The 57,671-nt window shown below is 38.0% G+C and carries 41 protein-coding genes (2 of these 41 running past the window's edge); 24 read left to right on the forward strand and 17 right to left on the reverse strand.

Annotation, left to right across the window (positions count from 1 at the left end; genetic code table 11):
* Positions 1 to 626, reverse strand: partial view of an alpha/beta hydrolase gene (locus tag QM481_RS13570; protein WP_283382134.1) — the 5' portion only. The gene continues 187 nt to the left of window position 1, outside the view; the window shows 626 of its 813 coding nt (coding positions 1-626); the start codon lies at positions 624 to 626; the stop codon falls past the left edge of the window.
* Positions 627 to 906: 280 nt separating this feature from the next.
* Here QM481_RS13570 and QM481_RS13575 point away from each other — a divergent pair, with 280 nt between their 5' ends.
* From QM481_RS13575 to QM481_RS13590, 4 genes are all read left to right on the forward strand, one after another.
* Positions 907 to 1,422: a gluconate 2-dehydrogenase subunit 3 family protein gene (locus QM481_RS13575; protein WP_283382135.1), complete on the forward strand. Its 516-nt coding sequence runs from the start codon at positions 907 to 909 to the stop codon at positions 1,420 to 1,422.
* A gap of 56 nt (positions 1,423 to 1,478) precedes the next feature.
* Positions 1,479 to 3,197, forward strand: coding sequence for a GMC oxidoreductase (locus QM481_RS13580; RefSeq protein ID WP_283382136.1), 1,719 nt, complete (start codon positions 1,479 to 1,481; stop codon positions 3,195 to 3,197).
* Between the two features lie 212 nt (positions 3,198 to 3,409).
* Positions 3,410 to 4,579 (forward strand): acetyltransferase domain-containing protein, encoded by a 1,170-nt coding sequence (locus tag QM481_RS13585; RefSeq protein ID WP_283382137.1) that lies wholly within the window; start codon positions 3,410 to 3,412, stop codon positions 4,577 to 4,579.
* Between the two features lie 249 nt (positions 4,580 to 4,828).
* On the forward strand, positions 4,829 to 5,191 hold the full coding sequence (locus tag QM481_RS13590) for a hypothetical protein (protein WP_283382138.1): 363 nt from the start codon (positions 4,829 to 4,831) through the stop codon (positions 5,189 to 5,191).
* Between the two features lie 137 nt (positions 5,192 to 5,328).
* On the opposite strand, the gene QM481_RS13595 is transcribed toward QM481_RS13590, so the two are convergent.
* Positions 5,329 to 5,682, reverse strand: a complete 354-nt coding sequence (locus QM481_RS13595) for a hypothetical protein (RefSeq protein WP_283382139.1) — start codon at positions 5,680 to 5,682, stop codon at positions 5,329 to 5,331.
* A 191-nt stretch (positions 5,683 to 5,873) separates the two neighbouring features.
* Here QM481_RS13595 and QM481_RS13600 point away from each other — a divergent pair, with 191 nt between their 5' ends.
* Positions 5,874 to 8,042, forward strand: a complete 2,169-nt coding sequence (locus tag QM481_RS13600) for a molybdopterin cofactor-binding domain-containing protein (protein ID WP_283382140.1) — start codon at positions 5,874 to 5,876, stop codon at positions 8,040 to 8,042.
* A 2-nt stretch (positions 8,043 to 8,044) separates the two neighbouring features.
* Here the strand turns inward: QM481_RS13600 and QM481_RS13605 are convergent, their stop codons facing one another.
* The gene (locus QM481_RS13605; protein WP_283382141.1) at positions 8,045 to 8,806 is read right to left on the reverse strand and encodes a hypothetical protein; all 762 of its coding nucleotides are present in this window, start codon (positions 8,804 to 8,806) and stop codon (positions 8,045 to 8,047) included.
* 171 nt (positions 8,807 to 8,977) lie between these two features.
* Here QM481_RS13605 and QM481_RS13610 point away from each other — a divergent pair, with 171 nt between their 5' ends.
* Both QM481_RS13610 and truA read left to right on the forward strand, forming a co-directional pair.
* Positions 8,978 to 9,568, forward strand: a complete 591-nt coding sequence (locus QM481_RS13610) for a nucleotidyltransferase family protein (RefSeq protein ID WP_283382142.1) — start codon at positions 8,978 to 8,980, stop codon at positions 9,566 to 9,568.
* A gap of 409 nt (positions 9,569 to 9,977) precedes the next feature.
* Complete coding sequence (gene truA / locus QM481_RS13615; protein ID WP_283382143.1) at positions 9,978 to 10,715, forward strand: tRNA pseudouridine(38-40) synthase TruA; 738 nt, start codon at positions 9,978 to 9,980, stop codon at positions 10,713 to 10,715.
* Between the two features lie 43 nt (positions 10,716 to 10,758).
* On the opposite strand, the gene radA is transcribed toward truA, so the two are convergent.
* A complete protein-coding gene (radA, locus tag QM481_RS13620) occupies positions 10,759 to 12,135 on the reverse strand; it encodes a DNA repair protein RadA (RefSeq protein WP_095160822.1) in 1,377 nt (458 codons plus the stop codon).
* Between the two features lie 442 nt (positions 12,136 to 12,577).
* Between radA and QM481_RS13625 the strand changes: the two genes are divergently transcribed.
* The 10 genes from QM481_RS13625 (at position 12,578) to QM481_RS13670 (ending at position 31,012) form a co-directional block, all read left to right on the forward strand.
* Positions 12,578 to 13,222 (forward strand): porin family protein, encoded by a 645-nt coding sequence (locus tag QM481_RS13625; RefSeq protein ID WP_166552571.1) that lies wholly within the window; start codon positions 12,578 to 12,580, stop codon positions 13,220 to 13,222.
* Positions 13,223 to 13,628: 406 nt separating this feature from the next.
* Entirely contained in the window at positions 13,629 to 14,747 is a 1,119-nt protein-coding gene (locus QM481_RS13630; RefSeq protein ID WP_283382144.1) for an FUSC family protein, read from the forward strand.
* Between the two features lie 125 nt (positions 14,748 to 14,872).
* On the forward strand, positions 14,873 to 15,460 hold the full coding sequence (locus QM481_RS13635; protein ID WP_166552570.1) for an RNA polymerase sigma-70 factor: 588 nt from the start codon (positions 14,873 to 14,875) through the stop codon (positions 15,458 to 15,460).
* 108 nt (positions 15,461 to 15,568) lie between these two features.
* Positions 15,569 to 16,615, forward strand: a complete 1,047-nt coding sequence (locus QM481_RS13640) for a FecR family protein (RefSeq protein ID WP_283382145.1) — start codon at positions 15,569 to 15,571, stop codon at positions 16,613 to 16,615.
* Between the two features lie 246 nt (positions 16,616 to 16,861).
* Entirely contained in the window at positions 16,862 to 20,482 is a 3,621-nt protein-coding gene (locus tag QM481_RS13645) for a SusC/RagA family TonB-linked outer membrane protein (protein WP_283382146.1), read from the forward strand.
* Between the two features lie 85 nt (positions 20,483 to 20,567).
* The gene (locus QM481_RS13650) at positions 20,568 to 22,385 is read left to right on the forward strand and encodes a RagB/SusD family nutrient uptake outer membrane protein (RefSeq protein WP_283382147.1); all 1,818 of its coding nucleotides are present in this window, start codon (positions 20,568 to 20,570) and stop codon (positions 22,383 to 22,385) included.
* 133 nt (positions 22,386 to 22,518) lie between these two features.
* Positions 22,519 to 24,180 carry a DUF4957 domain-containing protein gene (locus QM481_RS13655; RefSeq protein WP_283382148.1) on the forward strand — a complete coding sequence of 554 codons (1,662 nt, stop codon included), beginning with the start codon at positions 22,519 to 22,521 and terminating at the stop codon, positions 24,178 to 24,180.
* 48 nt (positions 24,181 to 24,228) lie between these two features.
* Positions 24,229 to 25,305 carry a pectate lyase gene (gene pelA, locus QM481_RS13660; RefSeq protein WP_283382149.1) on the forward strand — a complete coding sequence of 359 codons (1,077 nt, stop codon included), beginning with the start codon at positions 24,229 to 24,231 and terminating at the stop codon, positions 25,303 to 25,305.
* 334 nt (positions 25,306 to 25,639) lie between these two features.
* On the forward strand, positions 25,640 to 30,001 hold the full coding sequence (locus tag QM481_RS13665; RefSeq protein ID WP_283382150.1) for a pectinesterase family protein: 4,362 nt from the start codon (positions 25,640 to 25,642) through the stop codon (positions 29,999 to 30,001).
* Positions 30,002 to 30,061: 60 nt separating this feature from the next.
* On the forward strand, positions 30,062 to 31,012 hold the full coding sequence (locus QM481_RS13670; RefSeq protein ID WP_283382151.1) for a pectinesterase family protein: 951 nt from the start codon (positions 30,062 to 30,064) through the stop codon (positions 31,010 to 31,012).
* Between the two features lie 107 nt (positions 31,013 to 31,119).
* Here QM481_RS13670 and QM481_RS13675 read toward each other — a convergent pair whose 3' ends face one another.
* Together QM481_RS13675 and QM481_RS13680 are read right to left on the reverse strand one after the other, a co-directional pair.
* Positions 31,120 to 33,825 carry a PAS domain S-box protein gene (locus QM481_RS13675; protein WP_283382152.1) on the reverse strand — a complete coding sequence of 902 codons (2,706 nt, stop codon included), beginning with the start codon at positions 33,823 to 33,825 and terminating at the stop codon, positions 31,120 to 31,122.
* Between the two features lie 316 nt (positions 33,826 to 34,141).
* Positions 34,142 to 35,857: a DUF885 domain-containing protein gene (locus QM481_RS13680; protein WP_283382153.1), complete on the reverse strand. Its 1,716-nt coding sequence runs from the start codon at positions 35,855 to 35,857 to the stop codon at positions 34,142 to 34,144.
* A gap of 226 nt (positions 35,858 to 36,083) precedes the next feature.
* Between QM481_RS13680 and lysS the strand changes: the two genes are divergently transcribed.
* Positions 36,084 to 37,796, forward strand: a complete 1,713-nt coding sequence (gene lysS / locus QM481_RS13685) for a lysine--tRNA ligase (protein ID WP_283382154.1) — start codon at positions 36,084 to 36,086, stop codon at positions 37,794 to 37,796.
* Positions 37,797 to 37,943: 147 nt separating this feature from the next.
* Here lysS and QM481_RS13690 read toward each other — a convergent pair whose 3' ends face one another.
* Complete coding sequence (locus QM481_RS13690) at positions 37,944 to 38,141, reverse strand: cold-shock protein (protein ID WP_166552560.1); 198 nt, start codon at positions 38,139 to 38,141, stop codon at positions 37,944 to 37,946.
* A 202-nt stretch (positions 38,142 to 38,343) separates the two neighbouring features.
* Entirely contained in the window at positions 38,344 to 38,541 is a 198-nt protein-coding gene (locus tag QM481_RS13695; protein ID WP_095166461.1) for a cold-shock protein, read from the reverse strand.
* A 538-nt stretch (positions 38,542 to 39,079) separates the two neighbouring features.
* Here QM481_RS13695 and QM481_RS13700 point away from each other — a divergent pair.
* Positions 39,080 to 39,301 (forward strand): PspC domain-containing protein, encoded by a 222-nt coding sequence (locus QM481_RS13700; protein ID WP_166552559.1) that lies wholly within the window; start codon positions 39,080 to 39,082, stop codon positions 39,299 to 39,301.
* Here QM481_RS13700 and QM481_RS13705 read toward each other — a convergent pair.
* Positions 39,296 to 40,309, reverse strand: a complete 1,014-nt coding sequence (locus QM481_RS13705; protein WP_283382155.1) for a glycosyltransferase family 2 protein — start codon at positions 40,307 to 40,309, stop codon at positions 39,296 to 39,298. The two genes, QM481_RS13700 and QM481_RS13705, sit on opposite strands and share 6 nt — an antisense overlap.
* A 410-nt stretch (positions 40,310 to 40,719) precedes the next feature.
* Here QM481_RS13705 and QM481_RS13710 point away from each other — a divergent pair, with 410 nt between their 5' ends.
* Complete coding sequence (locus QM481_RS13710) at positions 40,720 to 42,372, forward strand: amino acid permease (protein WP_283382156.1); 1,653 nt, start codon at positions 40,720 to 40,722, stop codon at positions 42,370 to 42,372.
* A 659-nt stretch (positions 42,373 to 43,031) separates the two neighbouring features.
* Here the strand turns inward: QM481_RS13710 and QM481_RS13715 are convergent.
* From QM481_RS13715 to panC, 5 genes are all read right to left on the reverse strand, one after another.
* Positions 43,032 to 43,724 (reverse strand): zinc metallopeptidase, encoded by a 693-nt coding sequence (locus QM481_RS13715; RefSeq protein ID WP_095166469.1) that lies wholly within the window; start codon positions 43,722 to 43,724, stop codon positions 43,032 to 43,034.
* Positions 43,725 to 43,847: 123 nt separating this feature from the next.
* Positions 43,848 to 44,324, reverse strand: coding sequence for a D-glycero-beta-D-manno-heptose 1-phosphate adenylyltransferase (rfaE2, locus tag QM481_RS13720; RefSeq protein ID WP_166552556.1), 477 nt, complete (start codon positions 44,322 to 44,324; stop codon positions 43,848 to 43,850).
* 45 nt (positions 44,325 to 44,369) lie between these two features.
* Entirely contained in the window at positions 44,370 to 45,350 is a 981-nt protein-coding gene (locus tag QM481_RS13725) for a lysylphosphatidylglycerol synthase transmembrane domain-containing protein (protein ID WP_166552555.1), read from the reverse strand.
* 196 nt (positions 45,351 to 45,546) lie between these two features.
* Positions 45,547 to 45,897, reverse strand: a complete 351-nt coding sequence (gene panD, locus QM481_RS13730) for an aspartate 1-decarboxylase (protein WP_283382157.1) — start codon at positions 45,895 to 45,897, stop codon at positions 45,547 to 45,549.
* Between the two features lie 148 nt (positions 45,898 to 46,045).
* A complete protein-coding gene (gene panC, locus QM481_RS13735) occupies positions 46,046 to 46,900 on the reverse strand; it encodes a pantoate--beta-alanine ligase (protein WP_283382158.1) in 855 nt (284 codons plus the stop codon).
* 322 nt (positions 46,901 to 47,222) lie between these two features.
* Here panC and QM481_RS13740 point away from each other — a divergent pair, with 322 nt between their 5' ends.
* The 4 genes from QM481_RS13740 (at position 47,223) to QM481_RS13755 (ending at position 52,588) form a co-directional block, all read left to right on the forward strand.
* Positions 47,223 to 48,032 (forward strand): glycogen/starch synthase, encoded by an 810-nt coding sequence (locus QM481_RS13740; RefSeq protein WP_095166477.1) that lies wholly within the window; start codon positions 47,223 to 47,225, stop codon positions 48,030 to 48,032.
* Positions 47,944 to 49,458, forward strand: a complete 1,515-nt coding sequence (locus QM481_RS13745) for a DUF4270 family protein (protein ID WP_283382159.1) — start codon at positions 47,944 to 47,946, stop codon at positions 49,456 to 49,458. The genes QM481_RS13740 and QM481_RS13745 overlap by 89 nt, the downstream gene beginning before the upstream one ends.
* Positions 49,459 to 49,658: 200 nt before the next feature.
* Positions 49,659 to 51,494, forward strand: a complete 1,836-nt coding sequence (gene glmS / locus QM481_RS13750; protein ID WP_166552550.1) for a glutamine--fructose-6-phosphate transaminase (isomerizing) — start codon at positions 49,659 to 49,661, stop codon at positions 51,492 to 51,494.
* 197 nt (positions 51,495 to 51,691) lie between these two features.
* A complete protein-coding gene (locus tag QM481_RS13755) occupies positions 51,692 to 52,588 on the forward strand; it encodes a phosphodiester glycosidase family protein (RefSeq protein WP_283382160.1) in 897 nt (298 codons plus the stop codon).
* A gap of 183 nt (positions 52,589 to 52,771) precedes the next feature.
* Here QM481_RS13755 and QM481_RS13760 read toward each other — a convergent pair whose 3' ends face one another.
* The 3 genes from QM481_RS13760 to QM481_RS13770 all read right to left on the reverse strand — a co-directional run.
* On the reverse strand, positions 52,772 to 53,548 hold the full coding sequence (locus tag QM481_RS13760; protein WP_283382161.1) for a DUF4397 domain-containing protein: 777 nt from the start codon (positions 53,546 to 53,548) through the stop codon (positions 52,772 to 52,774).
* A gap of 138 nt (positions 53,549 to 53,686) precedes the next feature.
* Positions 53,687 to 55,216 (reverse strand): SusD/RagB family nutrient-binding outer membrane lipoprotein, encoded by a 1,530-nt coding sequence (locus QM481_RS13765; protein ID WP_283382162.1) that lies wholly within the window; start codon positions 55,214 to 55,216, stop codon positions 53,687 to 53,689.
* A 46-nt stretch (positions 55,217 to 55,262) separates the two neighbouring features.
* On the reverse strand, positions 55,263 to 57,671 hold the 3' portion of the coding sequence (locus tag QM481_RS13770) for a SusC/RagA family TonB-linked outer membrane protein (RefSeq protein WP_283382163.1). 762 nt of this gene lie beyond the right edge of the window; 2,409 of the gene's 3,171 nt are visible here — the last part of the coding sequence; the start codon falls outside the window, past its right edge — the gene reads right to left on this strand; it ends in the stop codon at positions 55,263 to 55,265.

Genomic DNA, 57,671 nt, shown 5'->3' on the forward strand with positions numbered 1-57,671 from the left:
ATAGATTGAGAAGGAGAGAAGGTCTGATTAATGACGGCATTTTTTTCCCAAACAGCTTTGTTTTCTTCATATTTTCCTAGTCGTCCTTTGATATTCCAGTTGTTGGGAAAAGGCAAAATATCTACGCCTCCACTCATACTTGCCATAGTACCGAATAGTTCGGGGTGGCGCGTACCCAAGTACAAGGCGCCATGTCCTCCCATACTCAATCCTGTAATAGCTCGCCCATTAGGTTCTGATTTGGTTTTAAACTTGCTATCAATAAACGGAATGAGCTCTTTCGAAATATAAGATTCATACTGATACGACGGAGTTATAGGACTGTCAAAATACCAACTATCATATCCACCATCTACGCATACTGCAATTATCTGATATTGGTCTACAAGTTGTTGGAAATCGGGCGAAGACTCTACCCATGAGCGATGATTGCCACTATAGCCATGAAGGAAATAAATCACAGGAAAACGCTTGTCGTTTGATGTCGTATAAGCTTGAGGCGTTACTACAACAATGGGGCTTTTCTTTTTCAAAAACTGACTATTTACTTGAATAGTATCGACAGTTGAGCCGAATCCAATAAATTGGATTAATAGCAATAGAATCAGTAAAGTACTTTTTTTCATAGATTGTTAGAAATAAGATGATGGAATTGATTATAAATTTTCTTCGATAGATTTCTCAAAACAAAAATAGCTTAAATTTTATACAAAACGGAGTTCTCTAATCTCTCATTGGTTCTATTAAAAAGTGTGTAAAAATTAAATTCAGCAATATGTTACTTGATACGTTTTTTTGACTGGTAGATAGGGATAGAAATTAATCGTAAACTCTGTTAATTTGATTAGCGTCATACCAATCATCGATGGAAGACTCTTTAGCGATTTTAAACCCAATTTATCAACTATGAAAAGGCGTACTGCTATCAAAAACCTCTCAATGGCTGTAGGGACTGCTATTGCTTGGCCATCATGGGCTCAAGCTTGGACACCCGAAAGTCTCTCTCAAACAACTCAACTTCATGCTGGTTCGCTCGATGTATTGGGCGAAGTGGTAGAAACCATCATTCCTGAATCATCAACGCCTGGCGCAAAGTCGCTGAAAGTTCATGTATTAGTCGACCGAATGATTCGTGACTGCTATGGTCCAGAAGCCCAACAGACGTATGCTCAAGGATTAAATTTATGTAATGACTTTTCGGAAAAAATGAATCAAAAACCTTTTTCGCAAGCTTCAAAAACTGAACGAGAAAAGGTATTGAAGGAAATGTCTGTTTCGGATAACCCAGTCGCTAAGGGCTTTATCACGCTTGTTAAAAATCTGACTATTAGAGGATATATGAACTCGGAATATGTCATGACCAATATCCTACATTTCAATATGGCTCCAGGGTATTATCATGGTTGTGTTCCTGTGAAATAGGCGTTTCCGAAAAACATTTTCTTTTATCTCCTCATTTTTATTATCCGAAAAATCACATGTCATATTTTAATATAGATTCAATTAAAGAAAGAACTTTTGATGCCATAGTTGTTGGCTCAGGAATTAGTGGTGGCTGGGCTGCCAAAGAATTAAGTGAAAAGGGGCTCAAAACCTTAGTGCTTGAGCGTGGTCGCGATGTCAAACACGTGACAGATTATCCAACGACTATGATGAATCCTTGGGAATTTGAACATCTTAATCAGATACCCAAAGCTGTCAAAGATGCCAATCCTATTGTAAGCAGATGCTATGCTTTTAACGAAGATGCAGCCCATTTTTTTGTGAAAGATAACGAACACCCTTATGTCCAAGAAAAACCGTTTGACTGGATACGGGGTTATCAGGTAGGAGGGAAGTCATTGATGTGGGCACGTGGTACGCAACGTTGGTCACAATATGATTTTGAGGGTCCAGCAAGGGATGGTTTTGCTGTAGAATGGCCAATAAGTTATAACGATTTGGCACCTTGGTATAGCCACGTTGAGAAGTTTGCAGGAATTAGTGGCAATAAAGATGGTTTATCTCAATTACCAGACGGTGAGTTTTTGCCTCCCCATGAGCAGTCTTGTGTCGAAAAGCATTTCTCTCAACAAATGGCGAAACATTATAACAACACTCGTCCCGTAATTATTGGTCGTTGTGCGCATTTGACTAAGCCTCAGCCTATCCACTTGAAGCAAGGCAGAGGTCAGTGTCAAAACCGTTCTTTATGTCAAAGAGGATGCCCTTATGGTGGATATTTTAGTAGTAACTCTTCAACGATTCCTTGGGCACTCAATACGGGTAATATGACCTTACGACCAGATTCGGTGGTGCACTCAATCATTTTCGATGAGCAAAAAAATAAAGCCACAGGAGTTAGGGTAATAGATGCGCATACCAAGCAAATGACCGAATATTATGCCAAAATCATATTTGTGAATGCGGCTTGTTTGAATACTAATTTAGTTTTGTTGAATTCTGTTTCACATCGTTTCCCCAATGGATTAGGGAATGATAATGGCTTGTTGGGTAAATACATTGCGTTTCATAATTTTAGGACGACCATTACCGCAGAGTACGAAGATTTTAAAGATACTATGTCAGACGGTATCAGACCGAATGGTAGTTATATTCCACGTTTTAGAAATGTACAAAAGCAGGAAACGGATTTCTTAAGAGGATATGCTGCTGGTTTTGGTTCAAGTCGAAACATTGCTTATGATACTAGTGGTTTTGGAGATGATTTGAAAGCTAGTTTGAATCAAAGAAACTACGGAAACTGGCAGGTAGGCTCGCACATGATGGGCGAAACAATTCCGAAAGAAAGTAATTATGTGGCTTTGGATCAAACGCTGAAAGATGCTTGGGGAATACCTCAATTGCGTATTTCGGTAGGATATGATGATAATGATGAAAAAATGATTCGTGATTTTCATGAGCAAATGACCGAAATGTTGACTATTGCTGGTTTTATGAATATCAAGACTCATGATAAACCAGACAAAGCACCTGGCTTAGATATTCACGAAATGGGAGGCGTTCGCATGGGGAAAGACCCCAAAACGTCGATGTTGAACAAATGGAATCAGCTACATCATTGTAAAAATGTATTTGTGACCGATGGTGCTTGCATGACTTCTGTTTCTACACAAAATCCTTCGTTGACTTTTATGGCGCTTACGGCAAGAGCTGCGAATTACGCTGTGGCTGAATTGAAAAAGAAAAATTTATAGAACAAAGGGATAAGTCTTGATGAAAGAGCTTTAGTTTTTTTTATGAGAAAAAATAGATTTTTGCCATAGGACGATTAAATTGTACTAAGAAATGAAATGAGGGAAAAGCAAGTCTTTCTTCCCTCATTTTTATTTGGTGAAAGATTAACTTGCGACTCAACCATTTGATTGAACCCTTCAGCCCTTTTATTTAATCTCTAAAACATTCAACTATGAAAAATAATAGACAACATTCTATAGATTTTTTACGTGGCTTGGTCATGGTAATCATGGCGATTGACCATATCAGAGACTTGATGTTGACTTCTGAAATAACTCAAGACCCCACAGATTTGGCAACTACTACACCATTTTTGTTTTTTACGAGATGGATTACTCATTTTTGCGCACCAACATTTGTGTTTCTTTCGGGTGTATCTGCCTATTTATCTTCTCGCAAACATCATGATTGGGAGTCTACCAAACGATTTTTGATTACCCGTGGCTTATGGTTGATTTTGCTTGAATTTACCATTATAGGATTTGGTATTTGGTTCGATTTACAATTTAGAAGCTTCCTTTTCCAAGTGATAGGTAGTATAGGCATGGGCATGATTTTATTAGCTTTTGTCTTCAAGCTCTCTCCAAAAGTATTAGCTATTATATCCTTAGTTTTGATTTTTGGGCATAATGCATTAGGCTTAGTTCCTACTTTTGAAAATCCAGTTTTGAAATTTCTATGGGCACTTTTCATCAGTCCAAATCTATTTCCAATTGGTGCCGATCACATGGTAATGGTAATGTATTCAGTACTTCCTTGGTTTGGTATTATGCTTGCAGGTTTTGTCGTAGGACGACTCTATGAGTTAGATCCTTTGGCTCGTAAAAAAAATCTGATGACTTTATTCTCTTTTACATTCATAGCTTTTGTTGTGATTAGAGCTATTAATATTTATGGAGATCCTAGACCTTGGACGGTACAGGCAAATCCATTTTTTACGGTATTGTCATTTGTGAATACAACCAAATATGCTCCATCATTGCTTTTTACGCTGATGACGCTCAGTTTTGCTTTAGGAGTTTTACGATTGACAGACGGAATGAATAATGCAGTAATGCGATTTTTCAGTGTTTATGGAAAAGTACCTCTTTTTTATTATCTCCTTCATTGGTATCTCATACACTCCTTAACCCTGCTTATGGTCTTTATGCAAGGCTTTACTTGGGAGAGTTTAGAGTTTGGTATCTTTAAGTTTGGGCGTCCAGCCACTGGCTCGGGTGTGTCATTAGGAGGTATGTATTTGGTATGGATAGGGGTGGTATTAAGTTTGTATCCTTTGTGCCTGTGGTATGGTAAATACAAGGCGTCACATCCAGAAAAGCAATGGCTGAGATACTTGTAAAATGAGTGCTAAGACTGTACGAAGGATTTCTAACTATTGCAGATATTTCGGAAATAAAGAAAAATATAAAAGGTTACAATTCTGAAATCCATCTTCAGATATCCGAAATCAATATTTTACAATCCTTCGTACACTACTAATATTGACTCTACTACGCTGTGCATATTAAGGCTAGGTTAAGTTTTGCTTGATGGTGAGCTTGTTCTTTTGAATCTCAATACATTCGTGCTGACATAAATTTACCAGCACATGAGACTAACCATTTCCTTCAATTTATTACTTACATTGTGTCTTTATAGTTGTACAAATCAACATCAAGTAGAACCTAATATTTGTGTAGCCAATCAGTCAAAAGAGATTAGTTTTAAAACAGATATTATTCCGATTTTGCAAAAAAACTGCTGGTCGTGCCACAATGCTGTCAACCACTCTGGCGGTTTGGTATTGGAAACATATCAACAAGTTTCGGAAGATGCCAAGAGTGGTGAGCTATACGATGCAATTGTTCCTTTTAATGGCAATCCACCAAGAATGCCCAAAGGAGGTATCTTGTCCGAATGTGAAGTAGCGACCATCAAGAAATGGATTGATAATAAAATGCCTAATAATTAAAAGGATATTTTGTATTAAGTGGTTGACTTTTAGTATAATGGATACTTTTACTCTTAGTGGTAATCGACCTAAAATATCCTCAATATATATATGAAATTTATGTGCTATAGGTACTTTGATGAGGGTAACGTTCCATTTTATTCAATTCTGTGAATAAGTTTATCTGAAGAATAAACCTCGATACTGCCAATCTTTTCTTTTTGAAACTTCTCCATATTCCATCCCATATTGGTGTCGAATGGCATCATGTGTTCAAACTTAGAAGGTATGAGTTCAACTGTACAATCCCTAGAATAAACAACCAAAAGAGAATGGGCAAGTCCAGGCTTAGAGTCCATGATTGTGATGCGTTGATAGGAGGGATTTTCCTTTAAAAAAGACTTAACGGAAGAATTGAGATATTTCTCTAGATTCCGAGAACATGGAGTCTGTTGTGTTGTTTCTGTTTGACAAGCCAAAACTAATAAAGGAAGGAGTAGAATTCTTTTCATAATAACGTCTATTTTGGAGTACTAATAGTTCTTTTTGCTTTAACTATAAGCAAACAATTCAATGTGTTATCGCAATCCTGCTTTTACAGCTAAAACTTAAAGTTGTTAAGCTAAATTTCGAACATTTAGGTTAATTTATGGGTATATTCGAATAAAAGATTGTCCTTTTTTACTTCAATCCTGAATTTGTAATGCGTACATCAACAGAACTCAATCGTCGTAACTTCCTCAAGGCTTCTGGGCTTTCGGGAGCTGCTTTTATTCTTGGTTTATCGGCTCGTGCTGCTGAGCCATCAGAACAAGCAATTGAAAACCTTAGTTTGCTCGAAGATTCTTTTGAGCTTACGCCTTTTGTTATCATCGAAAAAACTGGAAAAATCACTATCATGAATTCCAAGCCCGAAATTGGTCAAGGTACATGGCAGGCTATTCCGATGATAATTGCAGAGGAGTTGGAGTTGGGATTAGATCAATACGAGATAAAACAAACCTCTGGTGATAAGAAATTTGGTGGGCAAACGGCAGGAGGTAGTTCTTCGGTGCGTACAAGCTATGCTACCTTGCGAAAAACAGGAGCGGCAGCTCGTGAAATGCTCGTACAGGCAGCTGCGCAGACTTGGGGAGTTCCAGGAAATGAGTGTTATGCCGAACGAGCCAATGTTTTCCATAAACCTAGTGGTAAAAAACTGGCATATTCAGCGTTGGTTGAAACTGCTTCTAAGTTGGAAGTTCCCAAAGAACCCAAATTAAAAGATAGTAAGGATTTTAAATTAATCGGGAAACAAACACAGCGTCAGGATATTCCTTTGAAAGTGAAAGGACAAGCCACTTTTGGCATGGACGTAGAAGTGCCTAATATGGTTTATGCTTCGGTGGAACGTTGCCCAGTTTTTGGTGGAAAAATCCAGCAACTAGATGATGCCCAAACCCTAAAAGTAAAAGGAGTACTACAAGTTGTGCGTGCGGAGAGAGTTTTAGGTAAAAATAGATATGAAGTTGTTGCGGTAATTGCATCCAATTATTGGGCTGCGTTGAAAGGCCGCAAAGCGCTAAAAGTAACATGGGATTATCAAGGAAATGACCAGTTTAGTAGCAAACAATTTGAACAACAGTTACGTGATTTGTCTAAAAACGAAGGGGTTATAGATCATAATCAAGGCGATTTTGATAAAAACTATGCTGAAGCTCCAGTAAAACTAGAAGCATTTTATGAAACGCCGATGGTGTCGCATTCACCGATGGAGCCAATGAACTGTATTGCTAGCTGGACGGGGGACAAAGTTGAAGTTTGGGCTTCGTCTCAAGGGCCAGATTTGTTACGAAATAGAGTCGCAGATGCCTTTGCGATTCCTGCTGATAATATTAAAGTTAATATTTTCTTTAATGGAGGAGGTTTTGGGCGCCGTTTGTACCAAGATTTTGCTACCGAGGCTGTGTCTATTGCCAAAGCCGTTGGTAAACCTGTCAAAGTAATTTGGACACGTGAAGATGATACCACACAGGGACCTTTCAGACCTATGACTTTTTCTGCCTTTAAAGGTGCGCTTACATCAGATGGCAAAGCTTTAGCCTTGCAGCATAAGGTAATATCGCCTTCCATTAATGCTACGCAAAATAAGAACTACGATAAAACGAAGTCTGACAATACCATGACAGAGGGTATTAGTGAGCAACAATACGAAATCCCTCATATCAAAAACTATTACGTTCATGCCGAAACGCATATACCAATGGCAGCTTGGCGTGCAGTAACGAGTACGACTTTGTCGTTTGCTCATGAGTGTTTTATTGATGAAATGGCACATAAGGCCAGCAAAGACCCATTTGATTTTCGTTTAGAAATGTTACAAAAAGAAACAGATACCAAACGCGTAATGCTTAAACTCAAAGAGGTATCTCAATGGGGTAAGCCATTGCCAAAAGGTTGGGCAAGAGGTGTAGCACAATGGGAGTTTTTTGCAGGCTTGGCAGCACAAGTAGTGGAGGTTTCGAAAAAGCCAAGTGGAGGCGTAAAGATTGAAAAAGTATATGCTGTGATTGATTTGGGAACAGTTGTCAACCCAGATACTGTAAAAGCTCAAGTAGAAGGTGCAGTAACTATGGCCATAGGCGCAGCAACCAAAGATGCGATTACTTTCGAAAAAGGGCAGGTACAGCAGTCTAACTTCCATGATAATAGAATGGTGAGAATTGAAGAAATGCCAATTGTTGAAGTACATATCTTGGCAGAGGGTGGACCTAAAATCAAAGGAGTAGGAGAGCCAGGACTACCACCATTTGCACCAGCATTAGCCAATGCGATATTTGCTGCAACAGGCAAACGTATTCGCAAAATGCCTTTTGATTTGGATAAAGTATAAATTTAGTTGGTATTCATGAAGACTACTTTGTAGTTTTTAAAATTATTCCCCCAATCTTTTATATATCTAGGTAGTTCACGTTTGTTATCAGGGTTATTGGTGAAATAAAGAATACGTTTGTTGTCAACTACAGCAGCCCAATATTGAGAATTGTAGGCATTTTGTACAACAATGCAAGCTTTTTCTTTTTCTAACCCTCTGACTTTTCCTTTGGTAATATATACGTCGTCAAAGTTTTGAGTCAATATTTGTGAGGCATCAACAAACAAATCATAAAATTCCTTAACATCATTTCTGAATAAAGAGTCCTGTTCGTTATTCAGAAAATAACCAAGATCTAAAAGTGAATATTGTATCAAAAAATTATTACTTCCCTTACGGAAATATTTACCACAAAAGCTTACATCTGTTTTTCCACAGTTACTTTTGGGGTCATTTTGAATCGAAATAATAGAGTCTCCGTGAAGCTCAAAATGTAGTTTACAAATTTGATTAATAGAGGCATTGGCATAAAATGCCTTTGAGCCACTTTGTAACATCAAACCATCAATGTAATCGTTTTGAGCTCCACTTGTTGCATGAATGGAAAAGTGAGAGAGGCTGTCTGAAATAGCTGAAATTTGTAGTGAAGCATTTTCCCATTTATCGTATCTATACCAAGTACCTACACATTCTGAGAATTTATTTTGAGAAAAGCAGGAAGAGCTTTTTGTAAAACTTAAAAATAGGACCTGTAAAATAAAGATGTAGTACTTTAATTTCATGTATTAGACTTTAAAATAAATTTTTATTTTATAAATAACGAAGTTATACTAAATTTTTGTAAATGTAAATGAGATTTATTCACAATAGAATAGAAAATCAATAAGTCTTGAAAACTAAAAAGAAATTAGAGCTTTTTTTAAGTAAAAAATAACCCTATTTTATTGTTGTTTATGGAATCGCTTGAAATTATTATTCTGGCTGCTGGAAACTCAAGTCGGCTTGGTCAGCCCAAACAATTGGTGGTTTATCAAGGCAAAACCTTAATTGAACATATCGCCTCAAATGCTTTGATGGTTAGCCCACATGTAACCGTGGTGTTAGGGTCACACGCCAAACGTATCGAATGGACGTTGAATCAGGCACAGTTATTTCCCAAAATCGTTTATAATCCTGATTGGGAGCAAGGAATGGGAACGTCGATAAAAGCAGGAGTAAGCTCTTTGACCAATAAGCAAGCACCCATTATGATACTGTTATCTGATCAACCAGCTGTAAAAACTCATTTGCTTTGGCAGATGATTCATTTGTATCAGGAAAAAAAGCCCGAAATTGTGGCTTGCGATTATGGGGGAAAATTGGGTGTTCCGATGTTGTTTTCTCCACAAGTACGTCATGAACTTTTAATATTATCTGGAGATCAAGGGGCACGTAGTTTTTTGCCCTACTACAGCGACACAACTCTCACAGTACCTTTTGCATTGGGAACTTGGGATATTGATACCCCAGAAGATGTGGTAGAACTTATGCGAAAAAAAAATTGAGCTAGTACTTCATTTTTCTTACTAACTTTGATAGACTTTAGATGAAATACAGAGGTGAGGTGAGATAAGGAAAATGGTTTTTGTACAATTTATCTGTAAAAATATTGACATCAAAAAGCTGAAGGACAGAGTTCTTCGGCTTTTTGTTTAATCAAGCTTTCGTAAGATAGATTTTTACCAAAAAAGAAAGCTGCAAGGTAGTTACCTTACAGCTTTGCCATATTGCTTCTTGCTATTATTTGATCACTAACCTATTAGATATAGTTTTCAATACAAATATATATAATGCCTAAGGTATGAAAACTATGAATGTTGCGAAAATTATTATTTGGTATGTAAATGGCTGATTCTGGGTTTTAAAAATATAAGTGATGTAAAAATAATATAGATATAATCCTAAATTATTGATATGAGATATTTTATTGAATGTGCGTATTTAGGGACTAATTATGCAGGTTGGCAAATACAACCCAATGCATTGACAGTTCAGGAAGAAATAGAAAAAGCACTAACCATTTTACTGAAAGAACCTACCAGTTTGATGGGAAGTTCACGTACTGACGCGGGTGTACATGCCTATACGCAAGTGGCGCAGTTTGACCGAGAAAATCCAATTTCTGATATTTCGCAACTGATATATAGATTAAATAAAATTTTATCTCAAAATATTTCTATAAAACAGATTTATTTGGTGCCAGACGATTTTCATTGTCGCTTCGAAGCTACTTATCGTAAGTATGAATATCGGATATTGAGAAGAAAATCGCCTTTTTATCAAAACATGGCCTACCAATTCGAAATGCCTTTGGACGTGCCTAAAATGAATGAAGCAGCACAAATTTTGTTTAAATACGAAGATTTTGAATGTTTCAGTAAATTACATACCGATGTAAAAACTTTCAATTGTACCATGATGGAGGCTGAGTGGATTCAAGAATCAGAAGATTTACTGGTTTTCCATATTAAAGCCAATCGTTTTTTGAGAGGAATGGTACGTGCTATTGTGGGCACTTTGTTGGAGGTAGGTTTAGGAAAATTGAGTGTAGAAGGTTTTGAAAAAATTATTACCGATAAAAATCGTCAAAATGCTGGTCGCTCGGTACCAGCACAAGGCTTGTTTTTGATGGAAGTGAACTATGAGTTGTAAAAAAAGGATAGGTGAAAAGTAATTTTCACCTATCCCTCAATCTTTATTTTCTTAAAATTTGTATAAATACATCTTCTAATTTAGAAGCCATTCGAATCTTAATATCATACGCATCTACATTTAGGCCTTTAGCATTGAACTTCGAAATCCAGATTTCCTTAAACCCTAATTTCTGTGCTTCGGCAATACGCTGTTCGATTCTATTCACAGCTCGGACTTCGCCTCCCAAACCAACTTCTGCGGCAAAACAAACGGTATTGGGAATACTAATATCCTCGTAAGAGGATACAATAGAGGTACAAACAGCCAAGTCTATCGCAGGGTCTTCCACTTTGAGTCCACCAGCAATATTCAAGAAAACATCCTGATTACCCAGCCTAAAACCTCCTCGTTTTTCAAGTACTGCCAAAATCATATTCAATCGTTTGGCATCAAATCCTGTTGAGCTTCTTTGGGGTGTTCCGTAGGTGGCAATTGAAACAAGCGACTGTATTTCAATGAGTAAAGGGCGATTTCCTTCTAACATGGCACCAATAGTGATACCAGAAAAATCCTCGTCTCGTTGTGAAATTAGTATTTCTGAAGGATTCGTAACTTCTCTCAAACCTGATTCCAACATTTCATAAATTCCCAACTCTGATGTGCTACCAAAACGGTTTTTGGTGGTACGTAAAATACGATATGCCAAATGACGGTCACCCTCGAATTGTAGCACCGTATCGACCATGTGCTCTAATACTTTAGGGCCTGCCAAGCCCCCATCTTTGGTAATATGCCCAATCATAAATACTGGCGTACCTGATTCTTTGGCGTATTTCATCAACTCAGCAGCGCATTCTTTTACCTGTGAAATACTACCAGCACCTGCTTCAATAAAAGACGATTGGAGCGTTTGGATAGAGTCAATAATCAAAATATCTGGCTCAAATTGCTCGATTTGTTTGAAGATATTTTGGGTTGAGGTTTCGGTTAAAATATAGCAGTTATCACTTTTGTGAGCCAAACGCTCGGCACGCATTTTGATTTGCTGTTCAGATTCTTCTCCCGAAACATACAATACACGATAATTGCTGAGTGTCAGGGCAATTTGGAGCATCAACGTAGATTTACCAATGCCTGGCTCACCACCGATCAATATCAACGAGCCTAACACTATGCCTCCGCCCAAAACTCGGTTTAACTCTTGGTCTTTGGTTTTGATACGAGGTTGTTCTTCGAAATTAATTTCCTGAATCGCTCTCGGTTTAGCGGCTACTTTCAACGAACTACTTGATTTCCAAGAACCTTTGGTCGGTTCTTCTTTTTGGATGACTTCCTCCACAAAAGTATTCCATTCTCCACATGATGGACAGCGCCCCAACCATTTAGGAGCTTGATGTCCACAATTCTGACAAAAAAAAGAGGTTTTAGTCTTAGCCATAAAATTATTGTATAAGTTAGTGAGCAAAATTAAACCAATCTTGCCCGCTCTGGGCTCTAAGCAATATGCTGTAAGCTAAAAGTTCAAATGTGTTTCTAACGAAATCATGAATACAGTTACTCCATTAGATAAATATTGATTTCAAAATGGGTGCCAAGCAAATTTTAGCTGTCATAATAATATTCAAGACAATTGTCACAGGAAATAAATATCATTTTCTACGAAATTGGATGAATTTTTGTGTTTAAAACTTATCGTATGAATTAAGGTTTTGAGGTATTTCAAAAATATATGCAAAGATACCGTTTACGAAATTATACGAAAAAAATGATTTATACTTGTATCACTAACACATCAGGTATCGTTATTTCCCCAGTTTGAGTTGAACAACTACAAAGATTATCACTAGTCGCGCAACATTAACTTTAAATAAAACTTACTTATGAAAAAGACATTTGGATTCCTTGCCCTGTTTATGCTTTTAACAATGGTTTCAAAAGCTCAGTTCTTTACACTCGGTATTAAAGGCGGTGTAAACCTAGCACAATTGAAATTGGGAAATGAGTTGACCATGAATTCTCTTGGCGCAAATTTTCAACAAAGCTTAGACACAAAAACTGGTTATGTAGGCGGTGTATATATGCGTATTGGTAACAAAGTTTTCATCCAGCCTGAATTTTTGCTTTCAGCTAAAGGAGGTAGCTTGAATATCTTGAAGGGTGGAAGTACAGCGGACAAACAGACTGTAGATATTGAGTACACAAATATCGATATTCCTGTATTGTTAGGTTTTAAAATGGGACCTTTCCGTATTAATGGCGGTCCTTTGGCATCGTTTAATGTGAGCAAAGGAGCTACCTTGAACGAAACGATAAAAGCTTATACTCAAAATGGAACAGAAGATGCTTTCAAGAAAGCTTCGTATGGTTATCAAGTTGGGGGTGGGTTAGACCTTGGAGCACTTTCGTTAGACGTGAGATATGAGGGTAGCCTTTCGGATGTAACATCAGCTCAATTTGCCAATGACATGAAGTTTACACAAAAAGGTAATTTGTGGCAATTAACATTGGGATTAAAGATTTTATAGGTTCCGAAAACTTTCTATTTAGAAGAATATGAGTCGTACCAATTGGGTGGATGAGGGATTATTTTAAGTATAAAATTTTACTTGTGGAGATGCAATGCTTTGCTTCTAAAGATGTATCCTTTTGAAATAAAGTATTAAAAAAGCGGTCGAAAATTGTTTTTCGACCGCTTTTTTGACATTAATATGCTAGGTTTTACTTGGCTTAAGACGCAAAGCATTGCGTCTCTACTGCTGAAATGATAATCACTCATTCAAGCAATTCTGAATGATTCGTGTTTTTTGAATTGTTTTGGATTGTTTTTGAAATAATTCAAGAAAGATGGGATTTTTTGGATAATTCATAAACTAAGCTTTTTAAGAATTATGTTCTTTTGTAAAACAATTCTCAAAAGACCCAACTTCTGTCATGATGCAAACTACCTTCAAAGACCTTTTGCAGACTGAGCTCAAAAGCTTAGTGGAGCTAAAACATTCTGAGCGACCATGGCACATGCCTCTGATTGCGGCTTTTTGTGCTAGTGTAGCCCTGTTTTCGGGTTTGTACCTCGGACAGTTGAGCAACGGGCTATTGGTTTGTTTGGGAGGTCATGTGATTTTGTATATGCCCTCGTTGCCCTTAACCAATCGAATGATTACGATGATTGTGTGTTCTTTTGGGATGGTATTATCGTTTACAGTGGGTATAGCCTTTAGTTTTAACCCATGGATTTCGACGGTGGTTGTGGGTATTTATGCTACGTTGGTACACTGGGTAGTGGGGCATTTTAAATTGAAAGCACCAGGGAGCTTCTTCTTTTTATTAATTGCTGTAATGGCTAGCTGTATGCCATTTGGCTGGAGCGAAATGCCTCAAAAAATTGGTTTGATTGCTATGGGAACCATGTTGGCATGTACCATTACTTTTATTTACAGCTTGATACTACTCAATACCCAAAAAATTGTAACTCACCCTCCTGTTACGATAGCGATTACCGTTCGCCGTCAGCGTTATCATAACCTGATACAGTCGATGGTGGTGGGTGGCTTTGTGATTATATCGCTTGGCATAGGGCATTTTTTCGCTTTGAAAAACCCTTATTGGGTTGCTATATCGTGCTTGGCTATTATGCAAGGTATTAGCCGTCGCCATGTGCTACAACGTATTATTCATCGAATTTTAGGCACAACTCTAGGACTTGGTCTTTGTTGGCTGATATTACATTTTCAACTTCAACCGCTAACCTTGTGCTTGAGTATTGTTACCTTGATGTTTATTATTGAAACTTTAATCGTTCGGAATTATGTATTGGCAGTGATTTTTATTACACCCATGACCATCTTTTTGACCCAAGTTGCCAATCCTTATTTCAACAATACGGATCTTCTTTTTACTTTTCGATTACTGGACATTGTTTTGGGGAGTTTGTTAGGAGCTTTGGGCGGTTGGTTGTTGTTTCACAATCAGTTTAAATACCAAACTGCCAAGCAAATACAACGAGTTAAATTACTCACCCAAAGACGTCATTCGACCCGAACAACGATTTGACATTGTTGAGAAGAAAACGTTATCGGGAACGTTTGCATAAATAATTCAATGGTAATATTTGGAGAATGCTTTGTGATTAACCTACATTTGAAAGTAGTTTTTTAATATAAAATATTATTTTTCTTATGTACAGACCTCTAAAGGCATCAAGCGATTCCGAGTTACTATCTCTTTTGATGGAGGATAGCGATGCAGCTTTTGAGGAAATTTACCGTAGATATTTTACCAAATTATACGCTTTGGTAAAGCGCCGTCTTTGCGATGAACAGCAAACAGAAGATATTATCCATGATTTATTTTTGAATCTTTGGATCAGTCGTCATAAAGCAAACATAGATAATTTACCTAACTACTTAATGAAGAGCGTCAAGTATCGTGTGTTAGATGCACTCGACCACGATACCGTACGCCAAAACTTTCTCGATTATCAAGTTTATGTTCCCCAAGAGCATAATTCTACAGAAGAAAATATACTCTATTCCGACGCCCTCCGTGTGTATAATGAAAATTTGATGATATTGCCTGAAAAATGCCGAGAGGTATTTGTGTTGAGTCGCGCGGGATTATCTCAAAAAGAAATTGCCCAAAAACTAGGTATCTCAGAGAATACCGTAGAAAACCACATTGCCAAAGCACTACGACTTTTGAAGTCTGGCATGGCCGAATATTTGACACCTAATACCCTGATTCCTATCCTTTTCTTCTTTTTTTAAAAAAATATTAAAAAAAAATCACATTTGAGTAGTGGAAGTCTTTTTCTGAAACGACTTATATATGTAAGGAGTTGATAAGACTTTATTGATAAAAAACAGTAATAAAACATGAGCCATCCTGAATTCAAAGATGATGACGATATCATCAAGTCGCTCAGAGAAAAATATACTCCTGAAGAAATAGAAAGACTTTTAGATTGGTACAATGCTTTCGATGAAATCGAGCCTTTGGAAGAAGATTTACCCAAAATTGAAAAGAAGGTTTGGGAATCCTTACAAGCCGAACGTGGTATCACTCCCGATGCAGAGGAGGAAGAAATGCAAAGTTCAGTTTGGAAAGATTGGTGGAAACAAAATTGGCTTATGCTTTCGACAGCGGCAGCAGTCATTGCTATCATTATTGGTATTGCCACACAACCACAATCGAAAGGTGATATTGAAAGTTTGGTAGGAATTCCGACACTATCTACTAAAGAAAAAAGCCTTTGGGAAACGGTTACCAATGTAGGAAAAGCTATTCAGGAAGTGAGCTTGCCAGACGGAAGTAAAGTTTGGCTGAATCCTTCAACGAGCATTATGTATAAAATTGTCAAAGGTGCGCCTACTCGTGAGGTATATCTCGAAGGGGAAGCATTTTTTGATGTAAAGCCCAATAAAGACCAGCCATTTCATGTCAAAAACAAAGGCTTGAATGTGATGGTACTTGGTACCAGTTTTAATGTGGTGGCTACGGCTAGTAAAGACAAATATGAAGTTTCGGTAGTGACAGGCAAAGTGAGAGTCAATTACCAAGAAGATGAAGATAAAGTTAATCAGGTAATTATTACTCCTCAACAACAAGTAGTTATTCAGAAAGAAGAAAATACGGTTGAAACCCACGACTTCACTATTGAGCAACATACACATAAGCAAATTTGGGAACCTATTACCCTAAGTTTTGACGAAATAATTTTAGATAAAGTAATAGAACAAATTGAGCACGAATACGGAATCGTAATCCGAACACCCAACACCGCTGTAAGAAAATGTACCTTATTTGGGAATTTCAAAAACCAACGACTTCCTGTAATCATGGACATTATCTGTAGCTCGATTAGTGCTACTTACCAGATTGAAGGCAATGAAATTATCATACTAGGTGATGGTTGCCAATAAAAGATTAGTATCATAGTCCGTTTTAGCGATTTATTTAAAAGAAAAATCTTGGTGTGATGACCAGCAAGAAATTATTTACCAGATGATTTCTTATTCATACAAAGACTATCGATTAAATAAAGTAGCTACCTATAAAAAAGGCCTGAAGTGTTACCAGCACTTCAAGCCCGTAAGCCTCCAAGAGCATTTACCAGATGCCTTTAGAGGTATTGTAGATTTCACAACCAAATCGTACAAAGCAAATTTATGGAAAAACAATTTATTAAGACAACATTTTTCAAAATCATGAAGATGACTGTCATTCAGTTAGCCATAGCTATTGCCTTTATGGTGGTATCTTATGCAAAAGATGCCAGCGCGCAAGAAGTTTTGGCAAAACCTGTGACTGTTTCAGTAAAGAACAGCACTATTAAGGGTGTGTTGAAAGAATTAGAGAAAGAATCAGGCGTTTCTTTCATCTTTAGTTCTAAGCAAACACTTACCCAAGCAAATAACCTGAGCCTTATTGCCAACAATGAAAGCCTGAGAACGGTCCTAAACCGCTTCTTGAATCCTCTCAACATGAGCTATAAAGTGGTGCATAATTCTATTGTACTGACTGCTTCGAACGGACTAGAAGAGAAGTCGGGAATGAATACACCCATGCTCGAAACCAGTCTCACAAAAGCCCCAGCCGCCGATCCTGTTAAAGGAAAAGTCATGGATTCAGAAACTGGCGACGCTCTTCCAGGAGTTACTGTCAAAGTAAAAGGTACAAATAATGGTGCCACCACCGACTCACAAGGTCGCTTTAGTATCAATGCGCCCAAAGGTGCCACTTTGGTATTTTCATTTATTGGAATGAAAACCCAAGAGGTAACCATTGAAGGTAAAGGTGAGTTGAGCATTTCGCTTGCACCTGAAAACAGCATGCTTGCCGAAGTATCAGTGGTAAGCGATGGTTATGGGGTAGTCAAAAAAACAGATAATACTGGTTCAGTGGCATCTATGTCATCACGTGACCTTAAAAATATTCCTATCACCAGTGCGGCACAAGCTATGACAGGTCGTATGGCTGGGGTAAGTGTTGTTACAACCGATGGTTCGCCAGATGCCGATGTCGTAATTCGTGTTCGTGGTGGTGGCTCAATTACTCAAGATAACTCTCCTTTATATGTTGTGGATGGTTTTATCGTAAGTAGCATCAAAGATGTACCACCTTCAGATATTGAAAGTATCAACGTATTGAAAGATGCAGCAGCTACGGCTATTTATGGAGCACAAGCTTCTAACGGGGTAGTTGTTATTACAACCAAAAGACCAAAAGCAGGTCGTACAACGGTTTCGTATAATGGTTTTATGCAGTTGAAAACCTTACCTTCTGACCGTGCCTACAAAGTACTTTCTCCTTACGAATACGTTTTAGTGAACTACGAAAGAGCCAAATTACGTGGTACTACAGACGTAGCTAATATGGAGAAATTCTTTGGTAAATATGGCGACTATGATTTGTATCAAGGTAAAAAAGGCACAGATTGGCAGAAAGAACTTTTTGGCGCTCCTCGTACTACACAATCTCACAACGTTAGTATTAGTGGCGGTACTGAAATGACAACCTTTAGTTTGAGTTTGACCAACAACACAGACCAAGGCTTGTTGACAGGTTCGGGCTATACTCGTAATGTTATCAACTTTAAGATTAATCAAAATATTAGCAAGAAGTTAAAATTTGATGCTTCGGCTCGTATCACGAACACCGTAATCGACGGAGCAGGTACTTCGGGCTCGGCACAGTTGAACATCAAGGATGCCGTTCAGACTCGTCCAACCAATGGTATTGCCGATGCTTTGGATATTGATTTGACCACAGCAAGCAGTGACGACGATTTTGCTTCATTCTTATTGGCATTGGTAAATCCTAAAAAATTAGTAGCACAAGACTGGCGTAAACGTACAACTCAAGACTATGTATTGAATGCAGGTTTGAGTTGGTCAATTATTAAAGGCTTAGATTTTAAAACAACATTAACAAGCTCAAAATCGTATGACAAAGTTTTACGTTACTATGGCCCATTAACTAGTGAATCCTTCAACAACGGTAGTAGTTTGCCTATTGGTGAAAAAACTAACTATGAGATAAACTCATTGCGTTGGTTGAATACCTTGAATTATCAAATGAAGGGTTTGGGTGCTCACAAGCTAGATTTCTTGTTGGGTCATGAGGTTTATACAACAGGTGGAAATACGAGTTTCTTACGCGGCGAAGATTTCCGTGCTTCTATTACGCCTGAAGAGCTATTCGCTAATATGTCGTTTGGTCGCACCGACCGCCAATACACGACTGAAAATACCGACCAAAATCGTGTATCAGGATTTGGACGTATCAATTACCAGTTCAAAGACCGCTATTTAGCAGCTTTGACATTCCGTGCAGATGCTTCAAGTAAATTTAGTGCTGCCAATCGTTTGGGATTCTTCCCTGCTGTAGCATTAGGATGGAAATTGTCTGAAACTAAGTTGTTGAAACAAATGCGTGACCTCGATGAGTTGAAACTTCGTGTTTCTTATGGTGCAACAGGTAACGACCGTATCGATGCTACGGCTACACAATTCTTGTTTGAAGCAACAACTTTGAGAGGACCAGGTTTTGGCAATGTTGACAACGTATATTATACCCCAACAGGAACTACATTATATAATCCGAACTTAGTTTGGGAAACGACCATCAACCAAAACGTAGGTCTTGATTTTGGTTTCTTCAAGCAACGTTTGGTAGGTAGTTTGGATTTGTATCATAACAAAACAAGCAATTTGTTATTGCAATCTGCGATTCCTTCGAGCTCAGGTTTTACCAAACAATGGAATAACGTAGGTAGTACTTCAAACCGTGGGGTTGAATTGTCATTGACAGGATATATCATTGACAAACCAGAGGCATCATTTTCTGTAAACTTAAACTTCGGTATCAACAAAGCTAAGGTAGAAGCATTGGATGGAACTCAGGAGCGTTTCTTCCAATCTAACTGGGCAAGTACCGACTTGCGTGACCAAGATGACTTCTATGTGAAAGTAGGAGGTACATTGGGAGATGTGTATGGATATGTAGCAGATGGTTTCTACAAAATAGATGACTTCTCTGGTTACGATGCTGTAGCCAAAAAATATATCTTGAAAGATGGCGTAACTAACTCGACTGCAATTACGGGGAATACCTCTATCCGTCCAGGTTTTATGAAATTGAAGGATACCAACGGTGACGGAGTCGTAAACAGCTTAGACCGTCAGGTAATCGGTAACACTTTACCAAAAGCACAAGGTGGTTTTGGATTTAATGGTCGTTACAAAAACTTCGATGCTTCTATCTTCTTCAACTGGTCTTATGGTAACAAAATTTATAATACAGGTAAAATCCAATACAACCAGTTCCGTCGTGTGACTTACGGTAACTTAACTGATATGATGAGCATCAACAACCGCTTTACTTATTTGGATGTAGATGGAAAATACACAGGAACACCAGGTGAAATTGTGACTGATTTGGAGCAATTAAGACAACTAAATGCTAATAAGACAATCTGGTCACCACTTGGCTTGTCTGATGCACAAGCGGTTATTTCTGACTGGGCACTTGAAGATGGTTCATTTATTCGTTTGAACAATCTAAACATTGGTTACTCTATTCCTAAGCACCTTATTGCAAAGCTTGGGATGTCTCAGTTCAGAATTTATTTCACAGGTAACAACCTCTATCTGTGGTCGAAATACTCTGGCTATGATCCCGAAGTTAGTACTACCAGAAGTGGTTATTCAGGTTTGACACCTGGGGTAGATTATTCATCTTTCCCACGTAGCCGCTCATATACACTTGGTGTAAATATTACTTTCTAGCCTTTGTTAAAAGTTTGAATTGAACTTTTGGTGTGTTTAACCTAAAATCAGACTCAAGCCTCGGCAAAAGTCTATTCAATGTATTATGAAAAAGAAATTCCTCATACTCGCAGTGATAGCTTCTGGTTTTCTAACGTCATGTAAAGACTTTTTAGAACCTGATTCATTATCAACTTTTGATGTAAACTATATTTATTCAAACCCAGATGATGCTCGTAAAGGTGTAAATGCTATTTATGAATCATTTGGTCAAGATGCGTTTCGTTCTCGTCTTTCAAATAACATGGCAGGTAATACTGACATCGAGCACCAAAGTGGCTGGAGCAGTACTGCTGACCGTTATCAAATTTGGGATTTGAATGCCCTCGCTACCAATGGCGACCTTCGTATTGTATGGAATGCAGCCTACACTTCGATTCGTAACTGTAATATTGCTATCGAGGGAATTGAAGCTAGCGATGCGCTAAAATCTACTGACGCGGCTACTTCAAGAAAAATGTACCAGATGCTGGGTGAAGCTTATACCATGCGTGCGTATTGGTACAGTATGCTGACTTTGTATTTTGGAGATGTACCTAATGTGCGTCAAGCTCCAAAGGCAGGAAACAACTTTTTCTTACCTAAAGAAGACCGTAATGTAATTTTATCACAAGTCATTGATGACCTTATCAAAATTGAGGATAAAATGCTTTGGGCTGACCAAAATAGCTACAGTATTGAACAAATCAACCGTGAATACACCATGGGGATGATTGCTCGTTTGGCACTTCAGCGTGGAGGGTATTTCTTGACTCCAGCTATGCAAATGGAGCGTAAATCTGACTATTTGGATTACTACAAAATTGCAAAGACCTATACTGAAAAATTGGTTACGTTGAAAGACCGTGCTTTGCCGACAGATTTCAAACAAGTATTCTTGAATGAATCAAAATTTGTGACTCCTTCCAACAGTGATGTATTATTTGAAGTACCATTTGCCATTGGTAATGGTGATGTGGGTTGGAATATCGGTATTACCGTAGAAGGTGGTACAACGGCAGCTCACAGCTATGGTTCGGGTAATAACTATATGGCGATTCCTCCAACGTATTATTTCTCATTCGATACTTTGGACGTTCGTCGTGATGTAACTTGTGCTTTCTACAAAATCAATACGAGTGCTCAGGCAGTATTTGTAACCAACTCGATGAACATTGCTCAAGGCAAATGGAGTCGTTGGTTTTTGGACAAAGCTCCTGGAGCTTCTACTGCTAAAGGTACTGGTATCAACTGGCCAATGATGCGCTATTCGGACGTATTATTGATGTTGGCTGAAGCCGAAAACGAATTAAATGGTCCGACCGAAATTGCCCAAAATGCCTTAAAACGTGTTCGTCAGCGTGCTTTTGCCTCAGCGAATTGGCCTACTAAAGTAGATGCTTATGTTAAATCAATATCAGCTTCGAAACAAAGTTTCTTTAATGCCATTGTAGATGAAAGAGCTTGGGAGTTTGGCGGTGAAATGATTCGTAAATACGAATTGATTCGCTGGAACTTATATGCACCAAAGATGAAACAAATGGTGGACGACTTGAAATTGATGGCAGATGCTGCTCAGACAGGAACAGGTAAATTCTCTGAATTGCCAGATTATATGTATTGGAAGCGTGATGCAAGCGGAACGTTCAAGTTGTTGAACCCAAGCCGTAAATATGTGGGTACGCCAGATGCCACTTGGACACGAATATCGTTCTTGGCAAGTTTGAAACCAACGCCAACGACCTATGCAGATTGGATTATCAAAGATTGGGAGAAATATTATAATGGACCTGTAGCAGGTGTATCTCGTTATATTTTCCCTATTCCTGCCGAAGCCATCACAAATAGTCAAGGTAAATTGGCAAATGATGGATACGGATTTTAGGTTTGTAAAGTTGAATGCAATAGGCTCATCATTGGTTTGTTGCATTCAATTAATACAATTGGTTTTCTTAAATGAACAGGAGCCCACACAAGGGAGTCCTTTATTTCAAGAGCTTTTTTAACAAAGAAAATTTATGAAAAAGTCATATATCAAACAGAGTATCTTGTTAGCAGTATCGGCTTTGGGTTTACTTTTTGCTTGCAAACCCGAAGAAGAGATTACTGCGGAAACGCGCTTATTTCGCCCTGTTTTAAATAAAGATCTTTCGGCCAAAAACAATACGATTATCGTAAATATGGCCAATATCAAAGCTGCAGTGGGCTACACCGTGGAGGTGAGTAGAGACACTTTCAAAACGGTAGACTACAAAGTTGATGTGGATACCAATTACGTAGTAGTTGACCAAACCTTGTTGAAAGGGGAGTCGTTGTTCTGGAATACACAATATCAAGTTAGAGCTACCGCTCATGCTGCCAATACCCAATACGATAGTAAACTGTCAGATTTGGGTGGAGTAAGAACTGAGAAGTTCCCTACCATTATGACTACCCCAACGGCTTCTGACGTGATTGACGTGGCAGCTCGTGTGCGTTGGACAACGGGTTCAACGGTTATTGCTAAAATTAAGGTTTTTGCTAAAACGGATTTAAAACTTGCAACGCCATTAGCATCGTATGATGTCACTGATGCAGAGCAAAAAGCGGGAGCAAAAATTATTAGCAAATTGGCTCCTTTGACTACTTATCAATTAGCTATTTACAGTGCCGATGGAGCTATTCGTGGTTGGGATAATTATACAACTATCCAACGTGCTGTAGACACCTCTCAGCCTGGAGTGATTGACTTATCTGAAAACGATGACCCAAATGCGTTAAATAATGCGTTGACCAGCGTAGTAGAAGGTGGGATTATTGTTTTGAAAAAAGGAGCTACTTATGTAATGCCTACTAACAACTTTGATAAGTCTGTAACCGTTACCAGTGCTTATGGATTTGGTGATCAGAAAACCATTATCACAACGTCGGGCGGAGGTAACATTGCAAATGGTGCTTCAATCAAATATCTTAAATTCTCAAATATTGAATTCATTGGGGCTGATATTGCGGGTAGTTATATCTTTAACCCTAACTTGGCTACGACTACTACCATAGGAGAATTGTCCTTTGACAACTGTATCATGTCTAATATGCGTGGTATATTACGTATCCGTGCAAAGGTATTTATCACGAATTATATCATTAAAAATTCAATTGTGTATCAAATCGGCGGATATGGTGTTTTAACAACCGATACCGATGGCGATGCACAAGCAGCAGTTGATAATATCTTATTGCAAACGTCAACTTTCAGTAAAATCAACATCTTCTTAGTTTCTCGACAAAATTCAAAATCAGTAGTTGTCGAAGATTGTACTTTGAGCGAGATTGCTACAAACCAAGGTTCGCTGTTCCAATGGAGAGGTACTGCGGGTGTTCGTAGCAACGTAACAGGAGGTATTCATATTAGCAACTGTATTTTTGGTCACGCTTGGGATCAGGCTGGAACTAGCTTGTTGACAGTACGTGGAAAATCAGCAGGTTTAGAAACTACGACCTTTACTGTGCTTAATACCTACACAACAAGTGATTTTGGCTATGTGGTTGGTACAGAAATCCCAGGGTTACCGTCGCTTACGTATGCTAAAAAAGCAACAGATTTGTGGGTGAGTCCTTATTCAGGATTAAACTTCAATTTTAAAGATACCGCATTCTCTGGTCGTCGCGACAGTGGTGACCCTCGTTGGAGAGTGAAATAAAACTTGACTGCCCCCGAATTTTCGGGGGCTTTTTTCCTTCCAAAGATTATGATGAAAAAATCCTTTGCTTTAAGTTTCTTAAGCTTTCTTCCTTGTCTATTTCTAGCTTGTCATACTGCTAAAACACAATCTACGGCTGTTCAAACAGTTGCTACAGAATATCCTAAAGATTCTGTAGCAGAAAGGATGCTTCTGTACCAAAGAGATAATGGCGGTTGGCCACAACCTGGCGGAGATGCTATTAATTATTCACTTACTATTAAGCCGGAACTTAAGAAAAAACTTTTGGCCGAAAAAAAAGTATATGATACCACCATCGACGACAAAGCAACTACTAGAGAGATTACCACTTTAGTAAAAGCCTATACTCAAACCCAAAATCCTACTTATTTACAATCAGCCGAAAGAGGTATCAAATACCTGTTAGAAGCTCAAAATAAAGCAGGTGGTTGGGGGCAGTTTTATCCTGATACTTCTGGTTATCATAAGCATATTACTTACAATGACAATGCCATGATAGATGTCATGAAAGTGATGAGAAGTACAGCAGAAGCGAAAGATGAATATGCCAATATTTCACCAGCTTTGAGACCTTTAGCACAACTAGCAGTTGACCGAGGAGTCCGTTGTATCTTGAATACGCAAGTTCGCCAAAATGGAACCCTCACCGTTTGGTGTGCTCAACATGACAGACTCACCCTAAAACCAGCCAAGGCACGAAAATTTGAGTTACCATCAATGAGTGGTGCTGAGTCAGTTGGAATCATTAACTTTTTAATGACCATTAAAAACCCTTCTGAAGAAATCAAGCAATCTGTAAAGGCGGCTGTTGCGTATCTGGAATCGGTAAAAATCAAAGGAATAAAAGTAGAAGACATACCTGCACCAGCGCTTCCAAAAGGCAAAGACCGTGTCGTAATAGCAGACCCTAATGGAGAAATTTGGGCAAGATTTTACGATTTAGAAACCAATAAGCCCTTCTTTGTTGGTCGTGATAGTGTACCCAAAGCAACATTAGCCGAAATCGAACATGAACGTCGCATTGGATACGGTTACTACGGCGAATGGCCTAAAAAACTCATTGAAGTTGATTATCCAAAATGGCTTGCCAAATGGAATAAGTAAGACTATGTTTTAATTTTAGAAGTCATTGAAAATGAAAAGGTATGTATTTGTTTTTCTGAAATCCTATTGTTTGAGCCGCAGGCGAGTTTAGGATTTCTTGACTTTCTTTTGCGGCCGCCGCTGCGGTTACTTTTCTTGTGTCAAGACAAGAAAAGTAAGGAGTGGCGAAGGGAAATTTTGTTTTTCCGATAAATACCAAATAAAATTTTAAACATACTCTAAGCTCAGTCATTATGTCATAGAAATGATTTTGTTATTACTATTTTGAGAGCTTTTTAGCAATAGTCCAATGCTGATACCCGAAAGCTCAGACCCTATTTAAAACCTATTCAAAATGAAAATTTCTTCTTTCTTTCAAGTGAGAAAATGTATTTTTTCACTTGCTGCTCTCATATTGTGTTTATTGTCGGAAATTAAAGCTCAACAACTTGCTTTTCCTACTGCTGAAGGTGGTGGGCGCTTTGCCAAGGGTGGTCGTGGAGGTAGCGTATATGAAGTAACGAACCTCAACGATTCGGGTGTTGGTAGTTTACGTGACGCCATAAGCCAACCCAATCGAACTATTATTTTTAAAGTTTCGGGAGAAATAAAACTAAAAAGTAGACTTGTAATCAAACAAAATAATATTACGATTGCAGGTCAAACAGCTCCAGGAGATGGGATTTGTATTACAGGATATACCCTTAATATTTCGGCATCGGATATAATCGTCCGATTTCTTCGTTGTCGTTTTGGCGATGAAAATGCTTCTGAAGATGATGCCATGAATAGTTGGAATGGCCCGTTTCAGAATATTATTGTCGATCACTGCTCGTTGAGCTGGTCGATAGATGAAACGGGGACATTTTATGGCATTCGAAATTTTACCTTACAATGGTCTATTTTGAGCGAAAGCTTATATAACTCAAAGCATGATAAAGGGATTCATGGTTATGCAGGGATTTGGGGAGGAGCAAATGCTACTTTTCACCATAACCTTTTAGCACATCATTCCTCGCGAAACCCACGATTTGGTGGTGCAAGAAAAGGGTATGTGCCATACGACCCAGCTGATGAACTAGTAGATTATCGTAATAACGTGGTGTATAACTGGGGAAATATCAACTCTTCTTATGGAGGAGAAGGGGGCAAAATCAATATGGTGAACAACTACTACAAAGCTGGTCCTGCAACGCCAGGTAACTTGACCACCAGTTCGGCCTCCAATAAAAGAAATCGTATTTTAAATTATACTAACTTCTATGTTGATGGTACAGACACCACTTGGGGAGGGAAGTTTTACATTGATGGCAACTATGTGGCTGGGTATCCTGATGTGACGGCCGACAACTGGACAAAGGGTGTACAGAAAGATAGTTACGTCAATGCAGATGCACTCATCAAGGCAGCTCGGCAAGAAAAACCTTTTGACACAGCACCCGTTCGTACCCACACTGCCGAAGAGGCATATTTGAGAGTATTGGATAGCGCTGGAGCTATTTTACCACGTCGTGACGCCATCGACCTTCGTATTACTCGTGAAACCCGTACGGGAACTGCTACGTATGAAGGCGCTACTTATGCTTTAGTCACCAGTGCTGGAATTACTCACCCTTCAGGAATTATTGATAGTCCTACCAATGTTGGTGGAATTCCTAAATATGGCAGCAATACCGCTTATACGGATGCGGACAAAGATGGGATGGATGATATTTGGGAATTGTCTAATGGTCTAAATCCTAAAGATGCTACGGATGGAAACAAGATTGTCCCGAACGGCTATACACAACTAGAAAACTTCTTGAATGGTATAAGTAAAGATACAGGAACGGGAGAAATTCTGGGAGGAACAAAAACAGTTGACTTGATGGGATACGACGCAGTGGTAGCACTGGACGGAACAGGTTCTCACAAAACACTCCAAGCCGCAATAGATGTCGCTCCTGTCAATAGTACAGCACCTTTTCGGATTTTTATTAAGAATGGAAAATATCTTGAGAAAGTTAATATTCCTTCTAACAAGCCATTTATTTATTTGATTGGTGAAAGTGCAGCCAAGACTATTATCTCTTGGAATGATTATTCAGGAAAAGCAAATCCCGCAGGTGGAACGTATGGAACAAGTACCTCTGGAACTTTGACGATTAAGTCAGATAACTGTGGGTTGTGGAATTTAACGGTAGAAAATACAACAGGCGACTCTCCACAGGCATTAGCTATTTCGTTAGAAGGAGACAAAACCGTCGTGAAATCATGTATTTTCCTAGGAGGTCAAGATACAGTATTAAGTAATGGTGACGGAAAGCGCCAGTATTTCAAAGATACTTACATCGACGGAGTGGTTGATTTTATTTTTGGTAGTGCCACCGCCATTTTTGATTCTTGTATCGTATATGCCAAAGACCGTGTCGATAAATTAGCGGGTAGCTATATCACAGCAGCTAATACGCCAACTACTCAAACGTATGGTTATATATTTAGAAATACTATTTTGCCTGCCAATAATGGGGTTACTTCCTATGTATTGGGACGTCCTTGGCAAAATGACGCAGGTACAGCCGATGCTGCTAAGAAAGGGAATAAGGTTGTTTTTTTGAATAGTATTTATGGAAATAAGATAGTTAAACCAGAGGGTTGGTCTGTTTGGGATGCAGGAACTAATACGAGTTTGATTACCTATGCCGAGTATAAGCCCAAAGGATTTAATGGTGCTTTGGCAGATGTTAGTAAAAGGGTTTCTTGGTCAAAACAGTTGACAGATGCTCAAGCTTTGGTTTATTATGATAATTCGAAAATATTTGGCACTTGGGATCCTTGTTCAATAGCTAATGTTTGTCCAACAACGAAAGGGGAGTTGGTCATGTTAAATTTTAAAGTTATCAAAGGAGCTAATTTATCTACCCCAACGACTTTTGCTTGGAATACCGCTTGGAACATGAAAGATATTCAATTCTCAGTTTATCGAAGTGTAGATACGAAAACCAATTTTGTCAAAATCAAAGATATTACCAGCACTACTGATACGCTTTGGAATTATACCACCAATGATAATGCTCCAGAGGCAGGAAAAACCTATTACTACGTCATTAAAGCGACTAAAAATGGTTTTAAAGAGTTTAATACAGATACTGTTTCGGTAACATCTTTGCCTACAATCACACTCAACGGAACACCTGCGGATTTTTTACAAGGACTAGGCACACCATCAGCGGCGCAGGTATATACCGTAGCAGGTGAAAATTTACCATCCGCGCTCACCATAACTGTACCTACCAATTTTGAGGTTTCTATAGATGCAGGAAAAACTTGGAATACCTCGACCGTTTCGCTCAGCCCAACTAGTGGAATTGTAGCAACTACCTCAGTATTGATTAGGCTCAATGCCAAAACAGCAGGGAGCTACACAGGCACTATTACTCATGCGAGTACAGGAGCTATTACTAAAACCTTGCAATTGACTGGTATTACCCAGACAGAAGCATTGGCTTTTTCACAACGATTGGCATTATGGTCTATGAGCATATCCGATGCGGATAGTGCCGCTGTTCGTGCCAAAGGGATAACAGTTAGCAAACCTTCCCTAAAAAGATTGTATCTCTCGAACGGCTCGGTGATTCCTGCTTACTCTGCTTTGCATGGTCAAGCTTTTGCACCATCTGCCGATGGTGGAGGCTTATGGACTACCGCAGGTGGTGGCTGGGGCAATAACCTTTACAGAGGTTCGTACGAGCAAATTGTAATTAAATGTAATACTGATTATACACTCAGAGTAGATTCTTTACAGCTGAAAACAGCTTTATATGCCGCTGCAACAGGTAAGTTTGCTTTGGTATTTTCAAAAACTGGATTCAAAAGTGATTCATCCGAAGCAACTGCTGGTTTATTGGCAGGTATCCCACTTGTTGCAGGAGCTAATGGCAAGTTTACTACGCCAATTATACCCAATGCTGAGCCAAGTTCGACAGTTACTCGCTATCAATTTGCCCTCAATGGTTCCACAGGTATTAATCTGGTAGCAGGAGATTCTCTAACGTTTCGTCTTTATTATAGTACTGGTAGTTCAAGTGCGGGTCGTTATGCCAAAATCAAAGATTTAGAGCTTTTAGGAGTTAGTAAGGCTATCCTAAAACCTGCTATGGCACTGACTCAGGCACTCCAAGATTTTAATTATATGATTGGAATGACCAATGAGCCTCAAAGCTATACCGTAACAGCCGAAAATCTACAAGGTGAAATTCAATTAATTCCTTCTGCTTTTTTTGAACTATCCTTAGACAAAACGACATGGGTGAATGCAGCCTCTATCCTGAAAATTACGCCAACGAATGGGATGGTTTCAACCAAAGTTTATGTTCGTTTTACGGCAAGTACCGCTGGTAATTATACAGGAACCATCACGCACAAGGCTACTGGAGTACAAGATATAACGGTAAATTTGAAGGGTATTGTCACAAAACCTTTGGGTATCGATGAAATAGGAAATCATGCCTTACTGCTCAGTCCTAATCCAAGCGTCAATGAAGTACAGGTATCTCATCCTGCCGAAAAAGCTGAATTGCGCCTCATCGATTTGCAAGGCAATAGCAAAGTATCTCAATCATTGAATGGACATACTACCACAACAACCCTAAGTTTGCAAGGCTTGCCATCTGGTGTGTATCTGGTCGAATGGAGTACTGGTGAAAAAAAAGCTGCAAAAAAGCTGGTCAAGGAGTAGTTAGTTTTAGTGCAAAACCTTCAAATAGTCCTCAGATTTTCTGAGGTAGACGAAATAAATATGAAAACAAAGATTTTAATAGGCTTATTACTATTGATGACCTTTTGGTCAACTGCTCAAAAGTATGATTTTGTGGTGGCACAAGATGGCTCTGGGCAATTTCGAACTGTACAAGAAGCATTTAATGCTGTGCCTGATTTTCGTAAAAAACCTACGACGATTTACATCAAAAAGGGGATTTATCAAGAAAAATTAGTGCTTGCTGAATCCAAAGCAATGGTGAAAATCATAGGAGAGAGCCTGACCGAAACGATTATCCAATATGATGATTTTGCCCAAAAGAAAAATATCTTCGGAGAGGAGAAAGGGACTACAGGTTCGTCAGGGTTTTATGTATTTGGCAATGAGTTTTCGGCACAGAATATTACTTTCCAAAATACCGCTGGTCCTGTCGGGCAAGCGGTTGCAGTTTGGGTAAAGGGCGATAAGGTACAGTTCAGAAATTGTAGATTTTTAGGTTTTCAAGATACTTTGTACACTTATGGTTACGAAAGTCGACAATATTACTACAATTGCTATATCGAGGGAACAGTCGATTTTATCTTTGGTTCGTCTACAGCTTTATTTGAAAAATGTACTATTTACGCCAAAAATGATGGCTATTACACGGCTGCTTCCACTCCTCAAAACAAAGAATACGGCTACGTTTTTAAGAATTGTACTTTTACTGGTAGTGCGCAAGCAAATACTTTTTACTTAGGTAGACCCTGGCGACCGTATGCAAAGGTGGTAATCATGGAGTCGGTGCTCGACAAACAAGTAAAACCTGAAGGTTGGAACAATTGGGACAAAGTATCCAATGAAACAACTTCGTATTATGCCGAATACAAAAATACAGGCATTGGTGCTGAAACTTCGAAGCGAGTTAAATGGTCACATCAACTCACAGAGGAGGATGCCAAAAAATATACCAAAGAAAATATTTTCGGAGATTGGAAGGTTGATGAATAATTTTACCTGTTTTAAGCTATAGGCTTTATGCTAAAAGTTAGCTCATGAAATCATTGAAGCTTTTTCGCCTAATGCCTATAGCTTAGTACTTAAAGCGTTATAACGCTTTAGTTTCGAATTTTAAAAGATATGATAAAAGTAGTTCCTACACCTTCTTCACTTTGAACTTCAATGGTGCCGCCAAGCGCTCTTACCTGTGAGTTCACAATATAAAGCCCAATTCCTTTACTTTCAGAGTTTTCATGAAATCGCTGATATAGACCAAAAATTTTATGTTTGTGTAATTTCAAATTTATGCCTAGCCCGTTATCTTTTATGTATAGCTTCAAATGAGTCGAAGTCATTTTGGTAAATATATTTAACTCAAGAGGTCTTTCTGGTGACTTATATTTGATGGCATTACTAATGAGATTTTGAAAAATAGACTCTATGTAATATTGGTTAAAGTAAACCCATTTTCCTTCTGTGAAATCCTTTCTAATATTATACTCGTCTGTAGAATCAATGTATAGCAGGGTTTCGAGAGAGTGCTGAAGTTTTTCCTCCAAATCAATCATAGTTTGTGCGATATTCACCTTGTTTTTGATGACTAAGATATCCAAAAGATCATTCACTGTAGAGTTAAGAATCTGAGTCGATTTTTTAAATTTATCAATTAGAAAATCTAATGTCGGATGAGTAATCATTTCAGGCGTCAGAAAATTGACTACCGCCATGAGATTTGATAAGGGCGCCCGTAAATTATGCGAGACGATGTAAGAAAATTGTTTTAGGTCTTCATTACTTGCGGTGAGTTGCTCGATAAGAGCCTCACGCTCAACCTGATGCTTTTTGATATTCGTAATATCTCTTCCAAGTAAGAAAATGAGGTCTTCCCCTGGTAATTTGGTTGCCGACCACGATATCCATCTAATATCATGATTACTGGTTAGGCACCGAATTTCGAAAGGAGATGTAATATCTCTTTCTTCCAAATCATCCATGATATTTCTCGTAAGGTCTCGATCCTGAACGTGAACGTAGTCATAAAAGGACTTTTCAAGGAGCATACTTTCTTCATAAGCCAAAGAATCCTTGAAGCCTTCATTTACTTGTACAAATTCGCCTGAGGTGTTAACTATCCCAAATAAATCTCGGTTGAAATTAAAGATATATTTGAGTTGTTCTTCCGAATTACGACGTCTGATTTCATTGCTCAAATGACGACTAATTCCTTCAAACAATTGAATCAGACTCGCGTCTTTTTTGATTTTTTTTAGAGAATAAAAAATCATCCAAATCGTAGTATTTCTTTTGTAAGGTAATGAAACCAAAAAAGCCGATTGAAGACTACCCTCAAGTGTAGTGATTCGTTTCGGACTAGTCTGCAAATGATGAAGGTCTTCAATCCAAATAATGTTATGATGTTTTAGCTTTTGCTTAAAAAAGCTTTCATCAAAATACCATGTTGCAATAGGTAATTGAAAGGATTCAGCATTGAAGCTATTGCTGGCAATTAGTTTGGTCGAGTTAATAAGAGTATCACTCAGCCATATTTCACTATATTCCCAACTAATGTAGTTGCGGATACTTTTTAAACATTCACTTAACCCATCAATCATGGAGTTTTTTTGATTAAATAGCTCAATAACTTGGGCTACAAAATCCCGTTCGCTGCGTGCTACTACTTGCTGTGTGATATCGATTACCATAACTTGTACCGCAGGCATATCTTGATAAATGGTATCATTGGCAAGTATTTCTACATGCATAATTTCCCCGTTTTTCTTCTGATGCCTTACTTGCCAATGCCTAAAAGGGTTATTCGTAATGATTTCACGTTTGAGCTTTCTGTACCACTCTTTATCTGCTTTGGGACGAATATCCAAGGTGGTCATTCCAATAAAATTTTCATAACTATAGCCATATTTTTGAACAGCAGCGTTATTTACCTCTAATATTTGAAAACTTTCTGCTTTATAAATCAGCATTGGATAAGGATTGCTGTAAAAAAAAGCTTCCTGTTGTACTTGATTGCTTTTAATGAAACCTTTCTGTTTTTTCTTCTGTGAGATATCCACAATAATCCCTAGTGTTCGCACAGGTTTTCCCAACGAATCATATAGAATGTAACCGCGTTCGTTGACCCATAGGTAAGAAGCGTCAGCACGTCTGAATCGATATTCTACTTCCCAATAACGTTTTGGAGAACTCTTTAAGGACTGTTCGATGGCATCTTCTACTCGATAATAATCTTCAGGATGTATATTTCTTTGCCAGAAATAATAATCTGTTGCATATTCAGACTCTTGGTATCCCAGTGAATGATAGAATTTTTTCCCAGAGCGTTTGGCTGTTGAGTGAATTAAGTCAATATCCCATACTGCTCCATATTTCAAGTCATCGCTAACAAAATCCTTTAAATCAAAATATCCTCCTGGTTCATTCAGCCATTTGAGACAATTGTCAATTACTCTTTTAACGCTTTTTTGACCGTATTCTCCTTTGATAAGATAATCCTTGGCTCCATTGATTAGCGCTAAAAGGGTCGTTTGAGGAGAGGTAAATTCACAAATAGGAATTATGTGAACGCGATGCTCTTTTAAATCCATTAACTCAAAATGAATATCAAAAGAGTACAAACTTTGTAGTGATAAATCCAAGAAAACTAAATCGATAGGCCTATTGCCAAGTAAATGAAGCTTTGCCTCTTCAACTGTGTGAGCATGAAGAATAGAATGAGTAGGAATACCTGCTTGTTGTAGAAATGAAACCAATAGAGAGAACTCATTTTCATATTCTTCTACTATCAAAATGGATAACTGGTAACTCATAATACATTGAAGTTTTATCAATGAAATGGGACACTAATGATAATTAAGCTCAAAATTATTTTGTAGCCAAGATATAATTAGTTGAATGCCAGTTAGTAGACATTTATAGTTTGAAGAAGAGCTTCTAGAACTATTATTGGTAAAATAAAAATAACAAAAAATTACACAAGATAAAACGAACTAAGTTAGTGAGCAAAATTAAAATAGTTTTACCCGCTTTAAGCTCTAGGATTTTTACCTAATGCCTACGGCTTACTGCTTAAAGCGTATCAATGAAATTTTATTTTGCATTATAACCTAACAAAATAATGTGTTTTTAATTTAAAAGAGTTTTTCTCAAAAGCTGTATAGGAAGCATACCATTATCGGTTGCTTGGTCATGAAATTTGCGAAGTGAAAAGTATTTTCCCTGACGTTTTTTGACGTCTTCCCTTAATGCTAGTAATTGAAGTTTACCCAATGAATAAGATAAATAACCTGGGTCAAACGTCCCACGAAGTGCTTCTTCGTAGGCTGGCTTTTCTTCATAATAGCAATTAGCCATAAAGAATTTTGTACCTTCTTTAACCGACCAGCCAGCGGTATGCTCTTTGATAGATACCACCAAACGACACAATCTCAACAGAGATTCGGACAGTTGAGCCATTTTGTATTTAGCCATCACCTTGGGGTCTTCCGATTTTCCATAACCTTCTTCAAGCATCATTTGCTCAGTATAGTGTGCCCATCCTTCTACAAAAGCGTAGCTTCCAAATAACTTTCTAGCACGACTGACTGAGGAGGCATTTAAGTGTAAAAACTGCACATAATGCCCAGGGTATGCCTCGTGGATAGAGATTACCTCAGTTGAATATTTGTTAAATAAGGTTAACCATTCTTCTTTTTGAGCAGTGGTCCATTTGTCTGAAGGTGGAGTTACATAGTAATAGGCTTCAGAAGCTTCGGCTTTTTCGAAAGGACCTGGTGTATCCATTGCCGCAGTTGCACCCACCATAAACGCAGGTGTTTTAACCACTTTTGCTCTTACTTCTGATGGAATAGTAATAATGCGATGATCAATCAAAAACTGTCTTATTTCCTCACATTTATTTTTTGTAAAAGACACCAAGGAATCAGCTTTGGGATGCTCTTTTTGAATCATTTTAAACACCTCTTGAGGCGTTTTGGTCGAGTCAATAACTTTGGCTGCCTCAGCAAACTCTTGTTGTTCTTCTTTCAGTTTTTTTAACCCTATTTTCAAAATTTCTTCAGGAGTAGTATCCAATAATTCATTATACTGAAGCATTTTGATGTAATTTCTTCTACCGATAGCATATTTTCCATGCGCACGAGGAAGGGTATGTTTTTGCAGATAATCAGCAAAACCTCTCAATGCCCTACTGGCTATTTTAGTAGAATATGCTAAAGAGTCTTTTAGATTTTTTTGATATACCTTTTCAAAAGCCTTTGGAATATCTTTTTCTACATATTCTGCGGTACTTCTAAAAGCATCAATCGAAAGCTCTACCTCTTCTTTGTAATTGATAGAGCTCATATTTTGTTTGGCTGTAACCAAAAAGTTAGGGAGCTGTTTTTCAAAATGAATCACCGCTTTGGCTCGTTGGTCAATACTTGCGTAATTTCTTTTGACGTATGGTGTTAGGTCAATAACGCCTAGGTAGGTCAATGGTCTTTCTGCAATATGAAGCACATTGTATTTGTGAAGGGAGTTTTTGACTTGACTTACAAGAAGATAGTAGTCTATCAAATTATTTTGAGAAAGTTTAGTCGTGTCAAGACTTTCAAATTTTGCTAAGAACTCATTCAAATGAGTGGCTTCCTTGTCAATTCCTTCTTTGCTAAAATCAGGCAACTTCCCATCAAATTGATGGTATCCTTGAGCGACAGCCACTGTAGGGTGCCCCATCAAGTAATTTTCTATAAATTCACTAGATACTTTTTCAAATTTTTGATCTTCTGACTCAAATAATCCGCAACTAGTAAGCAATAAAATCACAAGAGCAAGATGCGTAAGCTTGCTAAAATGCTTCATAATACCCGATGAGTTTAATGACAATTTGTGCAAAATACAGATTTTTGACGCATGATTACGAAAAAAAAACGAAAATTCGTGAAAGATACCCTTTATTAGGCAATTCTAGGTTTGAAGACCCAGTAATTCTGACTAATTTTGCACTCTTTACGAAATCGTAGTAGATTACTATTCATGCAACTATTGCCCCGAAACTAATCTTGGGCAAAATTATCAATCAAGTACAATGCTATCAGAACAAGAAATCCTCCGTCGCCAGAAGCGCGAAGAGTTGATGAGATTGGGAATCGACCCATATCCTGCCGAGATGTTTGAAGTGAACGTAACGGCCGCTGATATTCACAAGAATTACGAGAATAATAAACTAGATTATAAACAGGTCTCAATCGCTGGTCGTCTGATGAGCTTCAGAATTATGGGTAGTGCTTCTTTTGCTGAATTGCAAGATAGTACTGGCCGTGTTCAGTTATACTTTAGACGTGATGATTTGTGCCCTACTGAAGATAAAACTCTTTATAACACTGTATTCAAGAAGTTATTGGATATTGGTGACATCATCGGAATACATGGTTACGTATTCACTACACAAACTGGTGAAATCTCTATTCACGTAACCGAGTTCAAAATTTTAAATAAATCTCTTCGTCCTCTACCAATCGTAAAACGTGATGACGAAGGAAACGTTTATGATGGATTAACAGATCCTGAAATTCGTTATCGTCAGCGTTATGTGGATTTGATTGTTAATCCGCATATCAAGGATATTTTCTTGAAACGCTCTCGTATCGTAACAACCATGCGTTCGCTATTTGATTCAAAAGGATGGTTAGAAGTTGAAACTCCAATTTTACAACCTATCCATGGTGGAGCATCAGCACGTCCTTTCAAAACTCACCACAATACATTAGATATGCCTTTGTATATGCGTATCGCTAATGAGTTGTACTTAAAACGCCTTATTGTAGGTGGTTTTGATGGAGTTTATGAGTTTGGAAAAATGTTCCGTAACGAAGGTATGGACCGTACTCACAATCCAGAATTTACTTCTTTGGAGTTTTATGTAGCGTACAAAGATTACAACTGGATGATGAATATTACGGAAGAAATTTTCGAAAAAGTAGCCATTGCTACCAACGGAGATTCTAAAGTACAAGTAGGGGAGAACTTAATCGAGTTTGCTGGCCCTTTCGAGCGTTTGACAATTGCTGGTGCTATTGAAAAATACACAGGTGTAAATGTGGAAGGTATGGACGAAGCTACTTTGCGTCAACACTGCCAAGAGTGGGGAATTGAAGTGGATGCAACGATGGGTACAGGTAAACTAATTGATGAAGTTTTTGGAGAAAAGGTAGAAGCAAACTTGATTCAGCCAACCTTTATCATCGACTATCCTGTAGAAATGTCGCCATTGACGAAAAAACACCGTAGCAAACCAGGCTTAGTAGAACGCTTTGAGTTGTTTGTAAACGGTAAAGAAGTTGCCAATGCTTATTCTGAATTAAATGATCCTATTGACCAACGTGAGCGTTTTGAAGAGCAATTGCGTTTGGCTGAACGTGGTGATGAAGAAGCCATGGTGATGGATGAGGATTTCTTGCGTTCTTTGGAATATGGTATGCCTCCAACAGCAGGTATTGGTATCGGTATCGACCGTTTGACGATGTTAATGACTAATCAAACTACGATTCAGGAAGTATTATTCTTCCCTCAGATGCGTCCAGAGAAGAAAGCAGAAGTATCTACTGAGGCTGAATATGAAGCCATTGGTGTTCCAACGGATTGGATTCCAGTATTGCAAAAAATGGGCTTCATGACGGTTGCTGCTTTGAAAGAAGCGAATCCAAACAAAGTATTCAATGATTTGGGTGGTATGCGCAAAAAGATGAAATTAACAATTGCTATTCCAACCAAAGATGAAGTCTTGAAGTGGTTTGAGTAAATGAGCTACGCTTGACAAAGCTAAAACTTTGTCAAGCGTTATATAAACAACAAAAAAGCTGAATTTTGATTTGACTCAAAATTCAGCTTTTTTAATTTGTAACGATAAACGTTTAAAGATTTATCATTACTGACAACTCAGTACTTATTATGATAATTTTCTAACATTCACCGCGTTCAATCCTTTTTTACCATCTGTAGTTTCGTAAGAAACAGAGTCGTTTTCACGGATTACTGCACCACCAAGGCCAGTTACGTGTACGAAGATTTCTTGGTTTGTTTCATCGTCTACGATAAAACCAAATCCTTTAGATTCGTTGAAAAATTTTACTTTACCAGTTTGCATAAAAAAAATAAATAAAAATATAAAAAATAAAAAAGTGCTAATGCTGACTTTTGCTTAAAACAAAGCCTTCACATGAAAAATCCCAGCTTATGGAGTCTGGGATTCTATAAGACCATATATAGCTTGAATGTTTATGCCTTGATTTTCTGAAGTTGTTCTGTCTGAAAACTAACGACAAACGACCAACGACAAGAGACGCAAACTATCTAATTTTCTTCACATTAACGGCGTTTAAGCCTTGCTTTCCTTCTATAGTCTCGAATGAAACCTTGTCATCTTGACGGATTTGTGTACCACCTAATCCAGTTACGTGAACAAAAATTTCCTGTGCAGTTTCATCATCTACGATAAAACCAAATCCTTTACTTTCGTTAAAGAATTTTACTGTACCTGTTTGCATGATTAAAAAAAATAAAAATTGATAATAAAAAACTCCAGCAAGCCTTCAAAGGCTCACATTAAATAGTTCGAAAAAAACTAACAGTAAGTTTTTAAGTTCTTGATAATCACAGAGGGACAATACTAGAAGGAATTGTAAACTCTTGAAAACTGGTAACTTTTGGACTTCGGAGATCGTATAATTAAGAACTATTATTTCTCAAATGTAGGTATAATTTTATACAATCCAACTTTTAGCATTCTTTTTTTTTGAAAATGAGTAAAAATACCTGATATTTAGATTAGAAAAGTTATATTTTCTATGGTAATGTTAAAATATTAAGCCCTTAAAATGCTATTGATTTATCAACAATTTTACCTAAAAAAGATGTTGTAGCACTCTAAGTGTCTCATTTACAAATTGTTTGTACTTATAAGTTTTGTACAAAAAGCATACTAAGCTTAGCAGATTTTCGTATATTTGTTCATGAATAGATTTGAAGTCTATCATCAACAAAACCTTATCAAACTATTGATTAAATAATCCCTAATTTACTACCATGCTAAAATTCAAGTACTTTGTTGAACAACACGTGTTTGGTGTGTGCACACGAATAGGCGAAAAATTTGGTATTGCTACTGGGAGTATTCGCTTGTACTTTATTTACACGACTTTTCTAACAATGGGTTCACCCATCATTATCTATTTGATATTGGCTTTTTGGATGAACATTCGCAAATACCTTCGCCAAAGAAATCACCCTACGGTTTGGGAATTATAGTGATTTTGGTAAATCGCTAAATTTCTTGATACCATTCAAAAAATGCGCTTTTACGATAGAATTGGGATGTATGTACTTGTACCCATTCTTTCGTATAAGTGCTTTTCTTTTTTTATGCCAACTCCCAAAATTTGCATAAAAGTTGAAATGCGCCTTGATTACAGCCAAACAATCTTGCCAGCCACCATCTGCCAAAAACTTTACTCCTGCAATACCATCGAGCACCAATCGCATGAAAATATTCAGCCATAGATGTTGTGGTGGGTGATTTTTGTAAAGAAGTGCTAAGCCGTTACGGAAGTTAAGATACGTTTTTCTTGGGTTAGATTTATGTAACGTACCGCCGCCTACATGATAAACAGTAGACTCAGCCGAGTAAAAAACCTTATAGCCTGCTAGGTGTATACGCCAACAAAGATCGATTTCTTCCATGTGAGCAAAAAAGTCACCATCAAAGCCTCCCACTTCATGGAAAGTAGAAGCACGGACAAACATACAAGCACCCGTAGCCCAAAATACCTCACGAGTATCGTTGTATTGACCATGGTCGATTTCTAGATTATTAAAGATTCTTCCTCTACAAAAAGGGTATCCTAAGAAATCAATGAAACCACCAGCGGCACCCGCATATTCAAAGGTATCTTTCTTGTTGAAATCTAAGAGTTTAGGTTGGCAAGCAGCAATAGAGTCGTCCGAATCCATGAGCGTGATAATAGGCTCAATCCAGTTGTCGCATACTTCTACATCCGAATTGAGCAAGATGTAATATTCAGACTCAACTTGTGCTAGGGCTTCGTTATAGCCTTGTGCATAACCATGATTTTCAGTTAGTTCGATTAGTCGAACACTAGGAAACATCGTTTTGAGAAGAGAAATAGATTGGTCTTTGGAAGCATTATCGGCTACAATAATTTCTGCTAATGGTGAATGAGAAATTACAGATGGTAGAAATTGTTTCAGAAACTTTTCTCCATTGTAATTTAAAATAACAACTGCAACTTTTTTCATTTTAGTGGTGAATCAAAATTAAAACTGAACTTACCATTAGCAGTACCTATAGTACCATGCAGGAAATATTTTACAAAGTTGCAATAAGATTTTTTCTGAAACAAAAACTAATCTTTGAAAAGTCTAAATCATTTTACCAATTGCTTTTGAGTGGGAGAGGGTTTGATACATTGGCAGTGTGTGATTAACTGAAAGACGCATGAAATACTTATATTTGCAAGCTTAAAGGTTGAGTATGTGTACCGATTTGATGACAGGCACTAGATTTTGTCACATTTTGTATCAATAAATCGTATTGAATTTCCTATTTTTAGGCATACTCTATGGCTAGCAGGCTGAGAGAAATTTCTCAAAACCTTTTCTAATTTGATTATAGCTGTTGCTACCCAAACACTAAAACTTCAAACTAAATGTCTAAAAACACTATTTTTCGTAAAAAAAACATTCAGAGTGTACTGAGCCAAAGCAAAGACGGTCATTCGTCGGGCTTAGTAAAAGTACTTGGCGTAAGAGATTTGACCTCCTTTGGTATAGCGGCAATTATCGGTGCAGGAATTTTTAGTACTATTGGTAGAGCAAGCTTTGAAGGTGGGCCAGCGGTATCGCTACTTTTTGTTTTTGTTTCGATAGCCTGCGTATTTACAGCGCTTTGTTATGCACAATTTGCCTCTATGGTACCTGTATCGGGTAGTGCTTATACGTATGCTTATGTGTCTTTCGGAGAAATATTTGCTTGGATTATTGGTTGGGCTTTGATTTTGGAATATGCTGTTTCGAACATGGTAGTAGCCATCTCTTGGTCTGAATATTTTGTGGGGATGCTAACAGGTTTTGGGATTCATTTTCCTGATTATCTGACCATCGACTATGGAACAGCCAGTAAAGCATTTGCGGCTATTCAACGTGGCGAGCAAGCAACCGATGTAATGAAAGTGGCTGCTGCGGCGTATGAACACGCTCCAACGATTTTTGGAAATGCAAAATTATTGATTGATTTACCTGCGGGAGTAATCACTATTCTTGTGACAGGTTTAGTATATATTGGTATTAAAGAATCACGTACAGCGAGTAATGCTTTGGTTGTGTTGAAGTTGTTGGTGATTTTCTTAGTAATTATTCTTGGGGCATTTTATGTAAAACCAGAGAATTGGTCACCATTTGCCCCTAATGGTGTGCAGGGTGTTTTGGGAGGTGTAGCTTCTGTGTTTTTCGCTTTTATTGGATTTGACTCTATCTCGACAACGGCCGAAGAATGTCGTGACCCACAAAGAGACTTGCCACGTGCAATGATTTACTGTTTGATTATTTGTACGGTGCTTTATGTTGCTATTACCTTGGTTTTGACAGGTATGGTAAATTACACAGAATTGAAAGTAGATGATCCTTTGGCGTATGTATTCCAAAAAATTGGCTTTGATTTTATTGCAGGTGTGATTTCAGTTTCTGCTGTAGTAGCTATCACAAGTGCCTTATTGGTATATCAAATGGGACAACCACGTATCTGGATGTCGATGAGCCGTGATGGATTGTTGTGGAAGAAATTCTCTGAAATTCATCCAAAATTCAAGACTCCAGGCTTTGCGACCATCATGACAGGTTTGGTCGTGGCGATTCCATCGTTGTTTATGGATATGGGATTTTTTGTGGACTTGACTAGTGTAGGTACTTTCTTTGCGTTTATTTTGGTTTGTGGCGGTATTCTGTATTTGGATTACCAAGGCTTGTCGAAGGATGCTACCTTTAAAGTACCGTATATCAATAGTAAGTATGTTGTAGCTACTTTGTTTATTATTGGATTTGGCTATGCTATCTCGCAAGGAACTTTTGTGGAGCATTTACAAGAAAAACCACTTTTGGCTGTATTCTGGCTGGTTTGGATTGTATTATCAATTATGGCTTTCAGGTTGAATTTTTCATTGCTACCTGTACTTGGTATTTTAACAAACCTTTATTTAATGACTGAGTTAGGGGTTACCAACTGGGCTATCTTTATTATTTGGTTGATTATCGGTCTTGTGATTTATTTTGGTTACGGTTATCGTAATAGTAAGCTTGCCAAATAAATAACAAGATGTTAATAGTATATGAGTTATTTGTTAATAGTGTATCAGTTATTAGAATGTGCTCATAGTCAAGAGGCTATCATCAAATTGAACCTCCTAGTCCAAGACTCAGTCTTGGACTTACTTTTTTAAATAGTTTAAAACTGTTTTTATAAAATTCAGTGACGAAGTCCAAACTGCTGAAAATCTCTTATTCGTTTTGTCCAGTAATTAGATTTATTACCCAAGAATAACAAATATGATTCATTTCGAATGGAGTGAATATTTTTTAATTTACTGATTAGTCATCTAATTATATTAATGAAGCTGTTTAAACTTTTCAAAAAACATATTTTATTGATTAACTCTTCGTCTTACTTTTTAACTAGGCGTTCCCGCCTTGATACAAAAAGTAACCGCAGCGGCGGCCGCAAAAAAATCAAGAATTTATAAACTCGCTTCGCTCAAACAGTATAAATTCATTGCTTACGCAAGCAATTTTACGAAAGTTTAAACAGCTTCAATATCAAAAAGGCGGTCGAAAATTGTTTTTCGACCGCCTTTTTGATATTATATTTCGGAATGATCCCTCTTTTGACGCAAAGCATTGCGTCTCCACCAGTGAAAATGTATTTTAAATAATCACTAAATCATTCGATCAACACTCACTAAATTTTTAACTAGTCATTACTTCTACGTCCCGAAAGCATATTTAAGTAATATAATAATTGTGCTAACATACCAATAGCCGCAACGACATAAGTCAAGGCTGCCCATTTGAGGGCGTCCTTGGCCATTTCGTGTTCTCTTGGAGTTACTATATTTCTTTGTTGCATCCATTTGATCGCACGATTACTTGCGTCAAATTCAACAGGTAAAGTAATAAAACTAAAGATAGTTGCTACTGCAAAAAGCGCTACGCCAATGGTTAACAATAACTTGCTACCTGTTGAGTACATAATCATCACGCCAATCATCAATAGCATGGGAGTAAAGTTATTGGCAATACTCAATACTGGAACCATGGAGCTACGAAATTGTAACATCGAATAAGCAGTGGCATGTTGTACCGCATGTCCGCACTCGTGAGCGGCAACAGCTGCTGAGGCTGCGCTGCGTCCATAATATACATCTGGGCTTAGATTGACCGTTTTGTCTGCTGGATTATAATGGTCAGTGAGTTGTCCTTCTACCGATAAAACTCTGACATCATAAATGCCATTGTCTTGTAGCATTTTTTCCGCTACTTCACGCCCTGAAAGCCCATTGGCAAGACCAATTTGAGAATATTCATTGAATTTACTCTTCAGTTGCCAACTAACTAACATGCCAATCCCACCAAAAATCAGGGAAATTAACCAAATTCCTGTCATAGTCTTGTTTGTTAAATGGTTTTTAAAAATGGTAATGTAATAGCCCTTAGGCTATTGGCTTACAACTTTGGGATAATAATTGTCTGAATAACGGGTTATTTTGACTACCCGATGAACCCCTGATTAAAGCTGTTTAATTTTCTGTATTAAAGAGGTAGTTGAATATCCTTCTACCAACGAAATGGTTTTTACCTCTCCTCCTTTAGCTAAAACAAAATCTGAGCCAACGATATTTTCAACGGTATAATCGTCTCCTTTGACCAAAATGTCAGGTTTTACCTGTTCAATAACCTGTAAAGGTGTCGGTTCGTCGAACAAAATGACAGTATCTACAAATTCAAAAGCCGCCATCATGCGAGAGCGAGCATATTCATTTACAACAGGACGGGTGGGTCCTTTCAAACGATTTACCGAAGCATCAGTATTGAGTCCTAACACCAACTTGTCGCCTAACTTTCTAGCTTTTTCCAGATAATCAATATGCCCTAGGTGAACTATATCAAAGCACCCATTAGTAAAAACGATTTTTTTCCCTTCAGATTGCCATTTTTCTACTTGATTGATGGCTTGTTCTAACGTACAGATTTTATCTTGAGTCATCAGGTTGTGTTTGCTTAAATGTGAAATATGTCAAGGTTGTGAAGATTAACTTTCTTTTTTACTTGACTTTGAGGTTAAAAATAAGGTAGTCAAAAAGCTAAGAGCGCCCAACAACAACAAGGCAACCATTTGTGAACCATGTATGAAGGTAGCTAGGATGATACCATTTTTTTGTTCTAAACCATACAATACGAGTGCGTTACCAACTAAGAAGTGATATGGTCCAATACCTCCCTGTGTAGGAGCTGCCATGCCAAATGTTCCCATAGTTAGGACAGTCAAACCTGCCAACATGCTCAAATGAGAGGTTTCAGGAATGGCAAAAAATAATACATACGCCGAGAAATAATACATTACCCAAATAAGAAGCGTATAGAAAATGAAAAGCCCTGGTTTTTGCATTTTTCCAATACTCAACAAACCGTCCAACAAGCCATTAATCAAACCAACAATTTTGCCTAAAACTGGATGCTCTGCTAATTTGGCTTGGTACTTTTTGAAAAGCCAAATGCCGGCCACGCCACCAACAGTTGCTACGACCAATAGAACAACAATAAGCGTTACCTTTGAAGCAAATTGCTCCATAAAGAAATCTTTGAGCTTCGTGAATTCTAGGGCAAGGTTTAACAGAAAAATCACTAATAACATCACTAGGTCAAAAATACGCTCAGTAACTACCGTTCCAAAAGATTTTTCTATGGGAATATCGTCTGTTTTCTGTAAGGTTCCACAACGGGTTACTTCTCCCATGCGTGGAATAATATAGTTGGCAAAATAACCCGTAAGCACTGCCAAGGTAGTACGAAAAGTAGAAGGCTTGTAACCCAAAGGTTCCATCAAGAGTTTCCATCTTATCGCACGAGAGATATGAGCTACTAAGCCCAAAATTCCTGATAAAATAATCCACCAGTAGTTAGCTTTAGCAAACTGATGAAGCATATCAGCAATATTGATGTCTTTAAAAACAAACCACATCAAGCATCCCGCTAGTCCTAAAGAGATAACATATTTAAGTATATTTTTCATGAAATAAATGTTGATAAGTGAAAAGATGTTATTGGTTTAAAGTCTATCTTTTAAATAAGAAGAAGTTATCAGTTTACAGTATATCGGTTATCAGGAAATAATTATAATTGGTGCTTGTAATCCAAGTGTATAGATTTTGTAAGTGCTCAAATACAAATGGTGAACATAAGCTTATGTTCACCATTTGAAAGCCATACTAGATGACTAATTTGTTGTTATGGTCTGGAAACACAAGTTTCGGTTTGTGTTCTTTTGCTTCTTCAGGAGTCATAATTGCATACGCAATGATGATAGCAATGTCGCCTACCTGCGCTCTACGAGCTGCAGCCCCGTTGAGACAAACTGTACCAGAACCTCTTTCTCCTGTGATAACGTAGGTTTCGAAACGCTCACCATTGTTGTTGTTCACAATCTGAACTTTTTCATTTTCGATAAGCCCTGCAGCATCCATCAAATCTTCGTCGATTGTAACGCTACCTACATAATTTAGCTCCGCTTGCGTGATTTTAACACGATGGAGCTTTGATTTCATGACATGAATAAACATGACTTTGTAGTTAAAATTTGCAAATATTTTGAGTATGTAACAAAGTACAAGCCTCAATAATTGCACAAAGATAGTTTATGTAAATAGTTATTTGGCAATTAAATAGACTAATTCTTAATAGATTGAAAGCTTAGTCTATGTCAAAAAACTAGATAATAATGTTGTCAATCAGGCGAGTTTTGCCCAAAAATGCGGCAATACATAGGGCTATTTTTCCTCCTCCAGAGTTTTGAGATAGGGTGCCATGGAATGGTTGGAGCGTATCAAAATCAGATATTTCAAAATACTCCAGCTCAATACCCTCTATATTTCTAAGAAATTCGGCAAGTTCGGTTTTTACTTCAGATACCTCTTTATCTTGTAATAAGCTAGCCTTTGCGTTGTTTAAGGCTTGGTACAAAAATGGCGCAATAGCACGCTGTTCTGGACTAAGATTTCTGTTTCGAGACGACATCGCTAAACCGTCTTCTTCTCTTTGAGTTGGGCAAATTACTAATTCCAAATGAAAGCTTAGTTCATTGACCATACACGAAATTACTGCGCATTGTTGTAAATCTTTCTGTCCAAAAAAAGCTTTGTCGGGCTGAACAATGTGAAATAATTTTGAAACAACAATACCTACACCATTGAAATGCCCAGGTCTAAATGCACCTTCCATAACGGTTTCTAAAGCACCAAAATCGAACTTCATAGTCGGTAATTTGGGGTACATTTCTTCAGCTGAAGGGGCGAAAAGAATATCGCATCCTGCGGTATCCAACATTTGGCTGTCGGCCTCGAGGGTGCGTGGATACACCGCCAAGTCGTGAGCATTGTTGAACTGCGTAGGATTGACAAAAATGCTACATACTACTATATCAGACTGGGCTTTTGCTTGATTGATAAGAGAGATATGTCCTTGATGCAGAGCACCCATAGTGGGTACAAACCCCACTGTCATACCTTGATTACGAAGTTGCTTGAGATGTTCCTGTAATACGGAGATTTGATGAAATACTAACATCCTGTTTTTGTTTTAGTTAGTCTATAAAATCGAATGCCAACTATTGCAAAAGTTGGGTCGTTTGCTTGATGAAGATTGCAAAAAACGTTCAAAACTACAGGGTTCTTTTACATTCTTCGCAAAATGATTGTGGAATTTCCGTATTTTTTTTATATTTTTGCATAATTTTTTTCGAAATCTGTGCTTGTTTTTTGTTATCGTTAGTTGGTTGTAAACAAGGTTTGAGCGATTAATAGGAGATAAAACGCTCGTTGCAACGCTTGTTAAATTTTACACCAGTTAACACTTTTTAACAACTACTAAGCTCCTAACTACGACAACAATGTCTAAATTGCGTATCCTTTACGTTGCCAGCGAAGTTGACCCATTCCTTTCTACTACTCAGGTAGCTGATTTTGTAAGAAAATTGCCAGCGGCCATGCAAGAAAAGGGAATGGAGATAAGAATCTTGGTACCAAGATTTGGGTTGATCAATGAACGTAAAAACCGTCTTCATGAGGTAGTAAGATTATCGGGCTTCACCGTTCCAGTGGGTGACGATGATAAACCTGTGACCATAAAAGTAGCTAGTTTGCCATCGGCAAAGTTGCAGGTGTATTTTATTGATAACGAAGACTACTTCCAACGTAAGACTGTTTTCACAGACAAAGAAGACAACTTTTATTCGGACAATGACGAGCGAGCAATATTCTTTTGCAAAGGCTCGTTAGAAACCGTAAAGAAATTAAGATGGGCTCCAGATATCGTGCATTGCAATGATTGGATGACGTCACTTGTACCGTTGTATCTAAAAACAACTTACAAGAACGATCCAATGTTCAAAGATGCTAAAGTCGTATTCTCAGTTTATAATAGTGCTTTCTCTCACAAATTTGAAGCTACAAGTTTGTACGAAAAAGTAAAATTGATGGACATTGAGGATACTATGCTCGACAGCCTCAAAACGGCTGACTATGCTGGCTTTATCAAAATTGGAGCAGAGTATGCAGATACTGTGATTACCTCAGAAGAAGAAGTTACGGAGAAATTTAACACAATTGTTGATGAATTACCAGACAAAAAAATCGAGTTTGTTCCTGAAGAAAATATCGAGAGCTACTACAACCTTTACACAGATTTGGCAAGTGCGTAACCTTTGGGTACTCCTTGTTGGTGCGTTCTTGATGGCCTGTGATGATCCTGAAGAAATTGGTACAGAGCTTTTCGGTCAAGATATTGGTTTAGCTTATACCGATACTTTGACGGTTGATGCATCAACAATTCAATTGGACTCGATGCAGACATCTGGTATTCCATCGGTGTTTGTTGGTAGTATGAGTCATCCTATATTTGGTGACTACAATGCTAAAACATTCTTCCAAGTAACCAATATTGATACTATCAAAATTGATACAGCAGGAACGAGCGCTTACAAGGCATCTTTGGTTGAATCAGTGGATTCGTTAGCATTATATTTAGTATTCCGTCGTGTGGCGGGTGATACCACCAAAACTCAAACGTTTAAAGTACACAGAGTAAAAAGCTCTGCAACTCCAACGGTAAGTAAGGTTTATAATACAGGTGATGCGTTGCCTGATTATGATGCAACTCCTCTTGCAACGGTAACTAGAAGCCCTTTGCACCCAATCAGAAATGCGACTTCTACTTCTGAAGATACTTCAAAGTACAGTTATGTAAAAGTGCCACTACCTATGTCATTGGCAAAGGAGATTTTTGCACAACGTAATTTATCTAGTGCCAATGCAGTGGTATATGACAAATTTAAAGATATTGTCAAAGGACTTGTATTGGTAAGTGAGAGTAGTCAAAATGCAGCACTTTCGTATTTTTCTGTAGGGCAAAGTATGATGGATCTTTCATACCATTACACTTATACTTACCGCAAAACTACTGGGGTAGATACTACAGTAAGTGTCAATAAAACCACTTCATTCTACTTTAGTAATGGAACAGCGTCAACTGGTGAGCAGAATGTAAGATGGACCAATGTGACAGTTAATAGAAAAGGAGCTTTGGCAAACCTCAAAAAACCTGCTGATGCACTCAAATCTTCTGACGCAGGTGGTTATGTATATATGGATAATATTTCGGGTTTAGCTGTAAAATTGAGATTCCCGACTTTGTTGAAGTTGAAAAATAACAAAAATGTAGCGATCAATAAAGCTGAATTAGTCCTTGAGCCAGATCAACCACTTTCAGGCTTTACACGAATTTCAAATTTAGTAGCTATCCAAGAAAATGGTGCTAACCGCCCATTACGTTATACCTCAACCAATGGTTTTGTTTATGCAAATAGTGAGACTCAAATCGCATCTTATGCAACCAAAGCCAATACTTATACCTTTAACGTAACCTCGGCTTTACAAAATATTTTATCAGGTAAAGCAACCACGAACGGTTGGATTCTTACACCGACTTGGATTGGCTTAGCCTCAAGTTCATCAACATCGGTATCAGTGTTATCTAGTTCAAGAATCGTTGCAGTAGAACCAGTTCAAGCGGTATTCAATGCTAAGAATATCAAACTGAAAGTCTACTATACACATATTTCAAAGTAATAATTGGCAAAATTTTTGCTACTCATTTAAAGCGGAGTACTCATGTAATGAGTGCTCCGCTTTCTTTTTTACAGTAATATATTGCCGTATTTTTTTGCCAAAAATCATGTTGGTTAAGGCAATTTGATTATTTTTACGCATCAAACACAAGAGTAAAGCAACTATAATCAATCAAATTTTTAAACTATAATCATTATACTATGTGTGGAATTGTAGCCTATGTTGGGCATCGTGAAGCCGCACCTTTGATTCTCAAAGGTTTAAAACGTTTGGAATACCGTGGATATGACAGTGCTGGTATAGCCTTGTTGAACGGTGCGTTGAATGTTTACAAGAAAAAAGGTAAGGTAAAGGATTTGGAGGAGACTATTGCCCATGAAACACTCCAAAGTACGATTGGGATTGGTCATACGCGTTGGGCTACACATGGTGAACCAAATGATCGTAATGCTCACCCGCATTATTCTGCAAGCAAGAATCTAGCAATTATTCATAATGGTATTATTGAAAACTATAGCTCTATCAAGAAAAACTTGATGAAAAAAGGGCATGAGTTTCATTCTGATACCGACTCTGAAGTATTTGTACATTTTGTGGAGGATATTCAGATCAACGCTGGATGTACCTTGGAAGAGGCAGTTCGTTTGGCGATGAAGGAAGTAGTAGGAGCATACGCCATCGTTGTAATGGATGCGACTAATCCGACTCAATTAATTGCTGCTCGTAAAGGTTCTCCGTTGGTGATTGGCGTAGGAGAAGGCGAATTTTTCTTTGCTTCTGATGCGACTCCGATTATTGAATATACTCATGAAATGATTTACCTAAACGATTATGAAATTGCAGTAGTACGTGATGGTGAATTAACAGTGAAAAATATCGATAATGCCCTACAATCTCCTTATATCCAAACGGTAGAGTTAGAACTTGAAGCTATCGAAAAAGGAGGATATGAGCATTTCATGCTGAAAGAAATTTTTGAACAACCACGTTCGGTGGCTGACTGTCTTCGTGGTCGAGTAAATGCAGATAATGGGCACTTGGTATTGGGCGGTTTACGTGAATATACCGACAAGCTAGCTAAGGCTAAACGCATTGTAATTGTGGCTTGTGGTACGTCGTGGCACGCTGGTTTAGTTGCTGAATATCTCTTTGAAGAATTAGCCCGTATCAATGTTGAAGTAGAATATGCCTCAGAGTTTAGATACCGTAATCCAATTATCAAAGAAGGTGATTTTGTAATTGCGATTTCACAGTCTGGCGAAACTGCTGATACCTTAGCCGCTATTGAATTGGCTAAGTCAAAAGGAGCTACTATTATTGGGGTATGTAATGTAGTAGGTTCGTCGATTCCTCGTGCTACTCATGCGGGCGCCTATACGCATGCTGGACCTGAAATTGGTGTTGCATCAACTAAAGCTTTTACAGCTCAAGTGATAGTTTTGACCCAAATGGCTATTGCTATTGCGCGCAAAAAAGGCTCTTTACATGAAGATACTTTTAGAAGATTATTGTTTGAGTTAGAACGTATTCCTCAAAAAATCGAGACTGTATTACAAAGTGACGGTAAAATCAAGGAGATTGCAGAGAAGTTTAAGGATGCTCGTAACTTTATTTATTTGGGTCGTGGCTATAACTTCCCAGTGGCTCTGGAAGGCGCTTTGAAATTGAAAGAGATTTCTTATATCCATGCAGAAGGTTATCCTGCGGCTGAAATGAAGCATGGACCAATTGCTTTGATTGACGCCGAAATGCCAGTGGTATTTATTGCGACTAAAGATAGTTCTTACGACAAAGTAGTATCGAATATCCAAGAAGTAAAAGCTCGTAAAGGTCAGGTGATTGCCATTGTAACGGAAGGAGATAAGTTAATCCCAACGATGGCAGATTATGTAGTTGAAATCCCTGCGATGCATGAGGCTTTGATTCCATTGGTATCGGTAATTCCTTTGCAATTGCTTTCGTATCATATTGCCGTAATGCGTGGTTGTAATGTTGACCAGCCTCGTAACCTTGCCAAGTCGGTAACGGTAGAGTAGGTGTTTATGCTGAATGATGAGTTGTGAATTTTGAATAATCAATTTATTCTTAATATAGATTTTATTGCTCAGCTATGAGAAAAGCCCTTCGTATTTTTACGAAGGGCTTTTTTATGCTTTTATCAAGCCAGTAAAGGCTACAAAGTTGATGATTTATGGGTATTTTGTTCTGTTTTTACTAAACTTTTATCAACAATATGAAAAAATATCTTTTACTATTAGCTTGTTGCCTTTTTTCAATTTTTGGGAGTTATTCACAATCAAAAACGGATATAGAGGTTTTAAAGAATACGATTTGGAAAACTGAAAATCTGGGTAATGGTCTTGTTTGGGAATATTATCATTTTAATCAAAAAGAACTATTTCAATCCAATCAAAGTGTTCATATTTTAAGGACAAAGCTTAAGAATAAATCTGTAAAGTTTGCCTTTGGTTCTGCCGATATTCATCATAAAGATTCTGATACTACTAGAAAATTACTCAAAACAAGCTTGATAGCTGCTACAAACAATGCCTTGGTGGCTGTGAATGGGGGATTTTTTAACACTAAAAAAGGAGGAGCGGTCGACCTAATCAAAATAGATGGAAAGGCGTTGGACACGGCAACCTACAATTCTCGTAAAGCATTGCCTGACCATAGTCGTTCGGCAATTGTAATTCATCACAATAAGATTTCTATTGTAAAAGGAGATACCTTACCATTTTGGGAGAAAAAACTTGCTGAAGAAAATATCATGGTAACAGGACCTTTATTGTTATTTAATGGCAAAGAAGAACCTTTGAAAAATAATGCTTTTACCAATAATCGACATCCTCGTACTTGTGCTTGTATTACCAAAACCAAGGAAATTTTATTGATTACAGTTGACGGGCGCAATGCTGAGGCGCAGGGAATGAGTTTGCAAGAGTTAACTTTTTTAACCCAAAATCTTGGATGTAAAAATGCCATTAATCTCGATGGGGGAGGCTCGACAACGATGTATATCAAGAATAAACCTGATAATGGAGTCGTAAATTTTCCTTCTGATAATAAACTATTCGACCATTTTGGTGAGCGAAGTGTCAGTAATATTCTGATGATTTTACCTAAATGAAAAAGGGTGAAAAAATACATCTCACCCTTTATTGTGTACACATCTGTCTTAATTAAAAAGTTAGTGGGCAAAATGAAATTAATTCTACCCGAAATATGCCGTAAGCTAAAAGAATAAAAGTGCGTTTAATAAAATCATAAATGCATTTTTTGCCTAATGCCTATAGCTTAAAGCATTTTATACTTATCTATTGACCAATACACTAGCTGTGGGTGCATATTTGGTCGGATTTTTTGCATCTGTTGTTACCATTCCTCTTACATATACCGTGTAGCATTTTCCTGGCACCACCAACGTTTGATTGACTGTTGCGGTAGTTACCAACGCTACGCCTCCCGAAACCTTTGTAATAAATGGTACAGTAATCGTACCAGATAAGAAATTATCGATAGGAACTGTGTAAAAAGTATTGTCGGCATTTTTGTAAGCAATATTTGTCGCAATAGTCTGCCCATTTACCGTAAAATCAATCGTTGTAGAGTTAGACACTAAGTTCAATACTCTCACATAGATATTCTTACCATTGGCAGCAGGGAATTTGTCTTCTAAGGCTACCGCCGAATAATTGGGTGCAACCCCTGTCGCAAACACTGAATAATACTTCCCATCTTCAAGATTTACATTAGCTGTAAGTCCTACAGCATTATTCAAAGAAGGAATAACCACTCCAACTTTGGTTGCGCCTGCTGGATAAGTAGCATATTCCGCCGTGAGAGGAAAGGCGTTACCGTATGTAAGCAAATTTGGTGCCGCAGGAGGCGTTGTGTTCACTCCTGAAAACTTTTTATCATTCAAATAAATATCCACCCCCGCAACATCAGGTGCAGCATGAATAAATTTAAGGCGACTACCCGTTGCTGGAAGAATATTTTGAAATGAATCTGTTTGTTCACCACAGGCTGCTAGTCCGAAGATGCTAGTAGCGAGGGTTAGTATTGATAAAAATCTTTTGTAAGTCATTTTTGTAAAATTTAGGAGAAAATACTCTCTATTTTTAAAAAAATATTTAGCAATGTAGGAGAGTGTTTAGCACTGGTACGATAGGATAAATCACTATCTTTTGCACAGAACCAATGATATTACTCACAATGCTACATTTTATTCAGTCTTTGTAAACCACTGTTCATACGTGTGATAATCAGGGTTATTTCCACCTAATTTATCCAAAGAAGCTCTGTTCCATACATATTCTGAGTTGTAACGTGGGCGTACGCGCTGAGCAGGTTTGCCGTTGTTTTCAGTTGCCAAAGTTCTTGGTAATGTAAACCCTGTATAAACATTAGCATCGTATTTATATCTACGAAGGTCAACCCAAGTTTCTACGTTTCCGTGGGCATACAAGGCGATGAATTTTTGGCACATGATATCACTCAAGGTTAAATCCGAACCTGTTTGCTTAACGGCTTTACTTGCTAAGAAAGTAGCTTTATCCGTTGCAGATACACCCACAAAATCCATGTGAGCCGAGATAGCATTTTTATAGGTAGCCAAGGCTGTAGCTTTGTCACCTTTCTTAAATGCTGCTTCAGCTTTGATAAACTGAATTTCTGCATAAGTAATGATAGGGAAAGCCGCATCGTCTTTGTAGATATACTTTCCTTTGGTTACATCGACTGGTGATTTACCTACCAATGCCGAAGGAGCGACTCCCCAAAGAATAGGAACACGCTTAGGGTTGTCGACTGGTGTAGCATTAGGGTCAACACTACCAGGCGTTACGCCTCTATACACTCCATCAACACAAGCGGTAAACATCAATGGTAAGCGTGGGTCAACCACACCATTGAAAACACGACCATCCAATAAACTGATACTAAAGTCTGTTTGACGGTACGATTGCATGTTATCACGAAGTGGTCCAAAGAAGTTGGCATCAGCTGTACTTGAACCACGGTGAGGAACCATAAAGTTGTCGGCATTGGACGACATAGCTTTGTCACAATATTCTATAACCTTATCTGGATTGTATGAGCCTTTGTTACTGATGTGGTTGGCGTTACGAGCTAAGTTAGCATATACAAACTTTTTCCATTTGTCTACATTGCCACTATAAACTTTATCGCCTCTTACTAATGAACCAACGCCATCGCCAGTTTTATTGAGATTATCTAGTGCTTCTTGACTCAAGCGACGAACTTCTTCATAAATCAAATCCTGAGAATCATAATCGAAAACATAACGGTTAGGTTCAAAGGCTTGCTTCAATACCATTTCGCAATGCCAGTCGGTAGTACTTTGCCACGACCATGCACGAATTGCTTTGGCGGCTCCAACGTAGTCCCATTTTTGCTTGGCTACACCATCTGCAACAATCAAATCAATATTTTGACCAATAGACCAGTAATGAGAACGCCATTTTTCACCGCCAGCATCCGAACCAGATGCATAGCTATGTAAATCCCATGTATTAGCTGCGGCTGAAGAAGCCCAAACCTGTGAGTATTGACCTGCATAACGACCATCAAATTGTTCGCCACGAACCATTTGAGATACAATAGGAGGGAGGAGTGCATAACCTTCTGCAACTTGTGGGTTGCTTGGGTCTTCGTTGATATTGAGATAATCTTGGCAACTACTCATCATAAGTGCTGTAGCTGCAAGAAATATATAGGATGATACTTTTTTCATGTCTTTCTTTTGTTTTAACTGAATTTTAAATAAAAACAGATTTCAATTAGAACGTTACGTTGATACCAGTACTGAATGTGCGAGGCAAAGAAACTGTACCAAAGTCGATACCAGCAGCACCAACACCCAACGAAGTGGCAGTAGTACCGTTTACACTTGGGTCAGCACCTGTGTAGTTGGTAATCAAGAATAATTCAGTGCCACGAACAAAAATAGAGGCGTTTTTAACCCATTTCACATTAGCCAAAACTTTTGATGGAAGTGAATAAGATAAGCTTACATCACGCATACGAAGCCAGTTGATACTGTGTTCAACAAAATCTGATTCAGCCAATGAACTGTAGAAGGCTTGGTTGGTACTGGTACTTGGTGTAATTTGAACCGTGTTTGGCGTTGGGTTATCCGTATTTTCGTAGCCATCTCTTAATACACCTTTGTAGATAATTGGCGTGTTGCGGTCAAGTGTTTTGGTACTCAAACCACGCTCGTACAACCACATCGCATTACCGTTAAACACATCTCCACCTTTACGAATATCCAATAAGAATGAAAGGTTGATAGACTTATAAGTAAATGAGTTTCTTAAACCAATAGAAAAATCTGGATTACGGTCACCAATTGGTAAGAAGTTGGTATTCTTGATAGGTAAACCCGTAGCTGGGTTAATCAAAATATCACCTCTCTTATTACGCAAATAGCTATATCCGCCAATTGCTGTTGCCGAACCAGCCCATTGCTGATAATAGCTTAGATTATCTACTGTAGGGAAGTATTTCGACAAATCTCCAACAAAAGCACTCGCACGAGCATTGTTGTATAACCAAGTATCCGAATTGTAATATTCCGCTACGTCAGCTGGAAGATTTTTTACATCTGTCGTAAACTTCGAGAAGTTGACATTGACATCCCAAGAGAAGTTAGACGTTTTTACAGGAGAACCTGATAGTTGTACTTCAACACCCTTGTTTGAGAATGTACCACCGTTCAATAAAGCGAAGATAAAACCTGTCGCATAACTCAAACGTTGTGTTACGATTTGGTCAGAACGTTCGTTCGAATAGAAGGCTGCATCTACATTCAAACGACCTTTGAAGAAACGTAGTTCAGCACCTACTTCCATACCAACACCTCTTTCTGGTTTTAAGTTAGGGTTACCGCCGTAGAAACCATAAGCAAAACCACCATCAGTTGTAGTTTGTGGTGTAAGCGTCGACTTGATTTTGTATGGCGTAGCTGGGTCTTTACCTGTTTGGGCATAAGACGCACGAAGTTTACCAAACGAAAGGAATCCTAGATCTTTGAAAGCAGGCAATTCTGTAAAGACAAAACTAGCACTTACTGAAGGATAGAAATAGTCATATCTGGTAGCACCATACAAAGCTGATGACCAGTCATTTCTGCCAGTTGCTTTTAAGTAAAGAATGTCTTTGTAGTTCAAATCTAAGCTAGCAAAAACACTTTGTAAACGTTTCTGCTGAATCGTTACTTTTCCTCTTTGCGTTGTTACGTCGGTATTATTGATACTGTTAAATTCTGGCAAATAGAGTTTTTCACCATACGACGCATTTACTTCAGATTTATCATCTTGGAAAGATGTACCCACGAGAATAGACCCGTCGATGTCACCAATTTTCTTTTTAGCGGTAGCAATAAAGTTTCCATTAAAGATTCTACCTACATCAATCGCATTGTCGATATAACCTTTTGCTGCAATACCGTTGGCAGCAGCTACTGCACTCGAACCACTTCCCGATTCTGGATGAATCAATAAATTAAGGAAAGTAGTATAGGTATCCACACCGAAGCGACCAGTTACATTTAACCAAGGCTTGATGTCAGCCGAAAGAGCGATATTTTCGATCATACGAAGGGTTCGCTCCTTGTTTTGGTTTTTATATAAACTAAAGTAAGGATTATCTAATTCAGAGTTATCAGCAGGAACCAAACGGCGTCTTGTACCGTCTATGTTCAGGTAATTACGCATATCGTCGTTGGCAGGCCAGCCCAAAGCACTTAAATACATACCGTTTGCACCTCTGTAGGCTTTGGTAATATCCGAATTGGTTAGGGCAAATGAGTTTGTTACTGTTACACCTTTAGCAATTTCGGCACTACCTGTCAATTTGGTTTGAAACTGTTTCATACCCGTAGTAGGTACAACACCCGACTGGTCAGTATAGGCAGCCGAGAAACGATAAGTGATTTTTTGTCCACCTTCAACACTCAAATTATGACGTTGTGTAGTTCCTGTTTGAAAGAAGTTTCCTACGTTATCATAGAGTTGTGTATTTGTACCTTCTGAATATTTTGGCCCACGAAATGCAGTAGCTGTTGGGTCAATTACCCCGTACGAACCTCTACCATATACTTTCTGAGTTTCTACAAAACGATATATATTCGAAAAGTCAAAAGAGTTGCTGTAATTTACTCTTGTTGCTCCTTTTGAACCTTTTTT

This window comes from Flectobacillus rivi (assembly GCF_030056655.1).
In the GTDB taxonomy this organism is placed as follows: domain Bacteria; phylum Bacteroidota; class Bacteroidia; order Cytophagales; family Spirosomataceae; genus Flectobacillus; species Flectobacillus rivi.

Excerpts from the sequence above, each read along its gene's own strand:
- QM481_RS13575 (WP_283382135.1), top strand. The coding sequence starts at position 907 with ATGAAAAGGCGTACTGCTATCAAAAACCTCTCAATGGCTGTAGGGACT.
- QM481_RS13580 (WP_283382136.1), top strand. The coding sequence starts at position 1,479 with ATGTCATATTTTAATATAGATTCAATTAAAGAAAGAACTTTTGATGCC.
- QM481_RS13585 (WP_283382137.1), top strand. The coding sequence starts at position 3,410 with ATGAAAAATAATAGACAACATTCTATAGATTTTTTACGTGGCTTGGTC.
- QM481_RS13590 (WP_283382138.1), top strand. The coding sequence starts at position 4,829 with ATGAGACTAACCATTTCCTTCAATTTATTACTTACATTGTGTCTTTAT.
- QM481_RS13595 (WP_283382139.1), bottom strand. The coding sequence starts at position 5,682 with ATGAAAAGAATTCTACTCCTTCCTTTATTAGTTTTGGCTTGTCAAACA.
- QM481_RS13600 (WP_283382140.1), top strand. The coding sequence starts at position 5,874 with ATGCGTACATCAACAGAACTCAATCGTCGTAACTTCCTCAAGGCTTCT.
- QM481_RS13605 (WP_283382141.1), bottom strand. The coding sequence starts at position 8,806 with ATGAAATTAAAGTACTACATCTTTATTTTACAGGTCCTATTTTTAAGT.
- QM481_RS13610 (WP_283382142.1), top strand. The coding sequence starts at position 8,978 with ATGGAATCGCTTGAAATTATTATTCTGGCTGCTGGAAACTCAAGTCGG.
- truA (WP_283382143.1), top strand. The coding sequence starts at position 9,978 with ATGAGATATTTTATTGAATGTGCGTATTTAGGGACTAATTATGCAGGT.
- radA (WP_095160822.1), bottom strand. The coding sequence starts at position 12,135 with ATGGCTAAGACTAAAACCTCTTTTTTTTGTCAGAATTGTGGACATCAA.
- QM481_RS13625 (WP_166552571.1), top strand. The coding sequence starts at position 12,578 with ATGAAAAAGACATTTGGATTCCTTGCCCTGTTTATGCTTTTAACAATG.
- QM481_RS13630 (WP_283382144.1), top strand. The coding sequence starts at position 13,629 with ATGATGCAAACTACCTTCAAAGACCTTTTGCAGACTGAGCTCAAAAGC.
- QM481_RS13635 (WP_166552570.1), top strand. The coding sequence starts at position 14,873 with ATGTACAGACCTCTAAAGGCATCAAGCGATTCCGAGTTACTATCTCTT.
- QM481_RS13640 (WP_283382145.1), top strand. The coding sequence starts at position 15,569 with ATGAGCCATCCTGAATTCAAAGATGATGACGATATCATCAAGTCGCTC.
- QM481_RS13645 (WP_283382146.1), top strand. The coding sequence starts at position 16,862 with ATGGAAAAACAATTTATTAAGACAACATTTTTCAAAATCATGAAGATG.
- QM481_RS13650 (WP_283382147.1), top strand. The coding sequence starts at position 20,568 with ATGAAAAAGAAATTCCTCATACTCGCAGTGATAGCTTCTGGTTTTCTA.
- QM481_RS13655 (WP_283382148.1), top strand. The coding sequence starts at position 22,519 with ATGAAAAAGTCATATATCAAACAGAGTATCTTGTTAGCAGTATCGGCT.
- pelA (WP_283382149.1), top strand. The coding sequence starts at position 24,229 with ATGATGAAAAAATCCTTTGCTTTAAGTTTCTTAAGCTTTCTTCCTTGT.
- QM481_RS13665 (WP_283382150.1), top strand. The coding sequence starts at position 25,640 with ATGAAAATTTCTTCTTTCTTTCAAGTGAGAAAATGTATTTTTTCACTT.
- QM481_RS13670 (WP_283382151.1), top strand. The coding sequence starts at position 30,062 with ATGAAAACAAAGATTTTAATAGGCTTATTACTATTGATGACCTTTTGG.
- QM481_RS13675 (WP_283382152.1), bottom strand. The coding sequence starts at position 33,825 with ATGAGTTACCAGTTATCCATTTTGATAGTAGAAGAATATGAAAATGAG.
- QM481_RS13680 (WP_283382153.1), bottom strand. The coding sequence starts at position 35,857 with ATGAAGCATTTTAGCAAGCTTACGCATCTTGCTCTTGTGATTTTATTG.
- lysS (WP_283382154.1), top strand. The coding sequence starts at position 36,084 with ATGCTATCAGAACAAGAAATCCTCCGTCGCCAGAAGCGCGAAGAGTTG.
- QM481_RS13690 (WP_166552560.1), bottom strand. The coding sequence starts at position 38,141 with ATGCAAACTGGTAAAGTAAAATTTTTCAACGAATCTAAAGGATTTGGT.
- QM481_RS13695 (WP_095166461.1), bottom strand. The coding sequence starts at position 38,541 with ATGCAAACAGGTACAGTAAAATTCTTTAACGAAAGTAAAGGATTTGGT.
- QM481_RS13700 (WP_166552559.1), top strand. The coding sequence starts at position 39,080 with ATGCTAAAATTCAAGTACTTTGTTGAACAACACGTGTTTGGTGTGTGC.
- QM481_RS13705 (WP_283382155.1), bottom strand. The coding sequence starts at position 40,309 with ATGAAAAAAGTTGCAGTTGTTATTTTAAATTACAATGGAGAAAAGTTT.
- QM481_RS13710 (WP_283382156.1), top strand. The coding sequence starts at position 40,720 with ATGTCTAAAAACACTATTTTTCGTAAAAAAAACATTCAGAGTGTACTG.
- QM481_RS13715 (WP_095166469.1), bottom strand. The coding sequence starts at position 43,724 with ATGACAGGAATTTGGTTAATTTCCCTGATTTTTGGTGGGATTGGCATG.
- rfaE2 (WP_166552556.1), bottom strand. The coding sequence starts at position 44,324 with ATGACTCAAGATAAAATCTGTACGTTAGAACAAGCCATCAATCAAGTA.
- QM481_RS13725 (WP_166552555.1), bottom strand. The coding sequence starts at position 45,350 with ATGAAAAATATACTTAAATATGTTATCTCTTTAGGACTAGCGGGATGC.
- panD (WP_283382157.1), bottom strand. The coding sequence starts at position 45,897 with ATGTTTATTCATGTCATGAAATCAAAGCTCCATCGTGTTAAAATCACG.
- panC (WP_283382158.1), bottom strand. The coding sequence starts at position 46,900 with ATGTTAGTATTTCATCAAATCTCCGTATTACAGGAACATCTCAAGCAA.
- QM481_RS13740 (WP_095166477.1), top strand. The coding sequence starts at position 47,223 with ATGTCTAAATTGCGTATCCTTTACGTTGCCAGCGAAGTTGACCCATTC.
- QM481_RS13745 (WP_283382159.1), top strand. The coding sequence starts at position 47,944 with ATGAATTACCAGACAAAAAAATCGAGTTTGTTCCTGAAGAAAATATCG.
- glmS (WP_166552550.1), top strand. The coding sequence starts at position 49,659 with ATGTGTGGAATTGTAGCCTATGTTGGGCATCGTGAAGCCGCACCTTTG.
- QM481_RS13755 (WP_283382160.1), top strand. The coding sequence starts at position 51,692 with ATGAAAAAATATCTTTTACTATTAGCTTGTTGCCTTTTTTCAATTTTT.
- QM481_RS13760 (WP_283382161.1), bottom strand. The coding sequence starts at position 53,548 with ATGACTTACAAAAGATTTTTATCAATACTAACCCTCGCTACTAGCATC.
- QM481_RS13765 (WP_283382162.1), bottom strand. The coding sequence starts at position 55,216 with ATGAAAAAAGTATCATCCTATATATTTCTTGCAGCTACAGCACTTATG.